This window comes from Caulobacter sp. FW305-C-30-S16 (genome assembly GCF_058783025.1).
Genome location: NZ_JBYSYH010000004.1, coordinates 276,068 through 331,125, shown reverse-complemented (window position 1 = coordinate 331,125; position 55,058 = coordinate 276,068). Strand labels below are relative to the sequence as shown.

General features: G+C 68.6%; 55 protein-coding genes (1 of these 55 cut by a window edge). 31 read left to right on the top strand and 24 right to left on the bottom strand.

Going from position 1 to position 55,058, the window contains the following annotated elements; all coding sequences use genetic code 11:
* Positions 1-1,644 carry the 3' portion of a 1-deoxy-D-xylulose-5-phosphate synthase gene (gene dxs / locus AC3WJT_RS16280; protein ID WP_492344176.1) on the top strand. 273 nt of this gene lie to the left of the window's left edge, so the window shows 1,644 of its 1,917 coding nt (coding positions 274-1,917); the start codon falls outside the window, past its left edge; it ends in the stop codon at positions 1,642-1,644.
* Positions 1,645-1,758: 114 nt separating this feature from the next.
* Here dxs and AC3WJT_RS16275 read toward each other — a convergent pair whose 3' ends face one another.
* The gene (locus AC3WJT_RS16275; protein WP_492344175.1) at positions 1,759-2,226 is read right to left on the bottom strand and encodes a winged helix-turn-helix transcriptional regulator; all 468 of its coding nucleotides are present in this window, start codon (positions 2,224-2,226) and stop codon (positions 1,759-1,761) included.
* Between the two features lie 73 nt (positions 2,227-2,299).
* Between AC3WJT_RS16275 and AC3WJT_RS16270 the strand changes: the two genes are divergently transcribed.
* Positions 2,300-3,052, top strand: a complete 753-nt coding sequence (locus tag AC3WJT_RS16270) for an SDR family NAD(P)-dependent oxidoreductase (RefSeq protein WP_492344174.1) — start codon at positions 2,300-2,302, stop codon at positions 3,050-3,052.
* A 10-nt stretch (positions 3,053-3,062) separates the two neighbouring features.
* On the top strand, positions 3,063-3,689 hold the full coding sequence (locus tag AC3WJT_RS16265) for a 2-hydroxychromene-2-carboxylate isomerase (protein WP_492344173.1): 627 nt from the start codon (positions 3,063-3,065) through the stop codon (positions 3,687-3,689).
* Between the two features lie 52 nt (positions 3,690-3,741).
* Here AC3WJT_RS16265 and AC3WJT_RS16260 read toward each other — a convergent pair whose 3' ends face one another.
* From AC3WJT_RS16260 to flgF, 5 genes are all read right to left on the bottom strand, one after another.
* Complete coding sequence (locus AC3WJT_RS16260; RefSeq protein WP_492344172.1) at positions 3,742-4,203, bottom strand: hypothetical protein; 462 nt, start codon at positions 4,201-4,203, stop codon at positions 3,742-3,744.
* Positions 4,204-4,278: 75 nt separating this feature from the next.
* On the bottom strand, positions 4,279-5,007 hold the full coding sequence (flgH, locus tag AC3WJT_RS16255) for a flagellar basal body L-ring protein FlgH (RefSeq protein WP_492344171.1): 729 nt from the start codon (positions 5,005-5,007) through the stop codon (positions 4,279-4,281).
* 12 nt (positions 5,008-5,019) lie between these two features.
* Positions 5,020-5,760: a flagellar basal body P-ring formation chaperone FlgA gene (flgA, locus tag AC3WJT_RS16250; protein ID WP_492344170.1), complete on the bottom strand. Its 741-nt coding sequence runs from the start codon at positions 5,758-5,760 to the stop codon at positions 5,020-5,022.
* Between the two features lies 1 nt (position 5,761).
* Entirely contained in the window at positions 5,762-6,550 is a 789-nt protein-coding gene (gene flgG, locus AC3WJT_RS16245; protein WP_492344169.1) for a flagellar basal-body rod protein FlgG, read from the bottom strand.
* Positions 6,551-6,564: 14 nt separating this feature from the next.
* Entirely contained in the window at positions 6,565-7,299 is a 735-nt protein-coding gene (flgF, locus tag AC3WJT_RS16240) for a flagellar basal-body rod protein FlgF (RefSeq protein WP_492344168.1), read from the bottom strand.
* A gap of 214 nt (positions 7,300-7,513) precedes the next feature.
* Here flgF and AC3WJT_RS16235 point away from each other — a divergent pair, with 214 nt between their 5' ends.
* From AC3WJT_RS16235 to AC3WJT_RS16215, 5 genes are read left to right on the top strand one after another with little or no spacing between them, the layout of a single operon-like run.
* Entirely contained in the window at positions 7,514-8,149 is a 636-nt protein-coding gene (locus AC3WJT_RS16235) for a flagellar basal body-associated FliL family protein (protein ID WP_492344167.1), read from the top strand.
* A 26-nt stretch (positions 8,150-8,175) separates the two neighbouring features.
* On the top strand, positions 8,176-9,294 hold the full coding sequence (gene fliM / locus AC3WJT_RS16230) for a flagellar motor switch protein FliM (protein WP_492344166.1): 1,119 nt from the start codon (positions 8,176-8,178) through the stop codon (positions 9,292-9,294).
* Positions 9,291-9,752, top strand: a complete 462-nt coding sequence (locus tag AC3WJT_RS16225) for a DUF6468 domain-containing protein (RefSeq protein ID WP_492344165.1) — start codon at positions 9,291-9,293, stop codon at positions 9,750-9,752. Before fliM ends, AC3WJT_RS16225 begins: the two co-directional genes overlap by 4 nt.
* Positions 9,749-10,642 (top strand): MotE family protein, encoded by an 894-nt coding sequence (locus tag AC3WJT_RS16220; protein ID WP_492344164.1) that lies wholly within the window; start codon positions 9,749-9,751, stop codon positions 10,640-10,642. The genes AC3WJT_RS16225 and AC3WJT_RS16220 overlap by 4 nt, the downstream gene beginning before the upstream one ends.
* Positions 10,643-13,570: a tetratricopeptide repeat protein gene (locus AC3WJT_RS16215; RefSeq protein WP_492344163.1), complete on the top strand. Its 2,928-nt coding sequence runs from the start codon at positions 10,643-10,645 to the stop codon at positions 13,568-13,570.
* Positions 13,571-13,650: 80 nt separating this feature from the next.
* Here AC3WJT_RS16215 and AC3WJT_RS16210 read toward each other — a convergent pair whose 3' ends face one another.
* The 3 genes from AC3WJT_RS16210 to AC3WJT_RS16200 all read right to left on the bottom strand — a co-directional run bounded on the left by AC3WJT_RS16210 (position 13,651) and on the right by AC3WJT_RS16200 (position 15,334).
* Entirely contained in the window at positions 13,651-14,082 is a 432-nt protein-coding gene (locus AC3WJT_RS16210) for a DUF1330 domain-containing protein (protein ID WP_492344162.1), read from the bottom strand.
* Between the two features lie 143 nt (positions 14,083-14,225).
* Positions 14,226-15,038 (bottom strand): flagellar type III secretion system pore protein FliP, encoded by an 813-nt coding sequence (fliP, locus tag AC3WJT_RS16205; RefSeq protein WP_492344161.1) that lies wholly within the window; start codon positions 15,036-15,038, stop codon positions 14,226-14,228.
* Positions 15,038-15,334: a flagellar biosynthetic protein FliO gene (locus tag AC3WJT_RS16200; protein WP_492344160.1), complete on the bottom strand. Its 297-nt coding sequence runs from the start codon at positions 15,332-15,334 to the stop codon at positions 15,038-15,040. The genes fliP and AC3WJT_RS16200 overlap by 1 nt, the downstream gene beginning before the upstream one ends.
* Before the next feature lie 100 nt (positions 15,335-15,434).
* On the opposite strand from AC3WJT_RS16200, the gene flgB reads away from it, so the two are divergent.
* The 4 genes from flgB (at position 15,435) to AC3WJT_RS16180 (ending at position 17,227) form a co-directional block, all read left to right on the top strand.
* Positions 15,435-15,857: a flagellar basal body rod protein FlgB gene (flgB, locus tag AC3WJT_RS16195; RefSeq protein WP_492344194.1), complete on the top strand. Its 423-nt coding sequence runs from the start codon at positions 15,435-15,437 to the stop codon at positions 15,855-15,857.
* Positions 15,858-15,868: 11 nt separating this feature from the next.
* Entirely contained in the window at positions 15,869-16,288 is a 420-nt protein-coding gene (gene flgC, locus AC3WJT_RS16190; RefSeq protein ID WP_492344159.1) for a flagellar basal body rod protein FlgC, read from the top strand.
* Between the two features lie 11 nt (positions 16,289-16,299).
* Positions 16,300-16,605 (top strand): flagellar hook-basal body complex protein FliE, encoded by a 306-nt coding sequence (gene fliE / locus AC3WJT_RS16185; RefSeq protein WP_492344158.1) that lies wholly within the window; start codon positions 16,300-16,302, stop codon positions 16,603-16,605.
* 136 nt (positions 16,606-16,741) lie between these two features.
* Positions 16,742-17,227: a hypothetical protein gene (locus tag AC3WJT_RS16180; RefSeq protein ID WP_492344157.1), complete on the top strand. Its 486-nt coding sequence runs from the start codon at positions 16,742-16,744 to the stop codon at positions 17,225-17,227.
* Positions 17,228-17,283: 56 nt separating this feature from the next.
* Here AC3WJT_RS16180 and AC3WJT_RS16175 read toward each other — a convergent pair whose 3' ends face one another.
* The gene (locus tag AC3WJT_RS16175) at positions 17,284-18,081 is read right to left on the bottom strand and encodes a kinase (RefSeq protein ID WP_492344156.1); all 798 of its coding nucleotides are present in this window, start codon (positions 18,079-18,081) and stop codon (positions 17,284-17,286) included.
* A gap of 101 nt (positions 18,082-18,182) precedes the next feature.
* Here AC3WJT_RS16175 and fliQ point away from each other — a divergent pair, with 101 nt between their 5' ends.
* The 4 genes from fliQ to cckA are packed head-to-tail and all read left to right on the top strand — an operon-like array spanning position 18,183 to position 22,458.
* Positions 18,183-18,446 (top strand): flagellar biosynthesis protein FliQ, encoded by a 264-nt coding sequence (gene fliQ, locus AC3WJT_RS16170; protein ID WP_492344155.1) that lies wholly within the window; start codon positions 18,183-18,185, stop codon positions 18,444-18,446.
* 4 nt (positions 18,447-18,450) lie between these two features.
* Positions 18,451-19,203 carry a flagellar biosynthetic protein FliR gene (gene fliR, locus AC3WJT_RS16165; protein ID WP_492344154.1) on the top strand — a complete coding sequence of 251 codons (753 nt, stop codon included), beginning with the start codon at positions 18,451-18,453 and terminating at the stop codon, positions 19,201-19,203.
* Positions 19,204-20,307: a flagellar biosynthesis protein FlhB gene (gene flhB, locus AC3WJT_RS16160; RefSeq protein WP_492344153.1), complete on the top strand. Its 1,104-nt coding sequence runs from the start codon at positions 19,204-19,206 to the stop codon at positions 20,305-20,307.
* Between the two features lie 45 nt (positions 20,308-20,352).
* On the top strand, positions 20,353-22,458 hold the full coding sequence (gene cckA, locus AC3WJT_RS16155) for a cell cycle histidine kinase CckA (protein ID WP_492344193.1): 2,106 nt from the start codon (positions 20,353-20,355) through the stop codon (positions 22,456-22,458).
* On the opposite strand, the gene AC3WJT_RS16150 is transcribed toward cckA, so the two are convergent.
* Entirely contained in the window at positions 22,409-23,314 is a 906-nt protein-coding gene (locus AC3WJT_RS16150) for a hypothetical protein (RefSeq protein ID WP_492344152.1), read from the bottom strand. The two genes, cckA and AC3WJT_RS16150, sit on opposite strands and share 50 nt — an antisense overlap.
* A gap of 201 nt (positions 23,315-23,515) precedes the next feature.
* Positions 23,516-24,589 carry a TIGR03032 family protein gene (locus AC3WJT_RS16145; protein ID WP_492344151.1) on the bottom strand — a complete coding sequence of 358 codons (1,074 nt, stop codon included), beginning with the start codon at positions 24,587-24,589 and terminating at the stop codon, positions 23,516-23,518.
* Between the two features lie 183 nt (positions 24,590-24,772).
* Here AC3WJT_RS16145 and AC3WJT_RS16140 point away from each other — a divergent pair, with 183 nt between their 5' ends.
* The gene (locus AC3WJT_RS16140; protein ID WP_492344150.1) at positions 24,773-26,614 is read left to right on the top strand and encodes a DUF885 domain-containing protein; all 1,842 of its coding nucleotides are present in this window, start codon (positions 24,773-24,775) and stop codon (positions 26,612-26,614) included.
* Positions 26,615-26,634: 20 nt separating this feature from the next.
* Here the strand turns inward: AC3WJT_RS16140 and AC3WJT_RS16135 are convergent, their stop codons facing one another.
* From AC3WJT_RS16135 to AC3WJT_RS16125, 3 genes are all read right to left on the bottom strand, one after another.
* Positions 26,635-27,675 (bottom strand): sulfate/molybdate ABC transporter ATP-binding protein, encoded by a 1,041-nt coding sequence (locus AC3WJT_RS16135; protein ID WP_492344149.1) that lies wholly within the window; start codon positions 27,673-27,675, stop codon positions 26,635-26,637.
* Between the two features lie 80 nt (positions 27,676-27,755).
* Complete coding sequence (locus tag AC3WJT_RS16130) at positions 27,756-28,505, bottom strand: site-2 protease family protein (protein WP_492344148.1); 750 nt, start codon at positions 28,503-28,505, stop codon at positions 27,756-27,758.
* A gap of 42 nt (positions 28,506-28,547) precedes the next feature.
* Positions 28,548-30,182, bottom strand: coding sequence for an EAL domain-containing protein (locus AC3WJT_RS16125; protein WP_492344147.1), 1,635 nt, complete (start codon positions 30,180-30,182; stop codon positions 28,548-28,550).
* A 254-nt stretch (positions 30,183-30,436) separates the two neighbouring features.
* Here AC3WJT_RS16125 and recA point away from each other — a divergent pair, with 254 nt between their 5' ends.
* The 5 genes from recA (at position 30,437) to AC3WJT_RS16100 (ending at position 36,164) form a co-directional block, all read left to right on the top strand.
* Positions 30,437-31,504, top strand: a complete 1,068-nt coding sequence (gene recA, locus AC3WJT_RS16120) for a recombinase RecA (RefSeq protein ID WP_492344146.1) — start codon at positions 30,437-30,439, stop codon at positions 31,502-31,504.
* A gap of 391 nt (positions 31,505-31,895) precedes the next feature.
* Positions 31,896-34,529, top strand: a complete 2,634-nt coding sequence (gene alaS / locus AC3WJT_RS16115; protein ID WP_492344145.1) for an alanine--tRNA ligase — start codon at positions 31,896-31,898, stop codon at positions 34,527-34,529.
* Positions 34,530-34,700: 171 nt separating this feature from the next.
* The gene (locus AC3WJT_RS16110; RefSeq protein ID WP_492344144.1) at positions 34,701-35,267 is read left to right on the top strand and encodes a DUF2939 domain-containing protein; all 567 of its coding nucleotides are present in this window, start codon (positions 34,701-34,703) and stop codon (positions 35,265-35,267) included.
* 103 nt (positions 35,268-35,370) lie between these two features.
* Positions 35,371-35,754 carry a VOC family protein gene (locus AC3WJT_RS16105; protein WP_492344143.1) on the top strand — a complete coding sequence of 128 codons (384 nt, stop codon included), beginning with the start codon at positions 35,371-35,373 and terminating at the stop codon, positions 35,752-35,754.
* Positions 35,754-36,164, top strand: coding sequence for a VOC family protein (locus tag AC3WJT_RS16100; protein ID WP_492344142.1), 411 nt, complete (start codon positions 35,754-35,756; stop codon positions 36,162-36,164). Before AC3WJT_RS16105 ends, AC3WJT_RS16100 begins: the two co-directional genes overlap by 1 nt.
* Before the next feature lie 101 nt (positions 36,165-36,265).
* Here the strand turns inward: AC3WJT_RS16100 and AC3WJT_RS16095 are convergent, their stop codons facing one another.
* Positions 36,266-37,477 carry an NADP-dependent isocitrate dehydrogenase gene (locus AC3WJT_RS16095; protein ID WP_492344141.1) on the bottom strand — a complete coding sequence of 404 codons (1,212 nt, stop codon included), beginning with the start codon at positions 37,475-37,477 and terminating at the stop codon, positions 36,266-36,268.
* A gap of 184 nt (positions 37,478-37,661) precedes the next feature.
* Between AC3WJT_RS16095 and AC3WJT_RS16090 the strand changes: the two genes are divergently transcribed.
* Positions 37,662-40,151 carry an ATP-binding protein gene (locus AC3WJT_RS16090; protein WP_492344140.1) on the top strand — a complete coding sequence of 830 codons (2,490 nt, stop codon included), beginning with the start codon at positions 37,662-37,664 and terminating at the stop codon, positions 40,149-40,151.
* On the opposite strand, the gene bla is transcribed toward AC3WJT_RS16090, so the two are convergent.
* Positions 40,148-41,167, bottom strand: coding sequence for a class A beta-lactamase (bla, locus tag AC3WJT_RS16085; RefSeq protein WP_492344139.1), 1,020 nt, complete (start codon positions 41,165-41,167; stop codon positions 40,148-40,150). The genes AC3WJT_RS16090 and bla overlap by 4 nt on opposite strands.
* A gap of 121 nt (positions 41,168-41,288) precedes the next feature.
* Between bla and AC3WJT_RS16080 the strand changes: the two genes are divergently transcribed.
* From AC3WJT_RS16080 to fghA, 5 genes are all read left to right on the top strand, one after another.
* Positions 41,289-42,071: an RNA methyltransferase gene (locus tag AC3WJT_RS16080; RefSeq protein ID WP_492344138.1), complete on the top strand. Its 783-nt coding sequence runs from the start codon at positions 41,289-41,291 to the stop codon at positions 42,069-42,071.
* Positions 42,072-42,092: 21 nt separating this feature from the next.
* The gene (locus tag AC3WJT_RS16075) at positions 42,093-43,361 is read left to right on the top strand and encodes a DUF1254 domain-containing protein (RefSeq protein ID WP_492344137.1); all 1,269 of its coding nucleotides are present in this window, start codon (positions 42,093-42,095) and stop codon (positions 43,359-43,361) included.
* A gap of 8 nt (positions 43,362-43,369) precedes the next feature.
* Complete coding sequence (locus AC3WJT_RS16070; protein ID WP_492344136.1) at positions 43,370-44,614, top strand: DUF1254 domain-containing protein; 1,245 nt, start codon at positions 43,370-43,372, stop codon at positions 44,612-44,614.
* Between the two features lie 137 nt (positions 44,615-44,751).
* A complete protein-coding gene (locus AC3WJT_RS16065) occupies positions 44,752-45,861 on the top strand; it encodes an S-(hydroxymethyl)glutathione dehydrogenase/class III alcohol dehydrogenase (protein ID WP_492344135.1) in 1,110 nt (369 codons plus the stop codon).
* A 141-nt stretch (positions 45,862-46,002) separates the two neighbouring features.
* On the top strand, positions 46,003-46,845 hold the full coding sequence (fghA, locus tag AC3WJT_RS16060; protein ID WP_492344134.1) for an S-formylglutathione hydrolase: 843 nt from the start codon (positions 46,003-46,005) through the stop codon (positions 46,843-46,845).
* Between the two features lie 115 nt (positions 46,846-46,960).
* On the opposite strand, the gene AC3WJT_RS16055 is transcribed toward fghA, so the two are convergent.
* Complete coding sequence (locus AC3WJT_RS16055) at positions 46,961-48,403, bottom strand: FAD/NAD(P)-binding protein (protein WP_492344133.1); 1,443 nt, start codon at positions 48,401-48,403, stop codon at positions 46,961-46,963.
* Between the two features lie 406 nt (positions 48,404-48,809).
* On the opposite strand from AC3WJT_RS16055, the gene rpsD reads away from it, so the two are divergent.
* Positions 48,810-49,427: a 30S ribosomal protein S4 gene (rpsD, locus tag AC3WJT_RS16050; RefSeq protein ID WP_488900638.1), complete on the top strand. Its 618-nt coding sequence runs from the start codon at positions 48,810-48,812 to the stop codon at positions 49,425-49,427.
* A gap of 54 nt (positions 49,428-49,481) precedes the next feature.
* Here the strand turns inward: rpsD and AC3WJT_RS16045 are convergent, their stop codons facing one another.
* Complete coding sequence (locus AC3WJT_RS16045; RefSeq protein ID WP_492344132.1) at positions 49,482-50,636, bottom strand: serine hydrolase domain-containing protein; 1,155 nt, start codon at positions 50,634-50,636, stop codon at positions 49,482-49,484.
* Positions 50,637-50,700: 64 nt separating this feature from the next.
* On the opposite strand from AC3WJT_RS16045, the gene AC3WJT_RS16040 reads away from it, so the two are divergent.
* Positions 50,701-51,075 carry a hypothetical protein gene (locus AC3WJT_RS16040; protein WP_492344131.1) on the top strand — a complete coding sequence of 125 codons (375 nt, stop codon included), beginning with the start codon at positions 50,701-50,703 and terminating at the stop codon, positions 51,073-51,075.
* Here AC3WJT_RS16040 and AC3WJT_RS16035 read toward each other — a convergent pair.
* Genes AC3WJT_RS16035 through AC3WJT_RS16020 form a run of 4 tightly spaced genes read right to left on the bottom strand, consistent with a single transcriptional unit; the run spans position 51,072 to position 53,004 of the window.
* Positions 51,072-51,485, bottom strand: a complete 414-nt coding sequence (locus AC3WJT_RS16035; protein ID WP_492344130.1) for an acyl-CoA thioesterase — start codon at positions 51,483-51,485, stop codon at positions 51,072-51,074. The genes AC3WJT_RS16040 and AC3WJT_RS16035 overlap by 4 nt on opposite strands.
* 23 nt (positions 51,486-51,508) lie before the next feature.
* The gene (gene grxD / locus AC3WJT_RS16030; RefSeq protein ID WP_492344129.1) at positions 51,509-51,853 is read right to left on the bottom strand and encodes a Grx4 family monothiol glutaredoxin; all 345 of its coding nucleotides are present in this window, start codon (positions 51,851-51,853) and stop codon (positions 51,509-51,511) included.
* Between the two features lie 59 nt (positions 51,854-51,912).
* Positions 51,913-52,764, bottom strand: a complete 852-nt coding sequence (locus AC3WJT_RS16025; protein ID WP_492344128.1) for an aldo-keto reductase family protein — start codon at positions 52,762-52,764, stop codon at positions 51,913-51,915.
* A gap of 3 nt (positions 52,765-52,767) precedes the next feature.
* Positions 52,768-53,004 carry a BolA/IbaG family iron-sulfur metabolism protein gene (locus tag AC3WJT_RS16020; protein ID WP_492344127.1) on the bottom strand — a complete coding sequence of 79 codons (237 nt, stop codon included), beginning with the start codon at positions 53,002-53,004 and terminating at the stop codon, positions 52,768-52,770.
* A 142-nt stretch (positions 53,005-53,146) separates the two neighbouring features.
* Here AC3WJT_RS16020 and AC3WJT_RS16015 point away from each other — a divergent pair, with 142 nt between their 5' ends.
* Positions 53,147-53,761: a hypothetical protein gene (locus AC3WJT_RS16015; protein ID WP_492344126.1), complete on the top strand. Its 615-nt coding sequence runs from the start codon at positions 53,147-53,149 to the stop codon at positions 53,759-53,761.
* A 3-nt stretch (positions 53,762-53,764) separates the two neighbouring features.
* On the opposite strand, the gene AC3WJT_RS16010 is transcribed toward AC3WJT_RS16015, so the two are convergent.
* On the bottom strand, positions 53,765-55,000 hold the full coding sequence (locus AC3WJT_RS16010) for a serine hydrolase domain-containing protein (protein ID WP_492344125.1): 1,236 nt from the start codon (positions 54,998-55,000) through the stop codon (positions 53,765-53,767).
* Between the last annotated feature and the right edge of the window lie 58 nt (positions 55,001-55,058).

The window sequence follows — 55,058 nt, the reverse complement described above, 5'->3', positions numbered from 1 at the left end:
ATCCGCACCCTGCGCACGGGCGGCGGTCTGTCGGGCTTCACCAAGCGGGCGGAGAGTGAATACGACCCGTTCGGCGCGGCCCACGCTGCGACCTCCATCTCCGCCGCGCTGGGCTTCTGCGCCGCGCGCGACGCCAAGGGGGAAAGCAACAAGGTCGTGGCGATCATCGGCGACGGCTCGATGAGTGCGGGCATGGCCTATGAGGCGATGAACAACGCCGCCGAGACGACGAAACAGCTGATCGTCATCCTCAACGACAACGACATGTCCATCGCCCCGCCGGTCGGCGGGATGAGCGCCTATCTGGCGCGGATGGTCTCCAGCGGCGGCTACCAGTCGCTGCGCAAGCTGGGCAAGCAGGTCGCCGGGGCGTTCCCCAAGCCCGTGCAGAAGGCGATCGGCAAGGCCGAGGAGTTCGCCCGCGGCATGGTCACGGGCGGGACCTTCTTCGAGGAGCTCGGCTTCCACTATGTCGGGCCGATCGATGGCCACGACCTCGACGCCCTGACGCCGGTGCTGAAGAACGCCCGCGACTTCGAGGGCAAGCCGGTGCTGGTTCACGTCGTGACCCAGAAGGGCAAGGGCTACGCGCCGGCCGAGAACGCCGCCGACAAGTACCACGGCGTGGTCAAGTTCAACGTCATCACCGGCGAGCAGGCCAAGGCCGCCGCCGGCCCTCCCGGTTACACCAAGGTGTTCGCCCAGGCCCTCGTCAAGGAGGCGGAGAAGGACGACCGCATCGTCGCCGTCACCGCCGCCATGCCTTCGGGCACGGGTCTTGATCTTTTCGGCAAGGCCTTCCCGGACCGCACCTTCGACGTCGGCATCGCCGAGCAGCACGCGGTCACCTTCGCCGCCGGCATGGCCGCGGACGGGATGAAGCCGTTCTGCGCGATCTACTCCACCTTCCTGCAGCGCGGTTACGACCAGGTGGTCCACGATGTGGCGATCCAGCGCCTGCCGGTGCGGTTCGCGATGGACCGGGCGGGCCTCGTCGGCGCCGACGGGCCGACCCACGCCGGCAGCTTCGACATCGGCTTCATGGGCGCGCTGCCGGGCATGATCCTGATGGCCGCCGCCGACGAGGTCGAGCTGGCCCGGATGGTCGCCACTGCGGCCGCCATCGATGACCGTCCCAGCGCCTTCCGCTATCCGCGTGGCGAGGGGCTTGGCCTGGACATGCCGGCCGTCAATGAACCGCTGGAAATCGGCAAGGGCCGTGTCGTCCGCGAAGGTTCGGCCGTAGCGATCCTGTCGTTCGGCACCCGGCTTGGCGAAAGCCTCAAGGCCGCCGACCTGCTGGCCGCGCGCGGCCTGACCGCCACCGTGGTCGACGCCCGCTTCGCCAAGCCGCTCGATATCGAGCTGATCCTGCGTCTGGCGCGCGAGCACGAGGCCCTTATCACCGTCGAGGAAGGCGCGATGGGCGGCTTCGGCGGCTTCGTGCTGCAGGCCCTGGCCGAGCACGGCGCGCTGGATCGCGGCCTGAAGGTCCGCACGCTGGTGCTGCCGGACGTCTTCCAGGACCAGGACAAGCCGGACCTGATGTACGCCCAGGCCGGTCTCGACGCGGAAGGCATCGCCGCCGGCGCGCTGACCGCGCTCGGCGTCAACAATCTCAGCACGGCGGGCCGCCGGGCGTAGGGCTTTCACGCGCAGCGTCGAAAGGTCCGTATCAGCCACGAGGCCAGTTCAGGCTTCCGGCCCCTTGCGGACCTGGCCGAAGGCCCCCGATTTTCGCACTCCCTGCGGAGCGGACTACGCTGGATCCCGGGGCGCTGAACCGGGGCCGGCTCGGGTCTTCACGTCGCGCGCGGTCACCGGAGCGTGGCACTCCGAGCAGGTCATCACGGGGTGGAAGTCGCAGCCGCAGGCACGATGGTTGTGCAGCAGCGGCGCGCCGGCATCGCCGGCGTAGTGGCGGTCGCCGAAGTTCACCACGGCCATGATCACCGGATAGAGGTCCAGCCCCTTCTCGGTCAGTCGGTACTCGAATCGCGGCGGTCGGTCCTGGTAGGCGACCTTCAGCAGCACGCCATGGTCGACCAGGGTCTTCAGTCGCTCTGCGGTGATCGTTCGAGAGATGCCCAGGCGGGCCTGGAAGTCCTCGAACCGCCGCACCCCTAGGAAACAGTCGCGCAGGATCATCAGTGTCCACCGGTCGCCGATCACGGCCACCGTGCGCGCGACCGAGCAGCGCTCCTTCGCGAGGTCGTCCCACTTCATGTGCTCGCCTCTCGATTGACAGGGTCCAGATTCGATACCATGGTCAGTCCAGAAAATAAACTTAAAGGGAAGCATGCCCCAGCAAGCCTCATCCGGCGCCAAGGGCGTCTGTCTGGTCATCGGGGCCGGTGACGGTGTCGGCAGCGCCATCGCCCGGGCCTTCGCCCGTGAGGGTCACCCTGTCTGCATCACCCGGCGCGCCCGAAACCTCGAGCAGCTCGAGGCGCTGGCGCAGTCCATCCGCGACGCCGGCGGCACGGCGCACGCCTTTGGGGTCGATGCCCGTGAGGAGGGCGAGATGATCGCCCTCGTCGACCGTATCGAGTCCGGGATCGGGCCCCTGGAGGTCGTGGTCTTCAACATCGGCGCGAACGTCCGGTTCGCTCTGACCGACACTACCGTGAGGGTTTTCACAAAGGTCTGGGAGATGGCCTGTTTCGCCGGCTTCCTGGCCGGGCGTGAGGCTGCCCGGGTGATGACGCCGCGCGGAGCGGGCTCGATCCTGTTCACCGGCGCCACCGCCTCCATGCGCGGTCGCGAGGGCTTTTCGGCCTTCGCGTCGGCCAAGGCGGGCCTGCGGATCATGGCGCAGAGCGCGGCGCGCGAACTGGGTCCCAAGGGCATCCACGTGGCCCATGTCGTCGTCGACGGGGCCATCGACGGGGTCTTCACCCGCTCCAACCGCAACGACGTGGAGGAGTTGCTGGCCGGAGACCGCATCCTGAAGCCCGATGACATCGCCGCGAACTACGTCGCCCTGCACCGCCAGCCGCGGTCCGCCTGGACGCACGAGCTGGATCTCCGCCCCTGGACCGAAACCTGGTGAGGCCCCGACCATGACCAAGACCGCAGCCACCAAAACGCTCGACTTCATCTTCGATTTTGGAAGCCCGAACGCCTATCTGTCTTGGCGGGTGCTGCCCGATCTCCTCGGCAGGACGGGAGCGACGCTGAACCTGATCCCCTGCCTCCTGGGGGGGCTCTTCAAGCTGACCAACAACCAGCCGCCGATGGCCGCGTTCGGCCCGGTGAAGGGCAAGCTCGACTACGAGCGACGAGAGACCGAGCGCTTCGTGGCCAGGCACCGGCTCACGGCCTTCCGGTTCAACCCGCATTTCCCGGTCAACACACTGTTGATATCGCGCGGCCTGGTGGCGGCGCGGCGGATGGGCGTGGGCGACGCCTATGTGGAAACCGTGCTGAAGGCGATGTGGGAGGACGGCCAGAAGATGGACGATCCGGCGGTGGTGGCCCAGGTTCTGGACGCTGCCGGCCTCGATGCCCGAGCGATCCTGGAGGCGACCCAGGACCCGGAAGTGAAGGCCGAACTGATGGCCAATACCGAGGCTGCCGCGGAGCGCGGCGCCTTCGGCATCCCGACCTTCTTCGTCGGCGACGAGATGTTCTTTGGCAAGGAACGCCTGGGCCAGGTCGAGGAGGAACTGACCCGCACGCAGGCATGACGGCCTGTTGAGACGGAACCCGGGACGGCTACGGATGAGCCGGGAGAATGACCTAGGCGCGGCAGGCTTCGAAGAACCGCGAGACGCCGGCGCGTTCCAGGGGCGACGCATCCAGATTGACCGTCCTGTCACGGTCCGTGATCGACAGGTCGCCCGTGCGGGCGAAGCGGGCCAGCGGGGCGGAGTCGGGGCGGGCGGAGGCCTGGATCATCTGACCCATGCCAGGTGCGGCGACCAGATCGCCCCGCAGCGTCTCGCGCGTCTCGCCCGATGTGAGGGTCACGCCGTCGCGCGGTGATCCGCCGAGCAGGGAAACGTCCACCGACGTCGCGCCCGGTTCGCAGGTCATCATCAGCACGATGTTGTCCGAGGCCGGGGCGCCATAGGCGAGCTTTGGACCTTCGCCCGCGTTGTTCTGATAGCTCCAGGCGAAGCCCGGCGCGACGGGCGCTGAAACGCAGCTGCCCATGAGCAGGCTCAGCATGACGGTCGACAGGGCGATTGTCCGATGCATGAAACGCTCCTTCCCAACGAGAGAACGCGCGGCTCGGCATCCGGTTCAGATGTGTTAACCCGCCCCGTCGGTCCGTCAGAACGGGGTGAACCGCTCCACGACCGCCTGACCGGCCGGCGTGCGTTGCACGCGGCTGATGTCGCCGCGGCCGCCGTAGGCGATGCGGGCCTCAGCAATCTGGGTGTGGCGGACGGTGTTGGCGGCCGAGATATCCTCCGGCCGCACGATGCCGGACACGGTCAGGCGGCGCAGTTCGCCGTTGGTCATCACTTCCTGCGTGCCCTGGATCACCAGGTTGCCATTGGGCAGCACGCCGGTGACGACGGCCGCGACGGTCAGGCTGATCTTCTCCGAGCGGGTGACCGCGCCGGCGCCGGCCTTGGTCGAGGTTGACCCGGTTTCAAGCGCGGCGGCCGGATCAAAGCCACCCGGCAGAATTTTCCCCAGCGAGCTCTCCAGCCCGAACAGGTGCGGGAAGCCCATCGTCTGGTTGGCCGTGCGCGACGTCGTGGAGTTGTTCTGGGTGCGGGCGGAATCGTCGATGTCGATCTGCACCGTCATGATGTCGCCGACGCGGGACGCGCGCTGGTCGACGAAGAAGGCGCGAGCCCCGGCGCGCCAGAGCGAATTGGCGCTGGCCGGCTGCGGCTGCATGCCCGGGGGGGACAGGACGGTCTGGTCCTGCGGCACCAGCGCCGAGGGGTAGCCGATGGGCGCGAGTTCCGGCCCGCGAACCGCTTCGGTCACGGTCGAACAGGCGGCGAGGGGGGCGAAGGCGAGGGCGGCGAGAGCGGCGAGACGCATGAAACTGATCCTCTAGCGGACGGCGTACTGGGAAGAGCCCGCGGCTTTCAGCCGTTGCGCCTCGGGGCCTGTGACGGCGGTTCCGGGCGCGGTCGCGACCGCCTCGATGACTTTCTTCGAGACGGGATTCTGAACACTGAAGCTCTGGCCGACGGCCGCGGCGCCGAGCGCCTTGGCCTGCAGCGTCAGGCTGATGCCGTTGTCGGACCAGGTCACCTGGACCATGTCTCCGGGCTTGATCACCTGCTGGGCCACGACGTCGCGCTGGCTGACGACCGCACCCTCGCGCAGCGGGCGCTTGGCGGCCAAGCCGATGACCATGTCGGCGTCGCGCGGCGCGTCAGGCGGCGCGCCGGCGACCTTGGTCCAGGTCATGTCCTGCGGCTGGATCAGCTCGCCGGTGTTGAGGCTGCGGGTCCAGGTCAGCACCTCGACATTGCCGCGTTGGGCCGGGCTGGAGGCCGCTTCCGCCGCGCCGCCGCGCACCACGATGCGGCGCAGGCCCTGCGGATTGCTCCAGTCCAGACCCGACCGGCGCGCCAGACCCTGAACGGCGGCGGCGTCGAGCACGATCGAAGGGCCGGTGCGGGTCGCCACCAGCACGCCGGCGGCGCCGCCGGCGCCGTCGAACAGATCGCCCAGCGTTACGCGGCCGTCGCCGTCGGCCACGTCGGCCTTCAGGCTGACGGAGCCCGCCAGCGCCGGAGACGCCATCAGGGCGGCGCAGAGCGCGGTCAGGAGGACGCGGCGCATCCTATGACTTCACCTGGTTGGCCGCCTGGAGCATCTCGTCGGCGGTGGTGATGACCTTGGAGTTCATCTCGTAGGCGCGCTGGGCGATGATCAGGGCGGTGATTTCGCTGACCGCGTCGACGTTCGAGGCTTCGGTGTAGCCCTGCAGCAGCTGGCCGAAGCCCGTCGTCCCGGGCGCGCCGGTGACGGCGGGGCCGGATGCGCCGCTTTCCATGTAGAGGTTGTCGCCCATCGCCTCGAGGCCGGCCTCGTTGACGAAGGTCGCCAGTTCCAGCTGGCCGGCCACTTCCGGCGCGGCCGTGCCGGCCTTGGTCACCTGGACCTGGCCTGACTTGGAGATGGTCACGTCGACCGCGTCCGCCGGGATCGTGATCGAGGGCTGGATCTGGTAGCCGTCCTCGGTCACCAGCTGGCCCTGGTCGTTCAGCGACAGGTTGCCGGCGCGGGTGAAGGCGGTCTCGCCGGTGGGCATCAGCACCTGCAGGTAGCCCCGGCCCTGGATGGCCAGGTCATAGGTGTTCTCGGTGCTGGTCAGCGCGCCCTGGCCGGTGATCCGGTAGGTGCTGCCGGCCTTCACGCCGCCGCCGATCTGCACGCCGGTCGGCACGACCGTGCCCTGGTCTGACGACTGGGCGCCGGCCCGTTCGAGGCTCTGGTAGAGCAGATCCTGGAACTCGGCGCGCTGACGCTTGAAGCCGACGGTGTTCATGTTGGCGATGTTGTTCGAGATGACCTCGACGTTCATCTGCTGGGCGGCCATGCCGGTCGCGGCGGTGCGAAGAGCCTGCATCAGACGTTACTCCCTCAGGCCAACCTGCCCAGTCGCTCGACGGAGCGGCGGGACAGTTCGGCGGAATTTTCGATAGTCCGCGCCATACTTTCGTAGGCGCGGCTGATTTCGATCAGGCGCGTGACCTGCAGGATCGAATTGACGTTGCTGCCCTCCAGCATGCCCTGGTGGACCCGGGCGGCCGTAGAGACCTGCGGCTGCAGGTTGGAGGTGTTGCGGAACTGGTTGTCGCCGGTCTTGGACAGGCTCGACAGGTCGTCGAAGGTGACCACGTCGATCTTGCCGACCTTGGTCACACCCTGGCTGACGGCGCCATCGGCGGCGATGGACACCGGTCCGAGCTCGGGATTGATGACGATCTCGCCGCTCTGTCCCTGTACCGGGTCGCCGCCCTGGGTGGTCAGCTTGCCTTCGGGGCTCAGGGTGAAGCGGCCGTCGCGGGTGTAGCGCTCGCCGGCGTCGGTCTGGATCTTGAAGAATCCCTGGCCCTCGATGCCGAGGTCAAAAGACCCGCCGGTCTGGCGCAGCGTTCCCTGCCCGAAATCGCGCGTCACGCCGTCGTCGATGACGAACTTCAGGCTGGCCGGGCCGTCGACCATCTTCGCCCCGGTGGAGGGGTCGGTCCGGACCATAGTGCCCTCAACCTTGAACCCGGTCGTGTCCACGTTGGCGATGTTGTTGGCGACGATATCCAGCTCGCGCCGAAGGGTCATCTGGCGTGACAGGGCGACGTACATCGCGTTGTCCATGACGGGTCTCCCTGGGCGATTTCGACGCGGTTCGCGACGTGTCCTGCCTTGCAACCTTCGGGCCAGTCCAAAAGATCAATGATTTCAGCGTACCCGATGGTTAACGCGCGCCGACCGGCGGTTCTTGCCGGGCGTATTCCGCCGCCCTTCAAAACCGATCCTTAACCAACGTGAACCATTGAGGAGAGGACGAGGATTCTAAGGAGCCGCGCGCGTGGCCAAGGACAAGGGCAAGGAAGCCGAAGCCCCCGCCGAGGGGGAGGGCGCCGCCGAGGGCGCCGACGGCGCTGCGCCGGGCAAGAAAAAGCTCCCGATGAAGATGGTGATCATCGGCGGCGTTGCGGCGGTGCTGGTGCTTGGCGGCGGCGGAGCGGGGGCCTTCATATTCCTGAAGCCCAAGCCCGCGGCCGAAGCCGGCGCCCATGGCGAGGACGCTCACGGCGAGAAGGCGGGAAAGCCCAAGAAGCCGAAGAAGGCCAAGGGCGACCACGGCGGCGGCGACAAGCCGGAAGCCGGCGCGGCCACCGTCAAGGAGGGCCCGGACGGAGTCGTGTTCTACACCCTGCCCGACATCGTCGTGAACATGCAGACCGCCGACGGTCGCGCGACCTTCCTGAAGCTGAAGCTGACGTTCGAGCTGCCCGACCATGAAATCGTCGAGGTGCTCAACCCGAACATGCCCAGGCTCCAGGACATGTTCCAGACCTTCCTCCGCGAGCTGCGGCCGGAAGATCTGCAGGGCAGTCAGGGCAGCTACCAGCTGCGCATGGAAATCCTGCGTCGGGTGAACCTCGTCGTCGCCCCGGCGAAGGTCAACGCCGTCCTGATCGAGGAGATGCTGATCAACTAGGCTCCGGCCCGGTGGACGCAACAAGCATGGCTGACGAAAGCGAAGATCAGGCCGCGATGGCCCAGTGGGCCCAGGAGAACGCCCCTGCCGAGGACGCCGGTGGCGCGCCCGGCGGCGACTGGGACGCGCCGTCCGGGGCCGATGACGCGCTGATCGGTTCCGAGCGCATCCTGAACCAGGACGAGATCGACAGCCTGCTGGGCTTCGACCTGACTGACGACGACGCGGCCGAGCGCACCGGCATTCGCGCGATCATCAATTCGGCGCTGGTGTCCTACGAGCGTCTGCCGATGCTCGAGATCGTCTTCGACCGGCTGGTCCGGCTGATGACCACGAGCCTGCGCAACTTCACCAGCGACAACGTCGAGGTCAGCCTCGACAACATCAGTTCGATCCGGTTCGGCGACTACCTCAACTCGATCCCGCTGCCGGCGATCCTGTCGGTGTTCCGCGCCGAGGAACTGGACAACTACGGCCTGCTGACGGTCGACTCCAACCTGATCTACTCGATCGTCGACGTGTTGCTGGGCGGTCGTCGCGGCACGGCGGCCATGCGCATCGAGGGCCGGCCCTACACCACCATCGAACGGGTTCTGGTCCAGCGGATGGTCGAGGTCGTGCTGGCCGACGCCAAGGCGGCCTTCGAACCGCTGACCCCGGTCAACTTCGTGCTCGACCGGCTGGAGACCAATCCGCGCTTCGCCGCCATCGCCCGTCCCGCCAACGCCGCCATCCTGGTCAAGCTGCGGATCGACATGGAAGACCGCGGCGGCCGGATCGAGCTGCTGCTGCCCTACGCCACGCTCGAGCCGATCCGGAAGATGCTGCTGCAGCAGTTCATGGGCGAGAAGTTCGGCCGCGACAACATCTGGGAAGGCCACCTGGCGACCGAGCTCTGGACCACCCAGATGGAGGTCCGCGCCGTCCTGGACGAGCAGCAGGTCAGCCTCTCCAAGGTGCTGAACCTGAAGGTCGGCGACACGATCATGCTCAACGCCACGGCCGACAGCCTGGTCGAGCTGCGCGCCGGCACGATCCCGCTGACCCGCGGCCGCATGGGCCGCCGCAACCACCACATCGCCGTTCGTTGCGAGGCGCCGTTGACCCCGGCCGCCAAACAGGCCGTGCAGAAGAGGCTCACATGAGCGCCGTCGCCATCGTCATGAACCTGATCCTTTCCAGCCTGCTGCTTGCGGCGCTGGTGTTCGGCTGGCGGCTGGAGCGGCGCCTGAAGGCGCTCAAGGACAGCCACGACAGCTTCGCCCGGGCGGTCGCCGATCTCGACACCGCCGCGGCCCGCGCCGAGCAGGGTCTGGCCGATCTGCGCGCCGCTACGGACGAGGCCGCCGAGACCCTGTCCGACCGGATCGAAGCCGCCAAGGCGCTGTCGGCCCGCCTCGAGCGTGGCGTTTCCGCTTCCTCAACCTCGACCCTTCAGACTGAGGCCCGTCCGGCCGACGTCGTTCGCGAGCGCGAGCGACCCGAGCCCGTGCGGGTCGAACCGGCCGCGACGCCCAGGTCCCGCGCCCGGGTGGACGATGATCTGTTTGAACCGGACGCCGACGGCGGCCGGTTCCGCGCCATACTTGGAGGCCGTCGATGAAGAACATGCCCCGGATCCTGCCGCTGGCGGGCGTCGCCGTGGTCGGGGTGCTGGCGATCAACGCCCTGTCCGGCGCGCGGAGCCTGCCGGAGCTGTTCACGGGCGCCCGCGCCTTCGCCGAGGAACTGGCCGGCGGCAAGGCGGAGCCCGCCACGCCGGCCGAGAAGGTCGCGGCCGCTCCCGTCCCCAAGCCGGCTGCGGTCTGCGCGCCGACGGCGGCGGAACTGGCCCGTGAGGCCAACCTGTCGCCCGCCGAACTGCGCATGCTGCAGAGCCTTGGCGTCCGCCGGGGCGAGCTGGACCAGCGCGAAGGCGACATCGACCTTCAGCTGCAACTTCTGGCGGCTGCCGAAGCCAAGCTGGATGCGCGGGTCAAGGCGCTCGACGCGCTGAAGGGCGACATCCAGGGCCTGCTCGGCCAGGCTGACGCCCAGCAGCAGGCCGAGACGACCCGGATGGTCGCGGTGTTCTCGGCGATGAAGCCCAAGGACGCGGCGGCCCGCATGACGGTGCTGGAAGACTCCGTGCGTCTGCCGATCGCCGCCAAGATGAAGGAACGGACCCTGGCGGCGATCCTGGCGCAGATGACGCCGGCTGAAGCCAAGAAGATGACCGAAAGTCTCGCCCGTCGGTTCGAGGCCAGCACCAGCCTTGCGGCGGCCCGCACGGCCGTGGCCGCGCCGGTCCAGACGGCCGCCCTGACGCCGCCGGCTGCAGCCGCGCCTGCCACGGCAGCGCCGGCGCGGACGCCTGCCAGAACCCCGGCCCGCACGCCGGTCAAGCCGGCCGTGAAGCCCTCGGCGGGGCCCGCTCCCGTCGCGGCGGCGCCGGCGGCGACTCCTCCGAAAGCGACGGGCGCCGCGCCCGCCGCCACGCCAGCGACAAAATAGGTGTCGCTCCGCTCCCTCCTGCGTTCGGGCGTCGCTGCGGCCTGTATCGTCGCGGTCTCGGCTCCGGCCGTGCTGCCGACGGTGGCGGTCGCCGCCCGTCCGCCGCTGGAGGTGCGCACCGCCCAGTCGGGCAAGCTGACCAAGATCGAGTTTCACTGGGCCGGCGGGGCGAAGGTGTCCACGCGCCGGGTCGGCCAGACGCTGACGCTGCGGTTCAGCCGCGACGCCCGGCCGGACATCTCGACCCTGCGGATTTTCCCGCCGAAATGGCTCAAGGGCGCTGAAGCGCGGCACACGCCGGGCGGCCTGGAGATCGATCTGGTTCTGACCGACGACGCCGAGGCCAAGGTCGGATCGGCGGACGGCGCGATCTACGTCAACCTGTTCGAAAAGCCCGAGACCCCGGCCGCACCGGCGGCCGCGGCGGTGGCCGAAGCGGCGCCCGCGCCGGAGCCCGCGCCCCGGGCGCCGCGACCCAACCCGATGCCGGCCGGCGGCGTCGTGCGCATGGCGCCGGATATCACGGGCGCCCAGGTGCGGCTGCGGTTCGACTGGGCCAACCCCGCCGGTGCGGCCGTGTTCCGTCGCGGCGAAGCGGTCTGGGTCGTCTTCGACACGGCGGCGACCCTGGATGTATCGAAGGCGCCGCGCGGCGTATCGCAATACCGGTCGATGCAGGCGGTGAAGGGGCGGGACTACTCCGCCGTCCGCATCGTCACGCCACGGACGACGCCGATCGCCATCGTCGGGGAGGGCTCCAGCTGGACGCTCGTGCTCGGCCCCGGACCCAAGACCGAGCCCGGAAAGATCGCTGTCGAGCGTGACGACGAGTCCGCTGAGGCGGCGCTGACCGCCGTGCTGGCCGGCGCCACGGCCTCGGTCTGGCTCGATGATCCGGCCGTCGGCGACAGGATCGCGGTCGTCACCGCGCTCGCGCCGTCCAAGGGCCTGGGTTCGCGTCGCGACTATGTCGAGATGGCCCTGCTGCCGACCTTCCAGGGCCTGGCCATCGAGCCCTACGCCACCGACCTGAAGGTCGTGGCCGAGGGCGACCTCGTGCGGATCGGCCGCCCGGCGGGCCTGGCGCTGTCATCGGCGTCGGCCGGCGCCCGCAAGGTCGACGTCGCCGCCGGCGCGCCCCAGGCCGCCAGCATGCCGGCCCTGATGAACGATGACTGGGCCCATACCGGTCCGGGCGGCTTCATGGCCCGCTACGCCGCCCTCACCGACGCGGCCGCCGCCGAGGGTGCGCAAGGATCGGCGGCGCCGGTCGAGGCCCGCATGGCCCTGGCCCGCTTCCTCGTCGGCGCGGAGCTGAGCTACGAGGCGATCGGCGTGCTGAACGCGACCGCGCGGCAGCAGGAAGCGATCATGGGCACGCCCGAGTTCCGCGGGCTCCGGGGCATCGCCCGCACCATGGCCGGCCGCGACAAGGAGGCCGAATCCGACTTCGGCGTCGCGATCCTCGGCTCCGATCCGTCCGCCGCCGTCTGGCGCGGATACCTGGCCGCCCGGGGCGGTCAGTGGGCCGACGCCCGGGCGCGGTTCGCCGAAGGCGCGATGGCCGTCAGCCAGTTCTCGCCGATCTGGAAGGCGCGCTTCCTGAGCGCGGACGCCGAAGCCGCGCTCGAGCTCGGCGATCTGACCGCCGCCGAGGACCGGATCAACGAGGCCCTCGCCGAAACCCTGCCGGCCGCCGAGCAGCTGGCCGCCCGCCTGATCCAGGCCCGGCTGTTCGAGGCTCAGGGCCGCAAGAAGGGCGCGCTGGGCGTCTATCTGGCCATTTCGCGCGCGCCGCTGGACCAGCTGGCCGCCCCGGCGCTGCTGCGCGCCACGCGGGTGAAGCAGGAACTGGGACAGATCACCGTCGCCCAGGCCGCCAACACATACGACGGCCTGCGCTATCGCTGGCGCGGCGACGCGACCGAGCTGGAGACCATCCGCACGCTGGGCCAGCTTTATCTCGCCCAGGGACGCTATCGGGAGGCGCTCGAAGCGCTGCGCTCGGCCGGCACGCGCCTGCCCGACCTGCCCCAGGCCGTCCAGCTGCAGGGCGACCTGGCCAACGCCTTCCGCGCCCTGTTCCTTGACGGGATGGCCGACGGGCTGGAGCCGATCCAGTCGCTGGCGCTGTTCTACGACTTCCAGGAGCTGACCCCGCCGGGCGCCGACGGCGACCTGATGGTCCGCAAGCTGGTTCGCCGGCTCGTGGACGTCGACCTGCTCACCGACGCGTCGCGGCTGCTGCAGTACCAGGTCGAGAACCGCCTCGACGGCGTGCCCAAGGCCCAGGTCGCCACCGATCTGGCGCTGATCTATCTGATGGACCGCAAGCCCGAGCAGGCGATGGCGGCGATCAACGGCTCACGCACCACGGTGCTGCCCGCCGCGCTCAACGCGGAGCGCCGGATCATCACCGCCCGGGCGCTGATGGCGCTGGGTCGCCTCGACGCCGCCGCCGAGATTATCGAACCCGACACCTCGCCCGACGCGCAGGACGTGCGCGCCGAGATCGCCTGGAAGGCCCGCGACTGGGCGCTCGCCGGGTCGCTGTTCGAGCGGGCCATCGGCGAGCGCTGGAAATCGCCGCTGCCGCTGCGCCCGGACGAGGAGGCCAAGCTGCTGCGCGCCGGCGTCGCCTTCAGCCTGGCGGGCGACGATATTTCGCTGACCCGCCTGCGCGACCATTTCGCCGGCTATGTCGAACTGGCCCGCAACCCGGAAGCCCTGCGCGTGGCCTTCGCCGGCGTCGACGGCGGCGCCCTGACGGCCAACGACTTCAGCCGCACCGTGGCGGACAACGAAGGCTTCGCCGGCTGGGTCTCGAAGATGAAGGTCCGCTTCCGCGACAAGCCCGCCCCGGTTGGGCCTGCGGTGACGCGGGCGGCGGCTGCGCCGGCGGCGGCGCCGGGGACGCCGCGGGGGTAGTCGGAGCGCTCAAGGGAAGAGACTGCTGCCGACCCATTGCGGACGTTGGATTCATCGTTGCGATGGCAACTATTGGAAAGTTAGCTTTTGAACGACTCACCATTCAAGTGAATCATACAATGATTGCTTAGCGCGGCCCTACGATGCCGCGATGCTTTCTGAAAGTTTGCATCCGACATCATTCGCAGGAACGCGCCGCGACTTGGAAAATACATAATGGCAGCCGCATGCCAGTTTGCTGCTTCATGTCCAATCAAGACCTGCTCGGCAGGCGCACTCATAACAACCCGGCCACCAAGGTCTTCAATGGTCTTCCCTGCAACCTCGCCATATAGTTGGAACGCTTCTTGGCCGGAGATTTCAGCAGCGCTGGTTGCATATTCAGGATCGCCGGGCTGATAATTCGCCACGGCGTTAAACTCGAAAAGATTGAGCACAGCCAACGGCGTTTCGATGGGTAGCGAAATGAGCTTGGCGAGTTGTTTTTCGCTTGGTTCGAGTTTCTGTTCCATGCTCGCTTATGTCGAAAAATCTCGGAATTCCAAGAAGCATCAGCACGATTCGCAAGGCCTCTTCTTGACTCAAAAAAGCCCGGCCGTAACCACTTGCTTGCGTCCGCTTCCCACCCTTAGCCGACCTTCAATCGCCCCGCCCGCTACCCCGGTGTCACCGGCACCTGATGGAAGCTCTCTACCAGCGAGCCCGCCACGAGCCGCCAGCCGTCGACCAGGACGAAGAAGATGAGCTTGAACGGCAGGCTGACCACCACGGGCGGCAGCATCATCATACCCATGCTCATCAGCACGCTGGCCACGACCAGGTCGATGACCAGGAAGGGCACGAACAGCAGGAAGCCGATCTCGAAGGCGCGCTTGAGTTCGCTGATCATGAAGGCCGGGGTGACCACGCGGATCGGGGTGTCGGCGACGGTGGCCGGCTTTTCGATGCGCGACAGCCGGACGAACAGGTTGAGGTCCTCCCGGTCGACCTGGGCCAGCATGAATTCCTTCACCGGGTCGCCGGCGGCCTCGAAGGCCTGCGGAAGTTCCATCTGCTGGTCGAGCAGCGGACGGACGCCCTCGTCGTAGCTGCGCTGCAGGGTCGGACCCATGACGATGGCGGTCAGGAACAGCGCCAGGCTGATCAGCACGGCGTTGGGCGGGCTCTGTTGCAGGCCGAGCGCCGTGCGCAGCAGGCTGAGCACCACCGTGATCCGCACGAAGCTGGTGGTCATGATGACGATCGACGGGGCCAGCGACAGCACCGTCAGCAGGCCGATCAGCTGGACGACCCGCTCGGTCAGCCCGGCGCCGCTGCCGAGATTGATGTTCACCGCCTGGGCCAGGGCGACGGCCGGCAGGATCATGCTGGCCACCGTCACGCCGAACGACAGCAGGGCCGCGCGGCGCAGGTCCTCGCGGTTCACGCCGATGACGGCTTTCCACAGGCGGGTCAGGGCGGCGCGCATCAGGCGGCGGTCTCCGGCGGCTTGCGACGGCGCGGCGGCGCCTTGAGGATCTCGAGCGTGCGGCCTTCGCCGAGCAGGATCAGGCGTTCCTCGTCGTCGAGCCGGACAAGCACCATCCGGCGGGCCGGATCCAGCACCAGGGTCTCGACGAGGGTCAGGCGGCGTTCCTTGCGCGAGACCTGCAGGCGCGACATCGCCTCGGGTCCGAAGCGGCGCATGGCCCAGGAGGCGAGCATGATCAGTCCCACCGTCACCAGCAGCGCGGCGAGCATGCGGATGATCTCGAGGAAATCCATGAGGCGGGCGGCTCGAACGCGAGGGGTGGGACTCTGACCCCATGCTCTGCGCTGCAACCCTTAAGGCGCGATTAACCCTGTTTGTTCACCATGATCGATGATGGACATTTCCGGCATCCCGCTGTTCGCCATGCTCCGCCAGCGCCTGGGTTACCTGGGCGAGCGGCAGCGTGTGATCGCCCAGAACGTGGCCAACGCCGATACGCCCGGTTACACGCCGCGCGACCTGAAGGCCTTCACCTTCACCGCCCAGGTTCAGTCCCAGGCGGGGATGGCGATGACCCAGCCGGCGCAGACTGCGGCCGGCCATATGCCTGGATCGACGCGCCGGATCGGCGGCGCCGGCGCCTTCCGGTCGGCGACCCGGCCCGATTCCGAGACCACGCTCGATGGCAATGCGGTCGTGCTGGAAGATCAGATGATCAAGATGAACCAGTCGCGGATGGAGTACGAGGCCGCGATCGGATTCTATCAGAAATCCATGACTCTGCTGCGGATGGCCGCCCGTCCGCCGGGCCGCTGAGCGAGGACTAGATGGCCGAAATCAAATCCCAGTCCGACGCCGCCATGTCGGTCGCCGCGTCCGCGATGCGCGCCCAGCAGGCGCGGATGCGGATCATCGCGGAGAACCTGGCCAACGCCAATTCGACGTCGCGCACGGCCGGCGGCGACCCCTATCGCCGTCAGGTGCCGGTGTTCGAACCCCGCGCCGTCGACGGCGGCGAGGGCGTTCGGATGAGCCGGGTCGAGCCTGACCGCCGCGATTTCCGCACGACCTACGACCCCGGACATCCGGCGGCCGACCCCCTCGGCTACGTGAAGCTGCCCAACGTCGACCCGCTGATCGAGGCGCTCGACATGAAGGACGCCCAGCGGGCCTACGAAGCCAACCTCAATGTGATCGAGACGGCGCGCGCGATGGAAATGCGCACCCTCGATCTGCTCAAGAAATAGGGGCGTAAGCCATGATGACCGCGATGGCCGCCGCGAAGGCCTACGCCGCCGCCGGCAGCGGCATGTCCCTGGGCGGCGCCGCTCCGGCCGCCGCGGGCGGTCAGGACTTCGGCGACCTGCTCAAGTCGGTGATGGGCGACGCCATGAAGGCGTCGAAGAACGCCGAGACCCAGATGGCCGCCCAGGTTGCGGGCAAGGCCGAACTGATCGACGTCGTGACCGCCATCTCGTCGGCCGAGGCCAGCCTCGAGACCGTCATGGCCGTGCGCGACCAGGTGATCTCCGCCTACCAGGAAATCATGCGGATGCCGATCTGACCGGCCTCGCGAACCTGAACGGCGCATAACGCCGCGCTCAGGCGAGGCTCAGGTCCGGCCTGTCATCTTCACCCTCGACAAGTCCCGCTCCCCCCGGATCGTCCGGGGACAGGGACCTCCTGAAGGAGTGAAGACCATGAAAAAGTTCCTCGTTGCCGCTGTCGCCGTCGCGACCCTCACCGCCGCCGGCGCCGCCTCGGCGCAGAGCTATGGCGGCCCGCGCCATCCTGCCCCCGGCTATGAGGGCGGCTACGGCGGTGGTTACGGCGGTGGCGGCGCCTACAACACCGGCTACGGTTCGCAGGCGTTTGACCTGAAGCAGCGCCGCCTCGTCATCGCGATCAATCGCGCCGCCAACACGCGCCAGCTCGATCGTCATGAAGCCCACGCCCTGCGCGCCGAGCTGAACGAACTGGACGCGATCGAGCACCGCTTCCGCCTGACCCGCGGCCTGGACCGTCGCGAGTACGCCATGCTCAGCACGCGTCTGGACCGTCTGGAGCGTCGCTTCGCCCATGACGTCCGCGACGACCGTGGTGGCGACGGTTGGGATGACCGCCGCGACGACCGGCGTGACGACCGCCGCGATGATCGCCGTGATGACCGCTACGACCGCCGCTGACACGGCCTGACATCCACACCCGGGAAGGGGGCGGCGAAAGCCGCCCCCTTTTCGCGTCAGGATTCGATCCGAAGCACGCCGCGATCCGGGCCCAGTCGCACGATCATATCCGCGGGCACGCCCCCGGCCAGCATGTGCCGGGTGATCCGTTCGAAGTGCTGGATGAACCGGGCAAGCTCCAGGCGCCGCGCCGGCGGCAGCGCGTCCGGCGCCAGGCCCAGCAGTCCGGCTTCCTGCTCGCAGCGCCAGTCGAGCACGGCGTCGAACGACGGCGCCGCCAGCATGATGATGGCGTCGAAGCCGCCAAAGAAGGTCTGGTAGCGTCCGGCCAGGGCCTTGTCCGCCACGCTTCGCCAGACGGCGTCGGGGTCGTCCTCGCGTTCCAGCGCGTTGACCGGCCGAACGAGGGACTCCGGCGTCTGCCGCGTCGCGCCCAGGCACCAGCCCTCGATCAGGATCGCGCGCGGCCGTCCCCGGAAGGTCGGCCAGTCGACCGTCGGCCGCCTGTCGTCGGCCAGCTTGTCGAAGGCGGGCAGGGGCGTTTCCGTCTCCGGTCCCGCCGCGCGCAGGGCCGCCACGACGGAGTCGGCGAGGTCGAGGTCATGGGTCCCGGGCGGACCGCGCACGGCGAACAGCGGATGAACGGCCCGCGCCATCGCGGCACGATCGGCGCGGGTCAGGTAGACGTCGTCGAGCGAGAAGGCCGCGCCGCCGAGCCGTCCGGCGGCCGCGCGCGCGAGCGTCGTCTTGCCCGACCCCTGCGGCCCGCAGATCCCGATCAGCGGCGGCCGGCCGGGCGCATCGCGGGCGGTCGCCAGATCGCAGACAACATCAAGCAGGGCGGGCGAAATCATTCACCGAGGCTGGCCCGCGGAGACCCGTCCGTAAACCCGCATTAACCATAACCGGCCAGTGTGGCGGCCGGTTCTGCAGATTCCCCGACGAGGCTCCCCAGATGAACGGCGCAGAGGTTCTTGACGTTGGACGCGACGCCATCTGGCTGACGCTTCAGCTGTCCGCGCCGGTGCTGATCGTCGGTCTGATCGTCGGTGTCGGCATCGGCCTGTTCCAGGCCCTGACCCAGATCCAGGAAGCGACCCTGGTCTATGCGCCCAAGATCGTGGCGATCTTCATCTCCCTGCTGATCTTCCTGCCGCTCATGGGCGCCCTGATGGGCAACTTCATGACCCACATCGCCGCCCGCATCGCGGCGATGTAGGCGGGTGGAGAGCTACGCCACAGCCGCCCAGGTCTACGCCGCCGGCCTCGTGTTCGCGCGGATCGGCGCGATGGTGATGCTGGTGCCGGGCCTCGGCGACGCCAGCGTGCCGCCGCGCATCCGGCTGGCGTTCGCCCTGCTGATGTCCCTGCTGCTGACGCCGCTCGTGGCGACCGGCGTGGTCGTCCCCGCGACGATGGGCGCCGGCGCCGGCGAACTGATCCGCGAGACCCTGGTCGGGCTGATGATGGGCTCGATCCTTCGGCTGTTCCTGTCGTCGCTGACCACGGCCGGCGAAATCGTCTCGATCCAGACTACGCTCGGCTTCGCCCAGACCGCCAACCCGGCGCAGGCCGCCCCCAGCACCACCATCTCCACCTTCCTGGCCCTGATCGGGACGGTGCTGGTGATGACCACCGACCTGCATCACCTGTTTTTCGGCGCGATGTTCAGTTCCTACCGGCTGTTTCCGTTCGGCCAGCCGCTGATGGTCGGCGACGCCGCGACCCTGGCCGTGCAGACGGTCGCCGGCTCGTTCGCCCTGGGCGTCCAGCTGGCGGCGCCGGTCATCGTGTTCTCGATCGTGTTCAACATCGCGGCGGGCCTGGTCGGCCGGATCATGCCGCAGTTCCAGATCTTCTTTGTCGCCACGCCCCTGTCGGTGATGTTCGGCCTCTCGGTCTTCGCCCTGAGCCTCGGCGTTATCGGCATGGTCTGGTCCAGCCGCTACCGCGAACTGCTTCAGGTCTTCAGCTAGATGGCCGAAGACAACGAAGCCGCATCAAAATCCGAAGAGCCGACACCGCGGAAACTCGAGGAGGCCCGCAGGAAGGGCGATGTCGCGCGGTCGCAGGACGTCGCGCAGCTCGCGTCCCTGCTCGGCGCGTTCGGCGTGCTGGCGATCGGCGGCGGGTGGCTGGTGCAGGACCTGGCGGTGCGGCTGTTGCCGTTCATCTCCCAACCCGCATCGATCGATGTGTCCGGCGGCGGGATCATGCTGGTCGCCCGCGAGGCCGGCCTGGCCTCGGCGCCCATCCTGATCACGGTGATGGCCGGCGCCGCCCTGGCCGGATTCGCCGGCAACGTCTTCCAGACCGGCCTGCTCTGGACCGGCGAAAAGATGAAGCCGGAACTCAAGAAGGTCTCTCCCGGCGAGGGCTTCAAGCGCATTTTCGGCGTCGACGGCCTGGTCAACTTCCTCAAGTCGGCGATCAAGATCATCGTCACCGGCGCTGTGGCGTGGTTCGCGCTGCGGCCGCGGGCCGACGAACTGGGCCAGCTGGCGGCGATGGATCCCGCAGCGATGCTGCCGGCGAGCGCCGACCTGCTCAAGGCGCTGTTCTATGCGGTCATCACCTTCCTGGCGATCACCGCCGCCGTTGACTGGCTGTGGCAGCGCCAGCGCTTCATGGCCAAGATGCGCATGAGCCGCGAGGAGCTGAAGGACGAGTACAAGCAGACCGACGGCGACCCGCACATCAAGGCCAAGCAGAAGCAGATCCGCGCCGAGCGCGCCCGTCGCCGGATGATGCAGAACGTTCCCAAGGCCACGGTGGTGGTGATGAACCCGACCCACTACGCCGTCGCCCTGCGCTACGAGCAGGGCGTTACGCCCGCGCCGGAGTGCGTCGCCAAGGGGATGGACGATCTGGCGCTGCGCATTCGCGCGGTCGCCGAAGAGCACGGCGTGCCCGTCATCGAGGACGCGCCGCTGGCGCGCGCCCTCTACGCCGCCGTTGAAGTCGACCAGCAGATTCCCGACGCGCACTTCGAGGCGGTGGCCAAGGTCATCGGCTTCATCATGGGCGCGGCGCAGCGCCGGCAGGCGAAAATCGCCGGCACACGCGCCCGGGCGCTTTAGCGAGTAACATCCATGAGTGATTCGACCGCCACCCCGGCTGGACTGATGACCGAGCCTGCGCCGTCAGTGCCGCATGAGCGGCGATTTGATCCCCTGTCCCTCGCGGCGGGCGGCTTCTTCCTGCTCGCCGTCGGGTTCGCCGCGGTGCCGGTTCTGGCCCGAGCGGGCTCGGAAGTGATCGCCAGCACCCTGCTGCTGTCCGGTCTGGCCGGCGTCGCCTTTCTCGGCCTGCTCGCCTTCCGCAATTCCACACGTCCGGTCGAGATCGCCGACGAGGGGGCGGAGACCTTTATCGACGCCCTGGGCGAAGCCGCGGCCGTCGCCGGCCCCGATGGCCGGCTGCATGCCGCCAACGCCCCCTGGCGCGCGGCGCTCGGCGCGCTGAAGCGCCTTCCGCGCAACGGCCATGCCGCCCCGGGACTGTTCGCCGCCCTCGCCAGGGCCCGCAAGGGCGAGATCGGCCGCGCGGCGGTCAAGGTCGGGCGGGAGGAATGGCCGGTCTCTGTCGCCCCGCTCGGGGCAGGCCGCTTCCTGCTCAGGCTCGACGCCGGCAATGGCGAGGCGCTGCGGATCACCGCGCCGGTCGCGGCAGCGCCCGCCGTCGCTGTGGCGCCGGCTGTGATCACCCCCACTGGCCCCGCGGCCCTGGACGCCCTGGCGTCCGCGTCGCCCTTCGGCGCAGCCATGCTGGAAGGGCCGGAAGTCTTCGGCGCGGTGATCGTCGAGGCCAACGCCGCCCTGACCGCGATGACCGGCGGCAAGGCCGCGGCCGGCATGGCGTTCGGCGACCTGATCGAACCGGCCTCCCGCATCGACGCCGGCTTCGGCGCCGGTGAAGGCCGCGCCGGGCCGATCGAGGTGCGGCTGGCGCATGATCCGATGCAGATCTCGCACCTCTATCTGGCGCGGACCGACGGCCGGCTGGTCGCCTATCTGGTCGATGTCACCGAACAGAAGCAGATCGAGCTGCAACTGGCCCAGAGTATGAAGATGCAGGCCATCGGCCAGATGGCTGCGGGCATTGCACACGATTTCAACAACCTCCTGACCGCCATCCAGCTTCGTCTCGACGAGTTGCTCGAGCGCCACTCGCTGGGCGACCCCAGCTACGAGGGCCTGACCTCGATCAAGGGCGCATCGGCGCGCGCGGCCGACCTGGTCCGCAAGCTGAAGACCTACTCCCGCCAGGAAACCGTCCAGCGCGAAGTGCTCGACCTGGGCGAGATGATCAGCGACTTCGAGGTGCTGCTGCGCCGGCTGCTGCGCGAGAACGTGCGGCTCGACACCGACTACGGCCGCGATCTGCCGCTGGTGAAGGCCGACAAGGGGCAGCTCGAGATCGCGGTGATGAACCTGACGCTGAACGCCCAGGACGCGCTGATCAGCGCCAAGGGCGGCGGTAAGGTCTGGCTCAAGACGGCCAAGGTCACCTACGCCGAGGCCGCCGCGCTCGGCTACGGCGGCCCGCCGATGGGCGACATGGCCATGATCGAGGTCGCCGACGACGGGCCCGGCATACCCGACGCCGTCATCGGCAAGATTTTCGACCCCTTCTTCACCACCAAGGCTGTGGGCGAGGGGACCGGCCTTGGCCTCGCCCAGGTGTTCGGCATCGTCAAACAGTCGGACGGCTGGATCGAGGTGCTGTCGAAGCCCGGCGAGGGCGCGACCTTCCGCATCTTCCTGCCGGTGCACATTCCCAGCGCCGTCGCCCCGAGGCCAGTGTCGGTTCCTGTCGCCACCATGGCCCGGCCGCGTCCGGCCCGGGACCTGTCCGGAAACGGCCGGATCCTGTTCGTCGAGGACGAGGAAGCAGTTCGCGGCATCGCCGCCACCCTGCTGCGCAAGCGCGGCTACGAGGTGATCGAGGCCTCGGACGGCGAGCAGGCGCTGATCCTGGCCGAGGAGAACGCCGGCGAGATCGACCTGCTCATCAGCGATGTGATGATGCCGGGCATGGACGGACCGACTCTGTTGAAGAAGGCGCGCATCCATCTGGGCGACGCCCCGGTGATGTTCATCAGCGGCTATGCGGAGGCGGAGTTCTCCGACCTGCTGGAAGGCGAGACGGGCGTGACCTTCCTGCCCAAGCCGCTCGACATCAAGACGCTGGCGGAGCGGGTGAAGCAGCAGCTGCGTCCTGCGGCGTAGGGACGCAAACCGAACCTGCCTTCGCCAGGGCCTGCTCGCAGCACCAGCGGAACATCATGAAGGTGCCGGCCACCAGCAGCTCGACATGCTCGGCGAGCAACGGCGTCAGATTGACCTCTCCCTCGCCGGCCAGCTCGAAGAATCCCTCGTTCGCCCCGGCCTTGAGGATGCGGCGAACCTGGGTGCGGGAGATCCCGCACGCCTTCGCGATCCCGGCCATGGAAATGCTGGTCGGTCCGACCGGTGGAAACGGGCCTCCCGGCGCGTCGCATGACCCGATCAGTTCACCGACGACCGTCATGCCGGCGTACTGGTGGGAAATGACGTCGAGGCTCGCGTCCCGGGGCGCGTAGGTCTGCAGCGCCGCCAGGCTGAGCTCGCCCATGGCCGCGACCAGGGCCCTGAAGAATTCCGGGCGATCCAGCGCCTCGTGTCCGGCCGCCACGACCGGATCGAGCGACGATCCGGCATCCAGTTCCCGACGGTACCGTTCATGAAAGGCCGCCATCATGCGGTCTGTCACCTGATATCGCTTTGCTCGCTTGTCTCCGACGTTCTCCGTGGATTCGATGAAGCCGATGAAGCGCAGGAAGATGAGGATCGACCGCGCTCGGCCCGGTCCGGAAATGCCCGCTTCGCCCAGCAGGACCCCCAGTCGGATCAGCGTGATGCCTCCGGGCGTCGCATCGAGATACAGGGACCAGACCCCGCTGGCGAAGCGACCGAGATCCCGCAGTGAGCTGGACAGGGCGGGGTCGACGCTGTCCCGGGCGCGCCAGATCGCAACAGCGCTGCGCAGATAGGCTGGAAACCCCGGCAACGCGATCGTGCGATCAAGCTCTTGCCTGTCCAGCATGAGCGCCGCGCCCTGCCGGGCGGCTTCAGAGATAAGTTGCTCGGGAATCGGCGCCCCTCGGAAGTGCGCCGGACCGGGACGACTGCAGAGACAGCATAGAGCGCCGTCGGCGTTCGTCGAACAACATTCTCTCGGCCACGTGCTGCATACTGTCGCGGCTCTGAGGAGGCTCCCTGCGTTCGGTCGCGGCGAGCCGAGGCGTCAGCCGGCGGGCGTGGGCTCGACCCGGATTGCCCTCTGAATGTCTTCTCCCATGAAGCCGACGGCCTCGGCCTGGACCACACCCGGCAGCACGGCGACGTCATAGAGCTCCTCGATCGTGTGCTCGAAACGCAGCCATTCGACCGTCCGGCCGGTATCGATGTCGACAACGACCAGCCCGCATCGGGCGACCGCATCCTTGTCCGCGAGCCGCTGATCCAGCGCCAGGCCTTCAAACGTGTGGTTTTTGCGCGGACGGGACAGGCCGATCACGGCGTAGCGGCCGATGAAGGCCAGGCCGCGCGCATAGCCCGGACAGAAGGCGACCGCGGTGAAGTCGCCGGTCCTGGGATCAATGACCCCGAGCTCGCCCTCCCCGGAGTTCAGCACCCACAGCTTTCCGTCGTAGAGGCGCGGCGAGTGCGGCATGGACAGGCCCCGCGCGACGATCTCGCCGCTTGCGATATCGATGATCACGCCGCCGTCGCGCCGCCGCTCGCGCCAGCCGTCCAGCACGTCCGACCGGCTGACGGCGCTGACATAGGCCGGGCGGGTTCCGTCCATCGCCAGGCCGTTCAGGTGGCAACGGTCCTCCGGCGTCAGCGCCGAAATGAACGGCGGCATCCACCAGGGCTTGAAGCTGTGCGTCTCGCTGGGCGTCGCCAGGCAGTTGTAGAGGGTGTTGACAAACACCGGCGTGCGGCGGCCGTCGATTTCGGTCATGCCGATGTCATGGCAGTCGATCCGGCCGGTGATCCGCCCCTCACGGGGGACGAACCGGCGGTCCGCGCCGCTCTGCGTATGCTCACCCGCCGCCAGCTCGTTCTCGAACCGCCAGAGGGCGTGCATGCTGCTGGCCCAGATCGTCTGGCCGTCGGTCCACAAGCCCTGGCACTGCTCGATCAGCCGCTCGTGGGCGCGGACCGATCCGTCCGGCCGCCGGCCGATCAGGAACAGCCGCCCGGCCTGATAGGTCGTCAGGGCGAGGCTGCAGCCGGTCGACTCCAGCCATTGGGTGAAGCCCTGCGAAAGCAGAAGGATCGAGCCCTTGTCGGGCTTGTCTTGCGGACTCATCGCGGCGCTTCGCCCTCTCCGGTCACTGCCGTCTGTTCTGGTCGATCTTCCGGGTCGAGCGCAAGGGTCGGGAGCGCCTGCGCGACCGTCGCATTACGCCGAATTAACGCGGCCCGCGTTGCCGAGCCTGCGTCGGCGGCCTACGCCTTTGCGCAATCTGATCAGCGCCTGGGAGATATCTCCGTGCAAAGCCGTCGTGAACTTCTCTTCTCAGCCGCCGCCGCCGCGGCCGTCGCCGCCGCGATTTCCCCGAAGGACGCGTTCGCCGCGATCGCGCCGGGCAGCGATCCGGCCGAAGTCGCCAAGGCGACCGCCCTCTACGACGCCATCGTCGCCCGCCAGCTGCGCCGTTCGCCGGAAGCGGCCACCAGTCTCGGAATCGACTCCGGCGACATGGCCTGGACCAAGTCCCAGCTGTCGGACTTCTCCTTCGCCGCCATCAAGGAGAACGGCGAGTACGGCGCCCAGGCGCTGAAGACCCTCAAGACCATCGACCGCAGCAAGCTCGCCGGCATGGACGCCGCCAGCTACGACACGGTCGAGTTCGTCCTCACAAACGGCGAGCGCTACAACGCCTCCTTCGAATACAACGGCGCCTACGGCGGCGCTCCCTATGTCCTTTCGCAGCTGACCGGCTCCTACCAGCAGGTCCCGGACTTCCTCGACAGCCAGCATGTGATCGAGACCAAGTCCGACGCGGACGCCTATCTGTCGCGGGTCGAGGATTTCGGCCGTCTGCTCGACCAGGAAGTCGAGGTCGCCCGGCGCGACGCGTCGCTGGGCGTGATCCCGGCCGACTTCACCATCGACAAGGCGCTGATCCAGTTCAAGGCGATGCTGGGCGTCGCCCCGGACGCTTCGCCGCTGGTCACCTCGGTCGCGCGCCGGGCCAAGGAAAAGGGCATCGCCGGCGACTACGCGGGCGTGGCCGAGAAGCTCTATGCCGAGAAGATCCGTCCGGCGCTCGCGCGCCAGGCGGCCCTGCTCGAAAGCTGGCGGCCCAAGGCCTCGCACGACGCCGGCGTGTGGCGTCTGCCCAAGGGCGAGGAGTACTACCTGACCTCGCTGGAGAACTACACGACCTCGCAGATCACGCCGGACGAGGTCCACCAGACCGGTCTGGACATGGTCGCCAGTCTCGGCGCCCAGTGCGACAAGCTGATGCGCAAGGCCGGCTACACCAACGGCACGGTCGGCGAGCGCTTCCGTCAGATGTACGCCGACCCGAAGCAGCACTATCCCAACACCGACGAGGGCAAGGTCCAGCTGATCGCCGACCTCAACAAGAAGGTCGAGGCGATCATGCCCAAGCTGCCGAAGTACTTCGGCCAGCTGCCCAAGGCCCCGCTGGAAATCCGCCGGGTGCCCAAGGCCATCGAGGCCGGCGCGCCGGGCGGCTACTACAACTCGCCGACCCTCGACGGGTCCCGGCCGGGCATCTACTGGATCAACCTGCGGGACAGCGCCGAACAGCCGCGCTTCACCCTGTCGACCCTGACCTATCACGAGGCCATTCCGGGCCACCATTTGCAGCTGGCCCTGAACAACGAGGCCGGCGACCTGCCGCTGATCCGCAAGATGATCGGCTTCTCCGGCTACAGCGAAGGCTGGGCGCTCTACGCCGAGCAGCTGGCGGTCGAGATGGGCATGTACGAGGGCGATCCCGAGGGCCAGATCGGCATGCTGCACGACGCGATGTTCCGCGCCGTCCGGCTGGTGGTCGACAGCGGCATGCACCACAAGCGCTGGAGCCGCGAGCAGGCGGTCAAATACTATGTCGACAGCATCGGCGACCAGGAGGCCAGCGCGATCACCGAGATCGAACGCTACGTCGTCTGGCCGGGCCAGGCCTGCAGCTACATGGTCGGCAAGATCGAATGGCTCCGCCTGCGCGACAAGGCCCGCAAGGCGCTCGGTCGGAAGTTCGACATTCGCAAGTTCCACGACACGGGCCTGCTGTCCGGCGGCGTCCCGCTCACCGTTCTGGAAAAGGTCATCGACGGCTACATCGCCAGCGCGAAGTAGCCGTCGGCGGCTCCACGGCGTCAGCCTGTCGCGAACAGCTCGAGCCGCCGTGGCGCGATGCGCAGACTTGCGCCCGGTCTGGCGGCGTCGGGGACCTCGCTTGCCGTCAACAGAAGTTCGATGGGTTCGCCCATGGCTTCGAGGTCGAGGCGGATGGCCGGTCCCCGATGCGCCGCGCCTTTCACGACGGCCAGGAAACCTTCGCCTTCAACGGCGTTGATGACCGCCTGGTCCTGGCGGAAGAAGACATCGACGGGACCGGACGGCGCATCGATCGGTGCGGCCGTCCGCCAGTCGCCGATCGAGAGAACGCCGTCCGTGACTTGGCCGCGCAGCCGAACGGCGCCGCCCAGGAAGTCATAGATGAAGGCGTCGGCAGGTGCGTTGTACACGGCCTGGGGCTCGCCTACCTGAACCAGGCGACCTCCCTTCAGGATCGCGACCCGGTCAGCGAGATCCAGCGCTTCCTCCTGGTCATGGGTCACGAACACGGTGGTCACGCCGGTTTCGTCATGCACCCGGCGAAGCCAGCGCCTCAGTTCGCGGCGGACCTTGGCGTCGAGCGCTCCGAACGGCTCGTCGAGCAACAGCATCCGCGGTTCAATGGCCAGCGCCCGCGCCAGGGCCACCCGCTGACGCTGGCCGCCGGACAGTTGCGAGGGGTAGCGGGTTTCGTGACCCTCAAGCTGGACGAGTTTCAGCAAGTTCTCGACCCGGCGGGCGATATCGGCCCTTGAAGGCCGCGTGGCCCGGGGCCGCACGCTCAGGCCAAAGGCGATGTTGTCGGCCACCGTCATGTGCCGGAACAGGGCGTAGTGCTGAAAGACCATGCCGATCCGGCGTTCACGCGCCGAGAGGGCGAGGAGGTCCTCGCCGTCGAAAGTGACCCCGCCGCCGTCGGGAACTTCCAGTCCGGCAAGGATCCGCAACAGGGTGGTCTTGCCCGATCCCGACGGACCCAGAAGGGCGAGAAACTCACCCTGTCTGGCGGTCAGCGACACATCTGTCAGCGCCGGGAAGCGGCCAAAGGCCTTTGAGACGGAATTGATGACCAGGGACATGAGTGCGTTTCAATCAGTGGCGGCGCGTGGTCGACGGCTATTTCGCGCGCGCGAGGGACTGAGGCGTCGGGGCGGCGGCGTCAGCCGCCGCCGGACTCCCAGAAGTGGAAGTTGACGTAGCCCTGGCCGATCTGCCGGGTGTCGACGCCCAGCAGGCTGGTCAGGAACAGGGCCGCGTCGAACAGCGCCTCGGCCACGCCCGGCACGAAGAACACGACCGCGATCAGAATGAAGATCGCCACCTTCTCCACCGGCGCCACCTTCGCCTGCAGGTCCGGCGGCAGGAACGGGCGGATCACGCCGTAGCCGTCCAGCCCGGGCACGGGCAACAGGTTGAAGAAGAAGGCCATCGCCTGGAACAGCGCCAGCAGCGCCACGGCCGGCCACAGCGGACCGCCCCAGCCGCTGGCCGGTCCGACGGCCAGCAGGATCGACAGCACGATCAGCACCAGCAGCGTGCCGACCGGTCCGGCCAGCGAGGCGGCCGATCGCCAGGCCGCGCTGCGCATCAGGTCCGGCCGCAGGTAGACCGCGCCGCCGGGCAGGGCGATCCCGCCGATCGCCAGGACAATGACGGGGAAGACGATGCTGGTGGCGACGTCGGCGTACTTGAGCGGATCAAACCCCAGATAGCCGGCCGCCTCGACCGTGTGATCGCCGGCCTTCCAGGCGACAAAGGCGTGGCTGAACTCGTGGACGGCCAGCGCGACGATCCAGCCGACCATGACGAACAGGAATGTCAGGATCCCGGTCAGCGCGGGCGGCGCATGGACCAGCGTCATCCCGATCAGCACCCAGCTGCTCAGCAGCAGTATTCCGTTCCGACTCATTCGCCCCTCCGGCCGTCACGCCACTATGCGTGAGCCGGAGCGCTACCCCCACTGCTCTTTCAGTCCCGCGCGACGGGCCGCGACCGGCGGCGCCGTTTCCCGCACGATCGCCGGCTCGGGGCGATCGGCGGGGCGGCCGTAAAGCCAGCCCTGGGCGAAGTCGACGCCGGCCTTGCGGGCGGCGTCCTCGATCTCGACCGTCTCGACCATCTCGGCGACGGTCTTGACCTTGAGTTCCTTGCACAGCTGCACCAGGTGCCGCACCAGCGCGCCGTCCCGGCCGTCGCTGGCCAGGTCGCGCACATAGCGGCCGTCGATCTTGACCACATCGACGCTGAGCCGCTGCAGATAGGCGAACGAGGCGGCCCCGGCGCCGAAGTCGTCGAGGCAGACCTTGCAGCCGAGGCCGCGCAGGCTCTGGATATGCCGGTTGGCGAGGTCGAGGTCATCGATGGCGGCGCTCTCGGTGACCTCGAAGATCAGCCGGTCCTTCAGCCGCGCGTCGGCCTTGATCATCCGCTCCAGTCCCGCGACGAAAATCTCGCTGCCGATCGACCGGCCGGAAATGTTGGCCGCCAGACGGACCTTGCCCGTGCGGTCGCCCTTGAGCTGGCGGATCACCTGCTCGACCACCGCCTGGTCGAGCTCCTCGATCAGGTCGAACTCCTCGGCCATGCGAACCATGGTGAACGGACTGCCGCCGTCCTCGAACCGGACCAGCGCCTCGTGGTGATGCGCGATCCCGGTCTGGATATCGACGACCGGCTGGTAGGCGAGGGTGAACCGGCGCTGGCTGACCGCCGCGCCCAGCTCGCCGGCCTTGGTCAGGGTGCGACGCACGGACCGGTCCATGGCCTGGCTCAGGGTGATCGGCGGCACATCCTTCAGACCCTGTTCGATGAAGTCGTCCAGGGCGTAGCGCAGCGCGCGGGCAAGGCGGGCGGGCGAGCCAGACTCCATCGGCACGGCGTGGGCTGCGGCGCCCAGGCTCTGGCCGCCGGCGCAGCTGGCCACCACCCGGGTCAGGCGCTTGATCATGGTCGCGGGGTTCTCGCCCTGCTCGCGCAGCAGCACGAACCGGTCGTCGCCGACCTTGGCGGCGCCGGAGCCCTGCAGGGACTCGGCGCGCAGGGCCCCGGCGACCTGTCTCTCCAGCGCGGCGCCGGCCTCGGGCCCCAGCAGGGCGCTGGCGTCGGTCAGGCCGTTCATCTCGACCATCGCGAGTTCCAGTTGCTGGCCAGTGGCCTTGGCGGCGTCCATCAGGGACTTGGTGATCGCCTCGAAGCCGTCGCGGCTCAGCAGCCCGTCACTGGCGCTCGACCCGGCGGCCGGCGGTGCGGCGGCGGACAGCAGGGCGCAGGAAATCCGTCCTTCGTTCTGAGGCAGGCGACGGGCGGTGAAGGCGACCGCACGGCCCGGCTGGCCGGCCACGCGCACCACCAGCGGCGCGCGGCGGGCCCCGTCGTCCAGCCCGGCGATCAGCGCGTCCAGCATCGGCCGGTCGGCCTCGACCACCAGATCACCCACAGATCGCCCGACCAGCCCGGCCTCATCCACGCCCAGGGTGGCCTGGGCAGCGCCAAGGGCGAGCAGAATGACCCCGCCGGACTCAATCTCGAGCAACATGTCGGCGTTGGCGAAGGCGAGGCCGAGCAGGCGGCGGGCGGCGATGGACAAGGCGAAGACTCCCCGGAACCCGCCCAGTTTGCACGGACGGCCTTAAGGCCCGGTTGCCGCCGGCGTCATGGCGTGACGTTTTGCGACCCGGGTCGGCGGACATCTGAGGAGGCGGGCCGGAAACCCGGCGGCCAGGACGAAATACAATTTCTGCGCGCAACAATGAGAACATATTGCCAACCGGAACAAACCATGATCAAAGTTTGTCCGTGGGCCACGCGGCCCGGCAGAATCGTGGAATAAGGACGGCTCCCATGAACCAGGCGGCTTTGAGACTCGTGACACGCGACGAAGGTGACAAGCAGCGCGCGCTCGAAGCGGCGCTGACGCAGATCGATCGGGCCTTCGGCAAGGGCTCGGTGATGCGGCTGGGCTCCAAGAGCAAGATCGAGGTCGAGGCGGTGCCCACCGGCTCGCTCGGGCTCGACATCGCGCTGGGCATCGGCGGTCTGCCCAAGGGGCGGGTGGTCGAGATCTACGGTCCGGAAAGCTCGGGCAAGACGACCCTGGCCCTGCATGTCGTGGCCGAGGTCCAGAAGGCCGGCGGAACCGCCGCCTTCGTCGACGCCGAGCACGCCCTGGATCCGCAGTACGCGCGCAAGCTGGGCGTCAATCTCGATGACCTGCTGGTGTCCCAGCCGGACACCGGCGAGCAGGCGCTCGAGATCACTGACACCCTGGTGCGGTCCGGCGCCGTCGACGTGATCGTCATCGACTCGGTCGCGGCCCTGACGCCGCGCGCCGAAATCGAAGGTGAGATGGGCGACAGCCTGCCGGGCCTTCAGGCCCGTCTGATGAGCCAGGCGCTGCGCAAGCTGACCGCCTCCATCTCCAAGGCCGGCACCCTGGTCATCTTCATCAACCAGATCCGTATGAAGATCGGCGTGATGTACGGCAGCCCGGAAACGACCACGGGCGGCAACGCCCTGAAGTTTTACGCCTCGGTGCGCCTGGACATCCGCCGCACGGGTTCGGTCAAGATCCGCGACGAGATCGTCGGCAACAACGTCCGGGTGAAGGTGGTCAAGAACAAGGTCGCCCCGCCGTTCCGCGAGGTCGAGTTCGACATCATGTACGGCGAGGGCATCTCCAAGCTCGGCGAGATCATCGACCTTGGCGTCAAGGCCGGTGTGATCGACAAGTCGGGCTCCTGGTTCTCCTTCGGCGACCAGCGCATCGGCCAGGGCCGCGACAATGTCCGCGAGTTCCTCAAGAAGAATCCCGACATCGCCAAACAGATCGAGGACGCCGTGCGCGGCAAGTCCGAGATCATCGAGGAGGAACTGCTCGTCGGTCCCACCGAGGGCGAAGACGAGGACTAGCCCCGGGCGAAGGCTTTCGCGGCGCGCCTCTCCGCGCCGGGCGTTCGCCCACCCGCAGCCCGCGTGGCCCCGCGGGGCGCACCGCGATTGAAGGACGTCCGGCGCCACCGCCGGGCGTCCTTTTTCGTCCGATCGTTTCCTGCTCCCGGCGGAAGAAGGTGTCGGCGTAGCCGACGGATGCGGGCTTACGAACCCTGCCGACCCAGGCCGTGACCCCTAGCCCTCCTTCTCCCTCCGGGAGAGGGTTGCTTCACGACCGTCCAGCCGGTCGCGGATTCCCCTCTCGCGCGCCTTTTCCTTTGTGGCGCGGGCGGCCGTTGGTTAAGGAGCCGGTTCCATTCCATCCCGGCGAGGGGGCGGCGCCCCGGACCGACAGCGACCTGGCCGAACGATGAAGAGTCTCAACGATATCCGCAGCGCGTTCCTGGACTATTTCGGGAGCAACGGGCACGCCGTGACCGCCTCGGCCCCGCTGGTGCCGCAGAACGATCCGACGCTGCTGTTCGTCAACGCCGGCATGGTGCCGTTCAAGAACATGTTCACCGGCGCGGAGACGCCGCCGACGCCGCGTGCGGTGTCCTCGCAGAAGTGCGTGCGCGCCGGCGGCAAGCACAACGACCTGGACAACGTCGGCTACACCGCCCGCCACCACACCTTCTTCGAGATGCTCGGCAACTTCTCGTTCGGCGACTACTTCAAGGAGCAGGCGATCGAACACGCCTGGACCCTGCTGACGCGCGACTTCGGCCTGGCGAAAGAGAAGCTGCTGGTCACGGTCTATCACACCGACGACGAGGCGGCGGCGCTGTGGCGCAAGATCGCCGGCCTGTCCGACGACCGGATCATCCGCATCGCGACCAACGACAACTTCTGGTCGATGGGCGACACGGGTCCCTGCGGCCCCTGTTCGGAGATCTTCTTCGACCATGGCGACAAGGTCTGGGGCGGGCCTCCGGGCAGCGCTGAAGAGGACGGCGACCGGTTCATCGAGATCTGGAACCTGGTCTTCATGCAGTTCGAGCAGCACGCCGACGGCACGCGCACGAACCTGCCCAAGCCCTCGATCGACACGGGCATGGGTCTGGAACGCATCGCCGCGGTGATGCAGGGCGTGCACGACAACTACGACGTCGACCTGTTCCGCACCCTGATCGCCGCCTCGGAGGAGGCCACGGGCGTCAAGGCCGTGGGCGACCAGGCGCCGTCGCACCGGGTCATCGCCGACCACCTGCGCACCTCGTCCTTCCTGATCGCCGACGGCATCACCCCGTCAAACGAAGGCCGGGGCTATGTGCTGCGCCGGATCATGCGCCGCGCCATGCGTCATGCTCACCTGCTCGGCGCGACCGAGCCTCTGATGCACCGCCTGGCGCCGACCCTCGTCGACCAGATGGGCGCCGCCTATCCCGAGCTGCGCCGGGCCCAGCCGGCCATCGTCGAGACCCTGCGCCAGGAGGAGGAGCGGTTCCGCCGCACCCTCGGCCGCGGCATGATCCTGCTGGACGAGGCCACCGCGCCCCTGTCCGAGGGCGGCGTCCTGTCCGGCGACGTGGCGTTCAAGCTGCACGACACCTACGGCTTCCCGCTCGACCTGACCCAGGATGCGGTCCGTTCGCGCGGCCTGACCGTCGATACGGGCGAGTTCGACCGGCTGATGGCCGAGCAACGCGGCAAGTCCGAGGGCCTCAAGGGCACCGGCCAGCAGGTGGCGGCCGCCGAGTGGTTCGCCATCCGCGACCGCGTCGGCGCGTCGGCCTTCACGGGATACGACAGCGTCGATGGAACCGGCACGGTTCAGGCCCTGCTCAGCGACGGCGTCGAGACGGCCGAAGCCCTCACCGGCGACACCGTCCAGGCCGTGTTCGACCGCACCCCCTTCTACGCCGAGAGCGGTGGCCAGGCCGGCGACATCGGCCTGATCGAATGGCCGGGCGGCTCGGCGAAGGTCACCGACGTCCAGAAGCACGCCGGCGACCTGCATGTGCATGACCTTGAGATCGTCGCGGGCAGCCTGAAGGCCGGCCAGGCGGTGACCCTGCAGGTCGATCCCGCCAACCGCACCACCACGCGCGCCAACCACTCGGCCGCCCACCTGATGCACGCGGCCCTGCGCAACGTGCTCGGCGAGCACGTGACCCAGAAGGGCCAGATGGTCGACGGCGAGCGCCTGCGCTTCGACTTCAGCCACGGCGGCCCGCTGACCGCCGACGAACTGGCGCGCATCGAGGACGAGGTGAACGCCGTCGTCCTGCAGAACCGCGCCGCCGAGACGAAGATGATGGCCCCGCAACAGGCCATTGAGGCCGGCGCCATGGCGCTGTTCGGGGAGAAGTACGGCGACGAGGTTCGCGTCCTGACGCTCGGCGACAGCCTGGCCGGGCAGGGCGCCTATTCCGTCGAACTGTGCGGCGGCACCCATGTCGCCCGCACCGGTGACATCGGCCTGTTCAAGATCATCGCCGAACAGGGCATCGCCGCCGGCGTGCGCCGCATCGAGGGTCTGACGGGCCTCGCCGCCCGCCGCTGGCTGCAGGACCAGGCCAATGTCGCCCGCGACCTGGCTGACCGGTTCAAGGTTCCGGTGCTCGAGGTCGGCCAGCGCGTCGATGCGCTCGATGGCCAGCGCCGCAAGCTGGAGAAGGATCTCGCCGAGGCGAAGAAGGCCCTCGCCATGGGCGGCGGCGGCTCGGGCCCCGTGGCGGCTGAGGATATCGGCGGCGTCAGCTTCATCGGCAAGGTGCTCGACGGCGTCGGCGGCAAGGAACTGCGCGGCCTCGCCGAAGAGTTCAGGAAGCAGGCGGGCGTGGTGGCCATCGTCGGCACCGCCGACGGCAAGGCGGCCATCGCCGTTGCCGTCGCGCCGGACCTGACCGGCCGCTTCAACGCCGCCGATCTGGCCAGGGCCGCCGTGATCGCCATGGGCGGTCAGGGCGCAGGCGGCAAACCCGATTTCGCCCAGGGCGGCGCCCCCGACGACAGCAAGGCGGCGGACGGCGTGGCGGCGGTGCGGGCGGCGCTCTCATAGCCTTCCTCTCCCAGGTGGGAGAGGTAGACGCAGGTGAGACTCCCGCCCCCGATAGTCCGGGGACAAGGGCGGACAAACGCAGACACCCCATTCCCGCCACAGGCGAGCGCGGGTTGCCAAACGGCCCATATTGCGTGCTCTGATACCCGCCACAGTTAACGGGCAGACCCCATGCGGTTCGACCTCTTCAAGATTGTTGTCACGGCGGCCCTCGTGTTCGCACTGGCATTTGCCAGTGCGCCCTATTTCGCGTTCCGTGCGTTGCGGGCCGCAACGGCTGCGGAGGACGTGCAGGCGACGGCCGACCTCGTGGACTTTCCGGCGGTTCGCAAGAGCCTGACCGGCCAGCTGTCGCCGGCCCAGGCGCCGGCTTCGGTCGAGGCGCCGTCCATCTGGAAAGACCCGATCGGCGCCCTCAAGCGCGCCATCGAGCCGCTGGCCCCGCCAGAGCCCAAGGTCGACCGCTATCTGACGTTGCCGGGCCTGTCCGCCATGACCCGCGGCTACAAGCCCGGCGCGGCCCCGCCGGCGGCGCGCGGCGAACAGACGCTGGGAGTACAGGTCAAGGCGGCGATGAAGGGGCCATGGCCCACGGTGCCTTACTGGGGCGTCGACCGTGTACGGATCGCGGTCAAACGGCCGGGCGACGAGAAGACCGTGACGGTCTTCACCTTCGAGCGCCGCGCGCTGTTCGACTGGAAGCTGGTGCACATCCAGCTGCCTGAAGGCGAACGCTGAGTCCTCCGCTGCTGCCATCCTCTGTCAGCATGACGACCGACGAGTTCTTGTTCTGTTCCGGCCGTTGATCTAGCCTCGTTCGATCACAACGAGGGAGGTCGAGATGATCGGCTACGTCACCATCGGCGCTCTGGACGTCGAAAAATCGCTGCCATTCTGGGATGCGGTGTTCGGCGCCATAGGCGGCGAACGCGGCTTCTTCAGCGGCGGCTGGGCCGGCTATGGCCCCGTGGGCGGACCCCAGACCATCTACATCTGCCCGCCCCATGACGGTCAGGCCGCCCGGGGCGGCAACGGCGTCATGGTCGCCCTGCTGGCGCCGTCCACCGATGCGGTGAAGGCCGCCTACGCCGCCGGCCTGGCCAACGGCGGGTCCGACGAAGGCGCCCCCGGGCCGCGACCTGAAGACTCGAAGGACTTCTACGGCGCCTACCTGCGCGACCAGACCGGCAACAAGATCTGCGTCTACGCCAAGGGGCCGTTCTGATGAGCGCCGGGACACGACCGGTGGTCAGCTACCTGACCATCGGCGCCGACGACATCACCCAGGCGACGGCTTTCTACGACGCGGCGCTGGGGGCGCTCGGCCTGCGCCGGGCCTGGCTGAACGACGGCTGGGCCGGCTACGGACCGGAGGGCGACGATCACGGCACGATCCTGATCTGCGCGCCGTTCAACGGCGAGGCGGCCCGCGCCGGCAACGGCATCATGATCGGCCTGCATGCGGAGAGCACAGCCCAGGTCGACGCCTTCCACGCCGCGGCGCTGGCCAACGGCGGAACCTGCGAAGGTAAGCCTGGGCCGCGAACGACCTATGGCGAGGGCTACTATCTCGCCTATGTCCGCGATCCGACGGGCAACAAGCTGTCGGCCTTCTACCGGCCCGAGCCGGCCTGACGTCGGACGACGAAAAAGGCCGCCCCTCCTGTCCGGCCGGACGGGAAGGGCGGCCCTGTCATCTGGGCGGGCGAGGACCGGAAGACCGGTCCCGACCGAACCTAGGCCATCGCGATCTTCAGGTTCTCGTCGACCTTGTCGAGGAAGCCTTCGGTGGTCAGCCAGGCCTGCTTGTCGCCGACCAGCAGCGCCAGGTCCTTGGTCATGAAGCCCGACTCGACGGTGTCGACGCAGACCTTTTCCAGCGTCTCGGCGAACCGGGCCAGTTCGGCGTTGTTGTCCAGCTTGGCCCGGTGGGCGAGGCCACGGGTCCAGGCGAAGATCGAGGCGATCGAGTTGGTCGAGGTCGACTCGCCCTTCTGGTGCTGGCGGTAGTGGCGCGTGACGGTGCCGTGCGCGGCCTCGGCCTCGACGGTCTTGCCGTCCGGGGTCAGCAGCACCGAGGTCATCAGGCCCAGCGAGCCGAAGCCCTGGGCGACGATGTCGCTCTGCACGTCGCCGTCGTAGTTTTTGCAGGCCCAGACGTAGCCGCCCGACCACTTGAGCGCCGAGGCGACCATGTCGTCGATCAGACGGTGCTCGTAGGTCAGGCCGAGTTCCTTGAACTTCGCGGCGTACTCGGCGTCGAAGATCTCCTGGAAGATGTCCTTGAACCGGCCGTCGTAGGCCTTGAGGATCGTGTTCTTCGTGGAGAGGTAGACCGGGTACTTGCGGCTCAGGCCGTAGGCGAACGAGGCGTGCGCGAAGTCACGGATCGAGTCGTCGAGGTTGTACATGCCCATGGCCACGCCGGCCGACGGGGCGTCGAAGATCTCGTGCTCGATGACCTTGCCGTCCTCGCCGACGAACTTGATCGACAGCTTGCCCTTGCCCGGGAACAGGAAGTCGGTGGCCTTGTACTGGTCGCCGAACGCATGACGGCCGACGATGATCGGCTGGGTCCAGCCGGGCACCAGACGCGGCACGTTCTGGCAGATGATCGGCTCGCGGAAGATCACGCCGCCGAGGATGTTGCGGATCGTGCCGTTCGGGCTCTTCCACATCTTCTTCAGCTTGAATTCCTCAACCCGTTGCTCGTCCGGGGTGATGGTCGCGCATTTGACGGCCACGCCATGGCGCTTGGTCGCCTCTGCAGCGTCGATCGTCACCTGGTCGTTGGTGGCGTCGCGGTGCTCGATTGAGAGGTCGTAGTAGTCGAGCTCAAGATCGAGATAGGGGAAGATCAGCTTGTCCTTGATGAGCTTCCAGATGATGCGGGTCATCTCGTCGCCGTCCATGTCGACGACCGGATTGGCGACCTTGATCTTGGCCATGGGGGTGTTTCTCCGTTGGGCGCGCTTCTGCTGGAAAAAGCGGCGGCGCACAGGGCCCCCGCGAGCGCGAGCGGGAGGGCTATAGCGCCTGTCGCGCGGTGGGGCAAACAGCCCTCAATCCAGTCAACGGCCTGTTCAGGTCTGATCGCTAAGCGTGTGTCGTTGAGGGAAGGCCGTTCCATCCATGACGATTGTCGCCAAACCGCTGGCCCGGAAGCTGCTGGCTATCGTGGTCGTCCTGTCCATCGCCGTCACGGGCCTTGCGACCGCGGCGACGTTCGCCTTTGTGCAGCAGGCTTCGATGGACCGGCAGATCCGCAATCTGCAGCTCTATGTGAAGGAGCGCACCAGCACCGAGGACCGGCTGTTCTCCGATCTGGTGAAGGTGCACGGGGATGCGACCCGGGCGCTCATGCGACGTCTCGACGTCGCTGCCGGTCCGGACCTGGACGCCCGCTTCGACAGACTGTTCCCGCTGAAGAGCGACGGAACGCGCCGTAGCGCGCCGGCGCTGTTCGAGGGCTCAAGCCGCAGCGACGGCGCCTTCATGTACGGCATGGGCGCCTTCATGGCCGATGGCGCCGACGTCACCCCGCAGCAGAAGGCCCTGTTCATCGCCGCGCTGCAGACCGTGTCGCTGGCGGGGGAAGCGCAGCACTCGCGCTACGACAACTTCTACATGTTCACGCCGGACAACCGGCTGGTGATGTACGGCCCCGATCGCGACGACCGGCTGGTCTATTACCGCGAGACGGCGCCGGCGACGCTCGACTTCCGCAAGGAAGAGATGACCGAACTGACGCTGCCCGGCGTGAACCCGGCGCGGATGATGAAATGCACCAAGCTGCGCAAGCTGATGAGCGACCCGACCGGCAAGGCGCTGACCACGGCCTGCATGACCCCGATCGACATCGACGGCGTGCACGTCGGCGCCTGGGGCACCACGGTGACGCTCGACTCCTATCTGATGGCGGCCATCGGCGAGTCGATCCAGGGCGGCGAGAACCTGATCGTGTCGGCGGACGGCGAGCTGATCGCGGCGCCCGGTCTGGGCAAGGGCGGCATCGTTTCGCCGGCCGAACTGGTCCGCGAACAGGAGCGGCGCGCGATCGGGCCGCTGGTCAGGAGCATCCGTGAGCGCGGCGGCAATTCGGGTGTGTTCCGGTCCGGCGAACGGGTCATCGCCTACGGTCACCTGAAGGAGCCGGACTGGTATTTCGTCATGAGCCTGCCGACGGCGGAAATCGCCTGGTCGGCCGCCCGGACCGCGTCCTGGGTTCTGCTGTTCGGGCTGATCGGCATCGTGGTCCAGGCGATCCTGCTGTTCCGCTTCATTCACCGGGAAGTCGTCGACCCGCTGGTCATCCTGTCGGCCGCCCATGCCCGCGACGGCACGGCGCAGGCGCCTCTTGTCGAGGCCCGCGACGACGAGATCGGCGATCTGGCCCGCATGCTGCGGACCCAGCACGCCGACAACGACGAACTGTTCCGCTCGCTGGAGGATCGGGTCGCGGCCCGCACGGCGGAGCTGGAGCGGGCTAACCGCGCCAAGTCGACCTTCCTCGCCAACATGTCCCACGAGCTGCGGACGCCGCTGAACGGGGTGATCGCGCTCACCGACCAGCTGGCTGATACGCCGGATCTGGCCCGGCGGCGCGAGCTGGCGGGGCTGGTGTCGTCGTCCGGCCGTCTGCTGGAACAGGTGCTCAGCGACATTCTCGATGTGTCGAAGATCGAGGCCGGGCAGTTCCGCCTGTCGCCTGCGCCGTTCGAGTTGAAGGACACCGTGTCGGCCATGGCCGACCTGCATCGCGCCTCGGCGGAGGCCAAGGGTCTGAGCCTGACATGGCGCATCGCCGATGAGGCCCAGGGCGCCTGGCTGGGCGACAGCGGCCGGATCGCGCAGATCCTCAGCAATCTGCTCGGCAACGCCGTCAAGTTCACCGACAGGGGCCAGGTGACCCTGACCGTCGAGCGCCAGGACGAGGCCCTCAAGTTCTCCATTCGCGACACGGGCGTCGGGTTCGACGCCGAGGTTCGCGAGCGGCTGTTCCGCCGGTTCGAGCAGGCCGACGATTCGATCACGCGCCGGTTCGGCGGGACCGGTCTCGGCCTGTCCATCTGCGCGGCCCTGACCGGCATGATGGGCGGCGAGATCGACGCCACGGCCACTCCGGGCGAAGGGGCCGAGTTCACCGTCATCCTGCCGTTGCCCCGCGCGGAAATGGCCGTCGCCGAGGAACGCGCCGGATCCGGCGACGGTGTCAGCCTTGAGGGCTTGCGCGTCCTGGCGGCCGAGGATCATCCGACCAACCAGAAGGTCTTGCAGATCGTGCTGGAGCCGTTCGGCGTCGACCTGACCATCGTCGGCAACGGCGAGGAGGCCGTGGCCGCGTTCGGAGCCGGCTACGACGCGGTGCTGATGGACATGCAGATGCCGGTGATGGACGGCCTGACGGCCACGCGCCTGATCCGGGAACGCGAGGCCGCGTCCGGCGCCGCGCCCTGTCTGATCATCATGCTGACCGCCAACGCCATGGACGAGCATATCGAGGCGGCTCACCAGGCCGGAGCCGACATGCATGTCGCCAAGCCGCTCCACCCGACGCTGCTCGTCGAGGCCCTCGCCCAGGCGCGCCTGACGAGGACGTCTCTCAGCGTCGCCGCCGCCTAGGGCTTCCCTGCGGCGCGGACGATGACGCCCATCACGTCGCTGAACACCTTGTCCTGCGCCGCCTCGTCCTGGGTCGAGCCGGTCATGAAGACCACCACCGCGTAGCGTCGACCGTCCCTGAGCGTGACGATGCCCATGTCGTTGACGACCATGGTCATGCCCAGATCAGTCGCCGAAGTGCCGGTCTTGTGCGCCAGGCTCGCACCGGGCGGCAGGCCGGCCTTCAGCCGTCCTTCGCCCGTCTTGCTTTCGGTCATGATCTTCAGCAGCAGGGCGGTGCTGCGGGGAGAGAGCAGTTCTCTGACCTGCAGCAGGCGCAGGAAGGTCAGCGCCCCGCTCGAGGTCGTCGTATCGCGGGGGTCCGCCAGATACTTCGCAGCCGCCGCGCGGCGCGTCGCTTCCGGCACGCTGTCCCGCGCCATCGCGAACGCCGGCCAGCCCTTCCAGGCGATCCGGAACGAGGCCATGCCGCTGATCTCCGGCTGCAGCTCGCGCTCGTAGCGATCGACCCTCATGTCCATGACGCGCCTGGACCTGAGCCAGGCCGTGACGGCGCCCGGGCCACCGATCCGCTTCATCAGCACATCGGCGGCGGTGTTGTCGCTTTCGCCGACCGCCGCGACCAGCAGTTCGCGCACTGTGTAGGCGTCCCGCTCCGGCCAGGCGTCGGCGATGGCGCTGTGGGCGGGCGAGATGTCCTTCTCCTCAAGCGTGATAACCTCGTCGAGCGACAGCCTTCCGGCGTCGACCTCCGCCAGCGCGGCGGCTCCCAGCGGCGCCTTGAAGACGCTCTGCATCGGGAAGGCCTTGTCGCCGTTCCAGGCCCACATCTCGCCGCCCTCAAGGTTCTGGACGGCGACCTCGATCATGGCGGGCTCGGCGCGCTGGGCGATCTCGCCGATCTCCTGGTCCAGCAGGGCGGCGTCGAGCGGCAGGGTCCTCGCGCCGGTTTCCGGCATCGGCTGGCTGCAGGCGGCGAGAACCAGGGCGGCGAGGATCGGCAGGAGCTTGTTCATGATGCCGTTGGTAACGCGTAAGCGACCCATTGGGCGACCCATCCGTCATTTTTCTGCTATCTGCCCCGGCTTGGCATCGAAGCAGGCCTGATCCGCGCGCCCGGAGCAGGTGGAGAGACCCGTGACCGCACCCGTCGTCATCCTCAACGAACCCCAACTGGCCGAGAACATAGGCGCGGTCGCCCGCGTGATGGCCAACTTCGGGCTGAGCGACCTGCGGCTCGTACGGCCGCGGGACGGCTGGCCGCAGGATCGCGCCTGGGCCTCGGCGTCGGGCGCGGACTGGCCGCTGGACAATGCGAAGGTCTTCGACCGGCTGGAGGAGGCCGTGGCCGACCTGCGTCTGGTCTACGCCACGACCGCGCGGTCGCGCGGGACCCAGCTGCCCGTCCTGACGCCGCGCGAGGCGGCGGCGAACCTGCATGAGGCGGTCGCCGCCGGTCAGGGCGTCGGCATGCTGTTCGGCGGCGAGCGCGCCGGGCTGGAGACCGACGACATCGCGCTCTGCCACGGCATCGTCACCATCCCCGTCGACGAGAAGTTCCGCTCGCTGAACCTGGCCCAGGCCGTTGCGCTGAACGCCTACGAGTGGCGGCTGGGCGTCGCGGACCGGCCCCGCGACGCGTTCGCGGTCAACGTGGACGAGCCGGCCGACATGGAGACGCTGGTCGGCTTCTACGAGCACCTGGAAGGCGAACTGGATGCCGCCGGCTTCTTTCATCCGCCGGAAAAGCGTCCCTCGATGGTCCGCAACCTCCGCATCTCGCTCGGCCGCTCGCGGCTGACCGACCAGGAGGTCCGCACTTGGCGGGGCGTGGTCACCGCCCTGTCGAAAGGGCGGGGCCGGGTGCTCGAAAAGCTTGCGCGCCAGAAGGCGGCTGCTAAGAATGAGACCAAAGGGTAACAAAACTCTTCGGGAGGCGTCATGAATCGTCGGGACCTGTTCGCAGCGATGGCCGCCACGGGACTGGCGTCCGCCTTTTCCGGAACAGCCCTTGCCTCGGGAGATCAGAGGGCGGCCGGCCGCGACCTCTGGCTCTACGGCCTGGCCCTGATCGAAATGGCGGCCACCCGCGCGATGCACATCGCTTCCGGCGCCGTGGTCAACCAGCTGCGCCACGCGCGTCAACTCGCCGACCACCGCTCGCGGTTCGTCACCACGCCGAACAACGACACCCTCTACTCAATGGCCTGGCTGGACCTGACCAAGGGGCCGATGACGCTGACCGTGCCGGCGACCGGAGACCGCTACTGGTCGGCGGCGATCATGAATATGTACACCGACAATGACGCGGTCCTTGGCTCGCGAACCGTGGGCGGCCAGGGCGGCCGGTTCACGATTGTCGGACCGGGGCAGACGGGCAGTGGTCCGAACGTCGTGCGCTGCGCCACGCCACACGCCTTCTTGCTGGTGCGCACCCTGACGGACGGCGGCGATGACCTGCCGGCGACCCATGCGGTGCAGGACGGCTTCACGCTCGCCGGGCCTGTCGGGGAGACGCCGCCGGCCTATGCCAACCGCGGCGCGGCGCCTGCGGGCTACTTCGCCGCCGTGAAGGCGCTGATGGTCTCGGACCCGCCGCCGGCCACGGACAGCCGGATCCTGGCGCGGCTGGGCGGACTCGATCTGGCCAGCCCGGAAGTTGCCGCCGGTGTGGCCGAGGCCCGGGCCATCGTCGCCGGGTCGCGCGGGCGGCTGACGTTTGTCGAGGGCTGGAGCAATGCCCGGCCCAACCTCGGCGACTTCGGACAGGATTATGTCTTCCGGGCCATCGTGGCGATGAGCGGCCTGGCCGCACTGCCGGTGGCGGAGGCTATGTATGCCCGCAGCCAGGGTGACGCCGACGGCGTGTTCACCGGCGACGGTCTCTACCGCATGACGCTTCCGGCGCAGGTTCCGGTCGACTCGTTCTGGTCGTTGTCGATGTATCAGCTGACGCCCGAGGGGCAGCAGTTCTTCGCGGAGAACCCGATCAACCGCTATACGATCGGCGACAGGACCAGGGGTCTGGTCCGCAACGCCGACGGGTCGCTGGACATCTGGATCGGCCGGACCGATCCCGGCGGTGCGAAGTCCGCCAACTGGCTGCCGGCGCCTCGTTCCGGGCCGTTCGGCCTGACCATGCGCCTCTATCTGCCGCGCCCGGAGGTCCTCGATGGCCGCTGGCGCCTGCCGGCGATCGTGAAAGCCTGAGGAATGTGATGACCGACCTACGCACCGCCGCCAGGGACGCCTGGCTCTATGTCCTGCCGCTGATCGAGATCGCGGCGATCCGCAGCGTCGGGCAGGCCGTCGGCACGCCGCTGAACAGCTTCGGGATGATGCGCCGGCTGGCCGATCATCGCGCCCGGGCGGTGACCACGCCCAATAACGACACGCTCTACGCCACCTGCCAGATCGACCTCAGCAACGGGCCAGTGAGCCTGACGATCCCGCCGTCGGGCGACCGGTATGTCTCGCTGCAACTGATGGACGCCTGGTCGAACAGCTTCGCGGTGCTCGGCACGCGGACCACCGGCAACGACGGCGACGTCTACACCCTGGTCGGGCCGACCGACGCGGCGGACGGCCGCAACGTCGTCCGCGCGCCGACCCGCCATGTCTGGGCCCTGGCGCGAATCCTCGTCGACGGTCCGCATGACCTGGACGCCGCCGGGATCATTCAGGGCGGCTTCTCGGCCCAGGGGCCGCAGGCCGCGCCGGCGCCGGAATACGCCAAACGCCGCGACGGCTGGGCGGACTACTTCGCCAGCGCGGACGCCCTGATGGCGATCAATTCGCCGCCGGCCACGGACGGCGCCCTGCTGAAGCGGATCGCGCCGCTGGGTCTGGGGCAGGGGACCTTCGACCCCGCGCGCTTCAGCCCCGCCGAACAGGCGGAGATCGAGGCCGGCGTCGAGGAGGCTCGCAAGGCGGCGCGGGGCGGCGGCGGCCTGTCGGGCAGCAACTTCATCGAGGGCTGGGCCTATCCGTCCAGCAAGCTCGGGGACTTCGGGCAGGACTATCAATTCCGCGCGGTCGTGGCGCTGGGCGGGCTGGCGGCGCTGCCGCTGGCCGAGGCCACCTATCTGCGGGCCGGTGCGCCTGAGGGCGGCGGGGCCTTTGACGGGACGCGAAACTGGCGTCTGCATCTGCCTGCCGACCGTCAGATCCCGGTGGACAGCTTCTGGTCGCTCTCGATGTACGAGATCACGCCGGAGGGGCAGTTCTACTTCACCGACAACCCACTGAACCGCTACGCGATCGGCGACCGGACGCCGGGCCTGGTCTGGAACGACGATGGCTCGCTCGACCTCTGGATCGGCCACGAGCGCCCCGAGGCGGCGCGCGAGTCCAACTGGCTGCCGGCCCCCGCCGGGCGGTTTGCGCTGTTCATGCGCGGCTACCTGCCGAGGCCCGAGCTGCTCGATGGCCGCTATCGCTTGCCGGCGGTGGTTGAGGCCTAGGGGACATGTACCAAAGGTACGTGTCCCCCAAACCAGCAGCTCGATTAGGGAACACGTACCTGCGGTACATGTCCCCTTCCGGCTGACATCCCCGGTCCCGTGGCTATAGTCCCCGCGTTCAACCGGAGAGTCGCCCCATGAAGACCCGCGCCGCCGTCGCGTTCGAAGCCAAGAAGCCGCTGGAAATCGTCGAGGTCGACCTGGAAGGTCCCCGCGCCGGCGAGGTGCTGGTGGAGATCAAGGCGACCGGCATCTGCCACACCGACGCCTATACGCTCGACGGTCTCGACAGCGAGGGCATCTTCCCCTCGATCCTCGGCCACGAAGGCGCGGGTGTCGTGCTGGAGGTCGGCGCCGGCGTGACCAGCGTGGTCCCCGGCGACCATGTGATCCCGCTCTACACGCCCGAATGCCGGCAGTGCAAAAGCTGCCTTTCCCGCAAGACCAACCTCTGCACGGCGATCCGCGCCACCCAGGGCAAGGGCCAGATGCCGGACGGCACCAGCCGCTTCTCCTACAAGGGCCAGCAGATCGCCCACTACATGGGCTGCTCGACCTTCGCCAACCACACGGTGCTGCCCGAGATCGCCCTGGCGAAGATCCGCAAGGACGCCCCGTTCGACAAGGCCTGCTACATCGGCTGCGGCGTGACCACGGGCGTCGGCGCGGTGACCAACACCGCCAAGGTCGAGCCCGGCGCCAACTGCATCGTCTTCGGCCTCGGCGGCATCGGCCTGAACGTGATCCAGGGCCTGAAGCTGGTCGGGGCGGACATGATCATCGGCGTCGACATCAACCCGGACCGCGAGGCATGGGGCCGCAAGTTCGGAATGACCCACTTCGTCAATCCCAAGGACGTCAGCGGCGACATCGTCGCCCATCTGGTGGCCCTGACGGACGGCGGCGCGGACTACACCTTCGACGCCACCGGCAACGTCACGGTCATGCGCCAGGCGCTGGAAGCCTGCCATCGCGGCTGGGGCGAGAGCATCATCATCGGCGTGGCCGAGGCCGGCTGCGAGATCGCCACCCGCCCGTTCCAGCTGGTCACCGGCCGCGTCTGGAAGGGCACGGCCTTCGGCGGCGCCCGCGGCCGCACCGACGTGCCGCAGATCGTCGACTGGTACATGGACGGCAAGATCCAGATCGACCCGATGATCACCCACACCATGCCGCTGGAAGACATCAACAAGGCGTTCGACCTGATGCACGCCGGGGAGAGCATCCGGTCTGTGGTGGTGTTCTAGGAGTGATCCTCCCCATCGGGGGAGGTGGCGCTGCGCAGCAGCGACGGAGGGGGTCCGCTCAGATCCCGGGTGACCCCCTCAGTCAGGCCTGCGGCCTGACAGCTCCCCCGAATGGGGAGCATCTTTGAAGCGAGCCCTCAGATGACCGAAGTCGAAATCCTCTCCACCAACCGCACGTTCGACGGCACGCTGCACTATTGCCGCCACCAGAGCGCGGCGACCGGTACGCCGATGCGGTTCAGCATCTTCCTGCCGCCGGGCGAGGGGCCGTTTCCGGTGCTGGTCTGGCTGTCGGGGCTGACCTGCACGGAGGACAATTTCACGGTCAAGGCCGGCGCCTATGGCGCGGCGGCGGCGCTGGGGATGGCCATCGTGGCGCCGGACACCAGCCCGCGCGGCGAGGGCGTCGCCGACAGCCCCGACTACGACTTCGGCCAGGGCGCGGGCTTCTATGTCGACGCGACGCAGGCGCCGTGGGCCGAGCACTTCCAGATGGAGACCTACATCACCCGCGACCTGCTGGAGGCCGCGCATGGCGCCTTCCCGCTGGATCCGGCGCGGCGGGCGATCAGCGGCCATTCGATGGGCGGCCACGGAGCGCTGACCCTGGCGCTCAGGCATCCCGACCTGTTCCGTTCGGTCGGCGCCTTCGCCCCGATCTGTTCGCCGACGCGTTGTCCGTGGGGTGTGAAGGCCTTCATCGGCTACCTCGGCGCCGACGAAGCGGTCTGGGCCGGCCATGACGCCGCCCGGCTGATCGAGGCCGGCGCCGCGAAGGGGCGCTATGCGGACATCCTCGTCGAGCAGGGTCTGGGCGACAATTTCCTCGCCGACCAGCTCAAGCCCGAACTGCTGGAAGCCGCCTGCGAGGCCGCGGGTCAGCCGCTGACCGTCCTGCGGCACGCGGGCTACGACCACAGCTACTTCTTCATCTCGACGTTTATCGCCGATCACCTGGCCTGGCATCGCGAGCGGCTGGATTGATGCTCCCCATCGGGGGAGCTGTCGGCGCGTAGCGACGACTGAGGGGGTCCGCTCAGATCTCGGGTGACCCCCTCCGGCTCGCCGAAGGCAAGCCACCTCCCCCGATGGGGAGGATTCAGATTCCCGCGCCCAGGTCCACGAACGCCTCCTCGAGCGACGGCCCCACCACCGCGTCCTCCGCCAGCCGGTGCGCCAGACCGTCGACCTGGGCGGTGATCTCGGGGACGGCGGTGATCTCCCACCAGGCGGGGCGGGTAAGGGGGCCGAGGGCATGGAGCCAGGTCGAGACCTCGCCCCGCGCGCCCAGCACGGCGCAGTCGGCCGTCTCGAGCCCCAGACCCAGATCGTCGGGCGCGATCAGCCCCTTGCGGGCGAGGTCGGCGTAGAGCGGAACCTCAAGGCCGTGCAGGTCGCTGCGCGGGCCGGTGCAGTTGATCACCTTCGACGCGGTCAAGGTTCTGGGCGCTCCGCCGCCGCGGGGCTGCAGGGTCACCGTCACGGCCTCGCCGGCCGGGGTCCAGTCGCGGGTGCGGCCTGCACGGACGCTGAGCTGGCCGTCGGCCATCAGGGCCTCGATCCGCGCGGCAATGCGCGGCGCCATGCGGTGGCGGTGGACGTCCCAGCGCGGACGCTGGTGGCGCAGAAACTGGCGCTTCTGCTTCGGGGTCCAGGTCGACCAGATGCGGGCAATGACCGGCCGCACGGCGTCGATCACCCGCTGCCAGGGCTGGCCGGCGGCCCGGGCGCGTTTCACCTCGGCCCGGATGGCCTTCGAGAGGGTCAGCGGACCGGCGGGAAGCATCGGCGCCAGGAACGGCTCCCAGTGGCCGCCGTAGCGGTGGGCGCCGGGCAGCAGGCCGCGCCGGCTGACCGCCAGCATCGGCCCGCCATGACCTTCCTCGGACAGCTTCAGCGCAATATCGACCATGGTCAGGCCCGTACCCAGCAGCAGCACCGGCGCGTCCGGGGCGATGCCGGTCAGGGCGTCGGCCGCCCACGGGTCGGCGGCGAAGGCGGCCGCATCGCGCAGCCAGCTGTCGGCCGGAAGGGGCGGACGGGGCGGCAGGTTGCCGGTGGCCAGCACCACGGTGTCGGCCTCGACCTCGCGGCCATCGCCGAGCATCAGCCCACGCCGGGGCGGGTCCAGCAGCCGCACCGCCTCGCCGCGCAGCACGGTCAGGCCCGGGCCGTTGTCGGTCACCCGGGCGGCGGCCACCTGCTGTTGCAGATACTGGCCCCAGAGCTCGCGGGGCGAGAAGGCGGCGCTCATCTCGCCGCCGCTTTCAGCCAGCGCCTCGGCCATCTCGGCGCGCCCGGCCAGCCAGTCGCCGTAGGCGGGGCTGAGGCCCGCCTCCATCCGGGCGACGGGTACATTGAGCAGATGCGAGGGCGCGCAGGCGCCATAGGCAAGGCCGCGTCCCGGCCGGCTCGACGGATCGATCAGCACCACGCGCCAGTCCGGCCGCAACGCGACCAGCTTCAGCGCCAGCAATGACCCGCTGAACCCGCCACCGACGATGGCGAGGGTCCGGCGGGCAGTGGGTGTGTCGAACGCCATCGGCCCATGGAGATTCGAGGAAGTGCCCTGAGGGCATCCAACACCAGTTGGCGAGTCGGGGGGAGGGGAGAGTTGTAAGTCCCCCCAAGACTGTCATCCCGGAAGCCGCGCAACGGCTATCCGGGACCCCGATCTAGTCCAGGCCGAATCTGGGTCCCGGCTCTGAGTTCATCCTCGGGCGCGCGCTCCGCGCGACCCGGGGGCTGCGCTTCGGCCGGGACGACAGCGTGAGATGAGCCTCCCGAAAGTTGACTCCCCCGCCCCGCTTCGTCATAAGCGCGCCTTCCCACGCCGCCGGTCCGCCGGACGGCGCTGGAATCCATGACGGGTGACACGAAGCCGCCGTTGAGATCGCGCCTCCACTTTCGGAGGAGCCGGCCCGGGTCGAACTGAAGAAGAGCTACACATGTCCAAGCGCCACAGCGCCAAGTACAAGATCGACCGCCGGATGGGCGAAAACATCTGGGGTCGCCCGAAGTCCCCGGTGAACAGCCGCTCCTACGGCCCCGGCCAGCACGGTCAGCGCCGCAAGTCCAAGGTCTCCGATTTCGGCCTCCAGCTGCGCGCCAAGCAGAAGCTGAAGGGCTACTACGGCAACCTGACCGAAAAGCAGTTCAGCCGCACCTACACCGAAGCCGCGCGCCGCAAGGGCAACACGGCCGAGAACCTGGTCGGTCTGCTGGAAGCCCGTCTCGACGCGGTCGTCTACCGCGCCAAGTTCGTGCCGACCGTCTTCGCCGCCCGTCAGTTCGTCAACCACGGCCACGTGCTGGTGAACGGCAAGCGCGTCAACATCGCCTCCTACCGCGTGAAGGCCGGCGACGTCGTCAGCGTCCGCGAAAAGTCGCGCAACATGGCCCTCGTGCTGGAAGCCCTGAGCTCGGGCGAGCGCGACACCCCCGACTACATCACCGTGGACGCCCGCCACATGGCGGCGACCTTCGTCCGCGCCCCGGAACTGGCCGAAGTGCCCTATCCGGTGAAGATGGAGCCGAACCTGGTCGTCGAATTCTACGCCTCGTAGGATCGTCGTCAGACAGAGTTGCGAAGGGCCCCGGAGCGATCCGGGGCCCTTTTGCTATGGCGCGGATGGCGTTCCGTACTCCCACTCATACGGCACACCGGTTTCGCCCAGGATGAACCGCACCAGGCCCGGAAACGCCGCCTCCGCCCGCACGTCGTTGGACAGCAGCACCACGCAGCGCTGACTGCGCTCGATACAGACCCAGGTGTTGGCCGTCGTGTCGTTGTGGCCGCCCTTGTAGAAGCCGGGCCCCTGCGGACCGTTGAACACCACCACGCCGAGGCCCGCGCCGAGATCGGGCCGCCGCTCGGCCACGGGCCGTTCGGGGAGGAGGGTGGGGAATTGCTGCCGTGTGGTGATGGCCAGCTGGAACCGCGCCATCTCGGCCCGCGAGGCCTTCGCCAGGCCCTCGCCCTTCACCATCGCCGCGGCGAAGCGGGCGAAGTCGCTGATCGTGGTGTCCATCGAGCCGGCGGCGCGCGGCCGGCTGCGTTCGTCGTGGGGCTCGACCTTGCCATCGACATCCCAGCCGTCGGCGAGGTTCCCGGCGAAGTCCGGCCGCCACATCATGCTTGTGCGGCTCATGTCGAAGCGATCGAACACCCGCCGCTGCATCTCCTGTCCGACGTCCAGGCCGAGGCCCTGCTCGAGCACGAACTGCATCAGGATGATGCCGTCGCCGGAATAGGCGTAGCGCGAGCCCGGCTCGAAATGGATGTGCAGCTTCCCGTCCGGTTCCAGCCAGGAGAAGTTGGCGAAGCCGGCGCTGTGGGTCAGCAGCATGCGCGGGGTGATGGCCCGCCAGCGCTCGTCGCCGGCCAGGGTGTCCCAGGGGGCGTAGCGCTCTTCCGGATCGGCGTAGTCGGTCAGAGGCTTCGGGAGATAGCCGGCTATCGGCCGGTCCAGCGAGACCCGCCTCTCGTCGACGAGTTGCAGCACCGTCCAGGCGAACACGGCCTTGGTCAGGGACGCTCCGTACATGATCGAGTCGGTCGTCAGCGGGTCGCCGCCCGCGTTCCGCTTCCCGTACGCCTGGACGTAGGTGACCTTGCCGCCATCGATGACCGCGACGGCCAGCCCTCGGGCGCCGGTCGAGGTCATAGCCCGCGCGACCTCGCCGTCGATGGCGGTGGAACGGGGCAGCCGGGGCGCCGCGAGGGCCGGCGTCGACAGCAGAAGAAGACCCAGCAGAACCGGCAAGACACGCATCAACGGCGACTCCAGCGACCGGCTCAGCCTAGACAAGTCCCGCCGGGCCGTCTTTGGTCATGACATGAACCGTCGCGCCTTCCTCATCGCCGGAGCCCTGTTGCTGAGCGGCTGCGTCACGGCGCGGGTGGCCGCACCGCCGGGCGCCGGATTCGAGCTTCTGGAGCCGGTCTATACGGTGAGCGCCGACCGGAGTGCTCTGGCCATTCGCGTGGCCTCGAATGGCTGCACGACAAAGGAGGACTTCGCTTTCTTCGTCGAGAAGACCCGCGCCGGCGCGCGGGTGGCGTTCGGCCGCAAGCGCGTGGATACCTGCCGGACCGTCGCCCAGGGCCGGGTCGAACTGACGTTCACCTGGGAGGAGCTGGGGCTGGACGGCCGTTCCGGCGTGTTCCTGGCCAATCCCGTCGTCGCCTGGACCGGACCCGGCGCGCTCTAGCTAAACATCTCTTCCATCCAGGCGGGCACGCGGGCCGGCCGCTTTGTCATGGCGTCCACCAACACCCATTCGGAATGGGTCTGGGCGCACATCTCGCCGTCGGGGCCGTCGATCCGTACGAACCGGTCAAAGCGCGGGCCGCGCCGCTCGCCAACCCAGGTGCGGCCCGTGGCATGCTCGCCGGGCATCAGGGGGCGGCGATAGTCGATTTCGTGCCGCAGCACGACCCAGGCCCAGCGCGTGGCCTCCTCGACCGGCGCGCGCGAGCGCCAGTGGGCGATGGCGATGTCCTGCACCCAGCCGAGATAGACCACGTTGTTGACGTGGCCGTTCTCGTCGATGTCCGAGGTCTTGGGCGTGAAGGGCAGGGTGAAGACCTGCCGGTCGGACAGAGGGGTGAGGAGCTTCATCGTGTCCGCCCGAATGAACGGGTTCAGGCGCTCAGCAGGCCCTGGGCGTCCAGAAGGGTCTTCAGTTCGCCGTCCTGGTACATCTCGCGGATGATGTCGCAGCCGCCGACGAACTCGCCCTTCACATAGACCTGAGGGATGGTCGGCCAGTCGCTGTAGAGCTTGATGCCGTCGCGCAGCACATCGCTCTGAAGCACGTCCACGCCGACGAAATCGACGCCGAGATGGTCGAGGATCTGCACCACCTGGGCGGAGAATCCGCAGCGCGGCTGTTCGGGCTCGCCCTTCATGAACACCACAACCGGATGCTCGGCCACGGTGCGGGCGATGAAGTCGTGGGCGGGGTTGGCGACGGCGGCGTCAGTCACGGCAGGAGCCTTTTCGGCGTGAAACAAGGCCTATCAGCTAGGCGCCCGACCGGTTCGGGTCAAGCCCGCGCGCCGATCCGCAGACCATCGGCCGAAAAGCGCGCCATCTCGATCTGGGCGGCGATTCCGGTGGGAAGATCGCGGTCCGGCACGGAGGCCAGACGTTCCAGACGGTCCAGCCGGTCGATCTCGAACCGGACGGTGGTCACCGCGGGCTCTGTCAGCACATAGGCCAGGCAGATTTCCTCAGGGGTCCAGCCCGGCGTGGCCTCGAGGAAATTGTAGCCGCCGACCATACCGGCCAGCGGGTTTCGCCGTCTGCCCAGCAGCGGCTTCTTGAAAATGACCGGCTTGGGATGCAGCGACTCGGGCCAGACGTTCCGCGCCACCACCGCCATGCCCCGCTCGGCGGCCGCCTTCAGGCGGTTGCGCTCGCGCCAGCCCGAGACCGGGCTGTAGCAGGTTGTCAGGGCGTCGAAACCGCCGTGGGTGATGAGCAGGTCGGTGTCTTCATCGTCGCTGGTCAGGCCGTAGGATCGCACCCAGCGGGTATCGCGCAGCCGCTGCAGCACGTCGGCGGACGGCGGGGCGGAATCGAAGCAGAGCAGATCCAGATAGCCCAGGCCCGTTCGGGCCAGGAAGGCCTCGATCGCATGACCCGGCTCGAGGGGCAGCATCCGCGGCCGCCAGATGATAAACAGCAGCTCGCGCTCGACAGCGGCCAGTGCTTCGGAAGCGCCTTCGATCAGCGCGGGACTTTCGCCGGCGATCTCGAAGCCATTGATCCCGAGATCCAGCGCCGCGCTGACCTGATTGCGCCATTCGCGCGCGGAGTGCCGGACGCCGCCGTCCAGCAGCAATGACACCGCTGACACCACCTGACCCGCCTTGCCGTAGGGACGATAGCGCATGGGTCAGGCGGCCGGGGCTGCGGTTTCGAGCGCCAGCGCGTGCAGGGCGCCGCCAAGGACGTCGGCGAGGGCCTTGTTGACCAGCTGGTGCTGACGCACGCGGGGGAGGCCCTGGAACTGGCTCGAGACGATGCGCGCCTTGTAGTGGTCGCCGTCGCCGGCGAGGTCGGTGATGGTGATCTCCGCGTCCGGGAACGCGGCGCGCAGGCGAGACTCGAGGTCAGCGGCAGGCATCGGCACGGGATGGTCTCCGGAAAACAACCCTTTCAATGCGCCACAATGCTTAACAACGGCTGGATGCGATCCCGACCGGTCCTGCGAATTCGCGTGCTACCCGGACTCAACGGCGCCATGATCACGCGTCCGTGATCGGAGAGTCGCCATGAGAATCCTGCTGGGTCTGTGCGTGGTGCTTCTGCTGGGCGGCTGCAATCGCGTCATCACCGATACGCCGCTCTTCACCCCCAGTGATGCGCCCGACGCGCCGCGCCTGCGGGAAGGGCTCTGGGTGATGCGCACCGAAGACGACTGCCGCGTCGATACGCGCAGACCGGCGCATCGCTGGCCGGGCTGTGCGAGCCCGATGATCGTGCGAGGCGGCGAATTGCTGGGCTACAAGCGGGAAGACGGCAAGCCGGGAGAATGGGAGCGCATTCCGTTCGTTCTGGCCGCCGGTGAGCCGATCGTGATGCAGTTCGAAGGCGCGGGAGACGACGGCGTCACCTATCAGTATTTCGGATTCGAGGGGGAGCGGGCCGACGATGGTCGATACGCCGCCTTCCGCATGTGGCCGGTGCTGTGCGGGCCGCCGCCGCCGCCGACGCCGAAGGGCGAGGCGACCCGCTATGTCACATTGCAGCCGTTGCCCGGGCTGACGATCCGCGAAGACAACTGCACCACGACCAGCCCCGGCGCGGTCGTGGCCGCGGCCGCCGCCAGCCTGGCGTGGAGCGAGGACTTTGCGCGGGCCCGCTGGGTCCGCGCAACCTGGCCCTGAGCGTCAGTCCTCGATCGCCGAATAGATCAGGCTCTTCAGCTGGCCCCGGAAGTTGAACGTCGCCGACGGCATCAGCTGGGTCATGAAGACCACCGACAGGTCCTCCTCCTGGTCCGCCCAGAAGATCGTCGAGGCCGCGCCGCCCCAGTAGAAGTCGCCGCTGGAGAGGCCGCCCGTCAGGGTCTGGTCGATGGTCATGGCGAAGCCCAGGCCAAAGCCGATACCGGCGTTGGAGGTCTCCGAGAAGCCGCCGATGGCCATCTGGGTCAGGTCCTGGTTGTCCTTCAGATGGTTGTGCACCATCAGGTCCAGCGTCCGCGTGCCGATCACCCGCACGCCGTCGAGCGATCCGCCGGCCCGCAGCATCTCGGTGAAGCGGACGTAGTCGGCCATGGTGCCGGCGAGGCCGCCGCCGCCCGACTTGAACACCGGGTCCTTGAGGTAGGGGCTGCTCGCCGGATCGTCCGAGAGGCGCAGGCTCTTGTCCGGCATGCGCATGTAGTTGGCGGCGAAGCGGTCGGCCTTCTCGGCCGGCACATGGAAGGCGGTGTCGACCATGCCGAGCGGCTCGAAAATCGCCTGTTTCAGGTAGTCCTCCAGCGGCATGCCGCTGATCCGCTCGACGAGCCCGCCGCAGACGTCCGTCGCCAGGCTGTACTGCCAGCGCTCGCCGGGATGGTAGCGCAGCGGCACGCGGCCGAGTTTTTCGAAGAACTGGTCGAGCGTCTCACTGCCGCGCCGCACGCCGACGGCGTCATAGGCCTTGTCGACCGGGTGCTCGATCGGCAGTCCGCTCACCTGCGCCAGCATCGAGCCGTAGGTCAGGCCGGCGGTGTGGCTCAGCACGTCGCGGAAGCTGATCGGTCGGCTGGGCGCTTCGGTGACCATGCTGTCGCCTTCGCCGGACACCCAGACCCGGTGGTTCTTCCATTCGGGGATGTAGCGGTGCACCGAGTCGTCCAGCTCGAAGCGGCCCTGTTCCATCAGGGTCATCAGGGCCACCGAGACGATCGGCTTGGTCATCGAATAGATGCGCACGATCGTATCGTCGCTCCAGGCCACGCCGCGCTCGCGGTCGCGCAGGCCGAAGCTCTTCGCATAGGCCTGATGACCGTGACGCCGCACCTCGATCTGGCAGCCGGCGATCTTGCCGGGCTGGATGTAGTTGCGCTCGATGTGGTCGGTGATGCGCTCCAGGCGATCAGCGTTCAGACCCGTCCATTGCGACTGGGCGTCCATGGTTTCGCTCCCTCTATCTCGTTGCCCGCATGATGGCCGGGCGACGCAGGGGAGGGGA

Bases quoted from the DNA above. Each gene is read 5' to 3' on its own strand.
- AC3WJT_RS16200 (WP_492344160.1), bottom strand. From the start codon at position 15,334: ATGGATTTCCTCGAGATCATCCGCATGCTCGCCGCGCTGCTGGTGACG.
- AC3WJT_RS16130 (WP_492344148.1), bottom strand. From the start codon at position 28,505: ATGAGTCGGAACGGAATACTGCTGCTGAGCAGCTGGGTGCTGATCGGG.
- AC3WJT_RS16035 (WP_492344130.1), bottom strand. From the start codon at position 51,485: ATGAAGCTCCTCACCCCTCTGTCCGACCGGCAGGTCTTCACCCTGCCC.
- AC3WJT_RS16220 (WP_492344164.1), top strand. From the start codon at position 9,749: ATGAAGAACATGCCCCGGATCCTGCCGCTGGCGGGCGTCGCCGTGGTC.
- AC3WJT_RS16065 (WP_492344135.1), top strand. From the start codon at position 44,752: ATGAAGACCCGCGCCGCCGTCGCGTTCGAAGCCAAGAAGCCGCTGGAA.
- AC3WJT_RS16095 (WP_492344141.1), bottom strand. From the start codon at position 37,477: ATGGCCAAGATCAAGGTCGCCAATCCGGTCGTCGACATGGACGGCGAC.
- AC3WJT_RS16175 (WP_492344156.1), bottom strand. From the start codon at position 18,081: ATGATTTCGCCCGCCCTGCTTGATGTTGTCTGCGATCTGGCGACCGCC.
- alaS (WP_492344145.1), top strand. From the start codon at position 31,896: ATGAAGAGTCTCAACGATATCCGCAGCGCGTTCCTGGACTATTTCGGG.
- flgG (WP_492344169.1), bottom strand. From the start codon at position 6,550: ATGCAGGCTCTTCGCACCGCCGCGACCGGCATGGCCGCCCAGCAGATG.
- AC3WJT_RS16270 (WP_492344174.1), top strand. From the start codon at position 2,300: ATGCCCCAGCAAGCCTCATCCGGCGCCAAGGGCGTCTGTCTGGTCATC.
- flgF (WP_492344168.1), bottom strand. From the start codon at position 7,299: ATGGACAACGCGATGTACGTCGCCCTGTCACGCCAGATGACCCTTCGG.
- AC3WJT_RS16070 (WP_492344136.1), top strand. From the start codon at position 43,370: ATGACCGACCTACGCACCGCCGCCAGGGACGCCTGGCTCTATGTCCTG.
- cckA (WP_492344193.1), top strand. From the start codon at position 20,353: ATGACCGAGCCTGCGCCGTCAGTGCCGCATGAGCGGCGATTTGATCCC.
- AC3WJT_RS16100 (WP_492344142.1), top strand. From the start codon at position 35,754: ATGAGCGCCGGGACACGACCGGTGGTCAGCTACCTGACCATCGGCGCC.
- AC3WJT_RS16110 (WP_492344144.1), top strand. From the start codon at position 34,701: ATGCGGTTCGACCTCTTCAAGATTGTTGTCACGGCGGCCCTCGTGTTC.
- AC3WJT_RS16225 (WP_492344165.1), top strand. From the start codon at position 9,291: ATGAGCGCCGTCGCCATCGTCATGAACCTGATCCTTTCCAGCCTGCTG.
- AC3WJT_RS16040 (WP_492344131.1), top strand. From the start codon at position 50,701: ATGAACCGTCGCGCCTTCCTCATCGCCGGAGCCCTGTTGCTGAGCGGC.
- AC3WJT_RS16090 (WP_492344140.1), top strand. From the start codon at position 37,662: ATGACGATTGTCGCCAAACCGCTGGCCCGGAAGCTGCTGGCTATCGTG.
- fliQ (WP_492344155.1), top strand. From the start codon at position 18,183: ATGAACGGCGCAGAGGTTCTTGACGTTGGACGCGACGCCATCTGGCTG.
- flgC (WP_492344159.1), top strand. From the start codon at position 15,869: ATGGCCGAAATCAAATCCCAGTCCGACGCCGCCATGTCGGTCGCCGCG.
- AC3WJT_RS16010 (WP_492344125.1), bottom strand. From the start codon at position 55,000: ATGGACGCCCAGTCGCAATGGACGGGTCTGAACGCTGATCGCCTGGAG.
- recA (WP_492344146.1), top strand. From the start codon at position 30,437: ATGAACCAGGCGGCTTTGAGACTCGTGACACGCGACGAAGGTGACAAG.
- AC3WJT_RS16025 (WP_492344128.1), bottom strand. From the start codon at position 52,764: ATGCGCTATCGTCCCTACGGCAAGGCGGGTCAGGTGGTGTCAGCGGTG.
- AC3WJT_RS16260 (WP_492344172.1), bottom strand. From the start codon at position 4,203: ATGCATCGGACAATCGCCCTGTCGACCGTCATGCTGAGCCTGCTCATG.
- fliE (WP_492344158.1), top strand. From the start codon at position 16,300: ATGATGACCGCGATGGCCGCCGCGAAGGCCTACGCCGCCGCCGGCAGC.
- flgA (WP_492344170.1), bottom strand. From the start codon at position 5,760: ATGCGCCGCGTCCTCCTGACCGCGCTCTGCGCCGCCCTGATGGCGTCT.
- AC3WJT_RS16275 (WP_492344175.1), bottom strand. From the start codon at position 2,226: ATGAAGTGGGACGACCTCGCGAAGGAGCGCTGCTCGGTCGCGCGCACG.
- AC3WJT_RS16145 (WP_492344151.1), bottom strand. From the start codon at position 24,589: ATGAGTCCGCAAGACAAGCCCGACAAGGGCTCGATCCTTCTGCTTTCG.
- bla (WP_492344139.1), bottom strand. From the start codon at position 41,167: ATGAACAAGCTCCTGCCGATCCTCGCCGCCCTGGTTCTCGCCGCCTGC.
- AC3WJT_RS16105 (WP_492344143.1), top strand. From the start codon at position 35,371: ATGATCGGCTACGTCACCATCGGCGCTCTGGACGTCGAAAAATCGCTG.
- AC3WJT_RS16045 (WP_492344132.1), bottom strand. From the start codon at position 50,636: ATGCGTGTCTTGCCGGTTCTGCTGGGTCTTCTTCTGCTGTCGACGCCG.
- flhB (WP_492344153.1), top strand. From the start codon at position 19,204: ATGGCCGAAGACAACGAAGCCGCATCAAAATCCGAAGAGCCGACACCG.
- AC3WJT_RS16135 (WP_492344149.1), bottom strand. From the start codon at position 27,675: ATGTCCCTGGTCATCAATTCCGTCTCAAAGGCCTTTGGCCGCTTCCCG.
- AC3WJT_RS16265 (WP_492344173.1), top strand. From the start codon at position 3,063: ATGACCAAGACCGCAGCCACCAAAACGCTCGACTTCATCTTCGATTTT.
- fliP (WP_492344161.1), bottom strand. From the start codon at position 15,038: ATGCGCGCCGCCCTGACCCGCCTGTGGAAAGCCGTCATCGGCGTGAAC.
- AC3WJT_RS16055 (WP_492344133.1), bottom strand. From the start codon at position 48,403: ATGGCGTTCGACACACCCACTGCCCGCCGGACCCTCGCCATCGTCGGT.
- AC3WJT_RS16075 (WP_492344137.1), top strand. From the start codon at position 42,093: ATGAATCGTCGGGACCTGTTCGCAGCGATGGCCGCCACGGGACTGGCG.
- rpsD (WP_488900638.1), top strand. From the start codon at position 48,810: ATGTCCAAGCGCCACAGCGCCAAGTACAAGATCGACCGCCGGATGGGC.
- AC3WJT_RS16150 (WP_492344152.1), bottom strand. From the start codon at position 23,314: ATGCTGGACAGGCAAGAGCTTGATCGCACGATCGCGTTGCCGGGGTTT.
- fliM (WP_492344166.1), top strand. From the start codon at position 8,176: ATGGCTGACGAAAGCGAAGATCAGGCCGCGATGGCCCAGTGGGCCCAG.
- flgB (WP_492344194.1), top strand. From the start codon at position 15,435: ATGGACATTTCCGGCATCCCGCTGTTCGCCATGCTCCGCCAGCGCCTG.
- flgH (WP_492344171.1), bottom strand. From the start codon at position 5,007: ATGCGTCTCGCCGCTCTCGCCGCCCTCGCCTTCGCCCCCCTCGCCGCC.
- AC3WJT_RS16180 (WP_492344157.1), top strand. From the start codon at position 16,742: ATGAAAAAGTTCCTCGTTGCCGCTGTCGCCGTCGCGACCCTCACCGCC.
- AC3WJT_RS16210 (WP_492344162.1), bottom strand. From the start codon at position 14,082: ATGGAACAGAAACTCGAACCAAGCGAAAAACAACTCGCCAAGCTCATT.
- fghA (WP_492344134.1), top strand. From the start codon at position 46,003: ATGACCGAAGTCGAAATCCTCTCCACCAACCGCACGTTCGACGGCACG.
- AC3WJT_RS16015 (WP_492344126.1), top strand. From the start codon at position 53,147: ATGAGAATCCTGCTGGGTCTGTGCGTGGTGCTTCTGCTGGGCGGCTGC.